The sequence below is a fragment of the Acidobacteriota bacterium genome, assembly GCA_003225175.1.
GTDB lineage: Bacteria > Acidobacteriota > Terriglobia > Terriglobales > Acidobacteriaceae > Gp1-AA112.
Genome location: QIBA01000052.1, coordinates 1 through 57,671, shown reverse-complemented (window position 1 = coordinate 57,671; position 57,671 = coordinate 1). Strand labels below are relative to the sequence as shown.

53 protein-coding genes (1 of these 53 running past the window's edge) are annotated in these 57,671 nt (G+C 55.6%); 22 read left to right on the top strand and 31 right to left on the bottom strand.

Annotation, left to right across the window (positions count from 1 at the left end):
- Positions 1-916, bottom strand: the 5' portion of a protein-coding gene (locus DMG62_14755) for a hypothetical protein (protein PYY22226.1). The gene continues 398 nt to the left of window position 1, outside the view; only the first 916 of its 1,314 coding nucleotides appear in the window; the start codon lies at positions 914-916; its stop codon lies off the left edge, out of view.
- A gap of 88 nt (positions 917-1,004) precedes the next feature.
- Between DMG62_14755 and DMG62_14750 the strand changes: the two genes are divergently transcribed.
- Positions 1,005-1,187 carry a hypothetical protein gene (locus tag DMG62_14750; protein ID PYY22225.1) on the top strand — a complete coding sequence of 61 codons (183 nt, stop codon included), beginning with the start codon at positions 1,005-1,007 and terminating at the stop codon, positions 1,185-1,187.
- 49 nt (positions 1,188-1,236) lie between these two features.
- On the opposite strand, the gene DMG62_14745 is transcribed toward DMG62_14750, so the two are convergent.
- The 15 genes from DMG62_14745 to DMG62_14675 all read right to left on the bottom strand — a co-directional run bounded on the left by DMG62_14745 (position 1,237) and on the right by DMG62_14675 (position 16,534).
- A complete protein-coding gene (locus tag DMG62_14745) occupies positions 1,237-2,409 on the bottom strand; it encodes a cysteine desulfurase NifS (protein ID PYY22224.1) in 1,173 nt (390 codons plus the stop codon).
- 26 nt (positions 2,410-2,435) lie between these two features.
- Positions 2,436-2,873: a hypothetical protein gene (locus DMG62_14740; GenBank protein ID PYY22223.1), complete on the bottom strand. Its 438-nt coding sequence runs from the start codon at positions 2,871-2,873 to the stop codon at positions 2,436-2,438.
- Positions 2,870-3,130 (bottom strand): AbrB/MazE/SpoVT family DNA-binding domain-containing protein, encoded by a 261-nt coding sequence (locus DMG62_14735; protein PYY22222.1) that lies wholly within the window; start codon positions 3,128-3,130, stop codon positions 2,870-2,872. Before DMG62_14735 ends, DMG62_14740 begins: the two co-directional genes overlap by 4 nt.
- 112 nt (positions 3,131-3,242) lie before the next feature.
- Positions 3,243-4,376 (bottom strand): citrate synthase, encoded by a 1,134-nt coding sequence (locus DMG62_14730; GenBank protein ID PYY22221.1) that lies wholly within the window; start codon positions 4,374-4,376, stop codon positions 3,243-3,245.
- A 307-nt stretch (positions 4,377-4,683) separates the two neighbouring features.
- Positions 4,684-5,544, bottom strand: a complete 861-nt coding sequence (locus DMG62_14725) for a hypothetical protein (protein ID PYY22220.1) — start codon at positions 5,542-5,544, stop codon at positions 4,684-4,686.
- Positions 5,489-5,695, bottom strand: coding sequence for a hypothetical protein (locus tag DMG62_14720; protein ID PYY22232.1), 207 nt, complete (start codon positions 5,693-5,695; stop codon positions 5,489-5,491). Before DMG62_14720 ends, DMG62_14725 begins: the two co-directional genes overlap by 56 nt.
- A 32-nt stretch (positions 5,696-5,727) precedes the next feature.
- A complete protein-coding gene (locus tag DMG62_14715; protein ID PYY22219.1) occupies positions 5,728-8,319 on the bottom strand; it encodes a hypothetical protein in 2,592 nt (863 codons plus the stop codon).
- A 95-nt stretch (positions 8,320-8,414) separates the two neighbouring features.
- Positions 8,415-9,425, bottom strand: coding sequence for a 4-hydroxybenzoyl-CoA reductase subunit beta (locus DMG62_14710; GenBank protein ID PYY22218.1), 1,011 nt, complete (start codon positions 9,423-9,425; stop codon positions 8,415-8,417).
- A gap of 43 nt (positions 9,426-9,468) precedes the next feature.
- Positions 9,469-12,024 (bottom strand): 4-hydroxybenzoyl-CoA reductase subunit alpha, encoded by a 2,556-nt coding sequence (locus DMG62_14705; GenBank protein PYY22217.1) that lies wholly within the window; start codon positions 12,022-12,024, stop codon positions 9,469-9,471.
- Between the two features lie 8 nt (positions 12,025-12,032).
- A complete protein-coding gene (locus tag DMG62_14700) occupies positions 12,033-12,545 on the bottom strand; it encodes a hypothetical protein (GenBank protein ID PYY22216.1) in 513 nt (170 codons plus the stop codon).
- Positions 12,546-12,615: 70 nt separating this feature from the next.
- Positions 12,616-12,936 (bottom strand): sulfurtransferase, encoded by a 321-nt coding sequence (locus DMG62_14695; protein ID PYY22215.1) that lies wholly within the window; start codon positions 12,934-12,936, stop codon positions 12,616-12,618.
- Between the two features lie 116 nt (positions 12,937-13,052).
- Positions 13,053-13,970, bottom strand: coding sequence for a CoA transferase subunit A (locus DMG62_14690; protein ID PYY22214.1), 918 nt, complete (start codon positions 13,968-13,970; stop codon positions 13,053-13,055).
- Positions 13,967-14,740, bottom strand: a complete 774-nt coding sequence (locus tag DMG62_14685; protein ID PYY22213.1) for an enoyl-CoA hydratase — start codon at positions 14,738-14,740, stop codon at positions 13,967-13,969. The genes DMG62_14690 and DMG62_14685 overlap by 4 nt, the downstream gene beginning before the upstream one ends.
- 235 nt (positions 14,741-14,975) lie before the next feature.
- Positions 14,976-15,728 carry a CoA-transferase gene (locus tag DMG62_14680; protein ID PYY22212.1) on the bottom strand — a complete coding sequence of 251 codons (753 nt, stop codon included), beginning with the start codon at positions 15,726-15,728 and terminating at the stop codon, positions 14,976-14,978.
- Positions 15,725-16,534 (bottom strand): enoyl-CoA hydratase, encoded by an 810-nt coding sequence (locus DMG62_14675; GenBank protein ID PYY22211.1) that lies wholly within the window; start codon positions 16,532-16,534, stop codon positions 15,725-15,727. Before DMG62_14675 ends, DMG62_14680 begins: the two co-directional genes overlap by 4 nt.
- A 161-nt stretch (positions 16,535-16,695) precedes the next feature.
- On the opposite strand from DMG62_14675, the gene DMG62_14670 reads away from it, so the two are divergent.
- Positions 16,696-17,313: a bacterioferritin gene (locus tag DMG62_14670; protein ID PYY22210.1), complete on the top strand. Its 618-nt coding sequence runs from the start codon at positions 16,696-16,698 to the stop codon at positions 17,311-17,313.
- A gap of 165 nt (positions 17,314-17,478) precedes the next feature.
- On the opposite strand, the gene DMG62_14665 is transcribed toward DMG62_14670, so the two are convergent.
- Complete coding sequence (locus DMG62_14665; GenBank protein PYY22209.1) at positions 17,479-18,498, bottom strand: hypothetical protein; 1,020 nt, start codon at positions 18,496-18,498, stop codon at positions 17,479-17,481.
- 277 nt (positions 18,499-18,775) lie between these two features.
- On the opposite strand from DMG62_14665, the gene DMG62_14660 reads away from it, so the two are divergent.
- Genes DMG62_14660 through DMG62_14650 form a run of 3 tightly spaced genes read left to right on the top strand, consistent with a single transcriptional unit; the run spans position 18,776 to position 22,761 of the window.
- Positions 18,776-20,170 (top strand): transcriptional regulator, encoded by a 1,395-nt coding sequence (locus DMG62_14660; protein ID PYY22208.1) that lies wholly within the window; start codon positions 18,776-18,778, stop codon positions 20,168-20,170.
- A 36-nt stretch (positions 20,171-20,206) separates the two neighbouring features.
- Positions 20,207-22,087 (top strand): PAS domain-containing sensor histidine kinase, encoded by a 1,881-nt coding sequence (locus tag DMG62_14655; protein ID PYY22207.1) that lies wholly within the window; start codon positions 20,207-20,209, stop codon positions 22,085-22,087.
- Positions 22,088-22,089: 2 nt separating this feature from the next.
- Positions 22,090-22,761: a hypothetical protein gene (locus DMG62_14650; GenBank protein PYY22206.1), complete on the top strand. Its 672-nt coding sequence runs from the start codon at positions 22,090-22,092 to the stop codon at positions 22,759-22,761.
- 159 nt (positions 22,762-22,920) lie between these two features.
- Here DMG62_14650 and DMG62_14645 read toward each other — a convergent pair whose 3' ends face one another.
- Positions 22,921-26,415, bottom strand: coding sequence for a glycosyl hydrolase (locus tag DMG62_14645; GenBank protein ID PYY22205.1), 3,495 nt, complete (start codon positions 26,413-26,415; stop codon positions 22,921-22,923).
- Positions 26,416-26,618: 203 nt separating this feature from the next.
- Between DMG62_14645 and DMG62_14640 the strand changes: the two genes are divergently transcribed.
- Positions 26,619-27,089, top strand: a complete 471-nt coding sequence (locus DMG62_14640) for a PaaI family thioesterase (protein ID PYY22204.1) — start codon at positions 26,619-26,621, stop codon at positions 27,087-27,089.
- Between the two features lie 20 nt (positions 27,090-27,109).
- On the opposite strand, the gene DMG62_14635 is transcribed toward DMG62_14640, so the two are convergent.
- Positions 27,110-28,378 carry a DUF5009 domain-containing protein gene (locus DMG62_14635; protein ID PYY22203.1) on the bottom strand — a complete coding sequence of 423 codons (1,269 nt, stop codon included), beginning with the start codon at positions 28,376-28,378 and terminating at the stop codon, positions 27,110-27,112.
- A 45-nt stretch (positions 28,379-28,423) separates the two neighbouring features.
- Between DMG62_14635 and DMG62_14630 the strand changes: the two genes are divergently transcribed.
- The 6 genes from DMG62_14630 (at position 28,424) to ribB (ending at position 33,446) form a co-directional block, all read left to right on the top strand.
- Positions 28,424-29,338: a pyridoxal 5'-phosphate synthase lyase subunit PdxS gene (locus tag DMG62_14630; GenBank protein PYY22202.1), complete on the top strand. Its 915-nt coding sequence runs from the start codon at positions 28,424-28,426 to the stop codon at positions 29,336-29,338.
- Positions 29,339-29,425: 87 nt separating this feature from the next.
- A complete protein-coding gene (locus DMG62_14625) occupies positions 29,426-30,046 on the top strand; it encodes a pyridoxal 5'-phosphate synthase glutaminase subunit PdxT (GenBank protein ID PYY22231.1) in 621 nt (206 codons plus the stop codon).
- A 149-nt stretch (positions 30,047-30,195) separates the two neighbouring features.
- Entirely contained in the window at positions 30,196-30,945 is a 750-nt protein-coding gene (locus tag DMG62_14620) for a hypothetical protein (protein PYY22201.1), read from the top strand.
- A 327-nt stretch (positions 30,946-31,272) separates the two neighbouring features.
- Positions 31,273-31,500, top strand: a complete 228-nt coding sequence (locus DMG62_14615) for a hypothetical protein (protein PYY22200.1) — start codon at positions 31,273-31,275, stop codon at positions 31,498-31,500.
- Between the two features lie 105 nt (positions 31,501-31,605).
- The gene (locus DMG62_14610) at positions 31,606-32,250 is read left to right on the top strand and encodes a DUF4126 domain-containing protein (GenBank protein PYY22199.1); all 645 of its coding nucleotides are present in this window, start codon (positions 31,606-31,608) and stop codon (positions 32,248-32,250) included.
- A gap of 29 nt (positions 32,251-32,279) precedes the next feature.
- Positions 32,280-33,446 carry a 3,4-dihydroxy-2-butanone-4-phosphate synthase gene (gene ribB, locus DMG62_14605; GenBank protein PYY22198.1) on the top strand — a complete coding sequence of 389 codons (1,167 nt, stop codon included), beginning with the start codon at positions 32,280-32,282 and terminating at the stop codon, positions 33,444-33,446.
- 6 nt (positions 33,447-33,452) lie between these two features.
- Here the strand turns inward: ribB and DMG62_14600 are convergent, their stop codons facing one another.
- The 3 genes from DMG62_14600 to thiS form a co-directional block, all read right to left on the bottom strand.
- The gene (locus DMG62_14600) at positions 33,453-33,716 is read right to left on the bottom strand and encodes a hypothetical protein (protein PYY22197.1); all 264 of its coding nucleotides are present in this window, start codon (positions 33,714-33,716) and stop codon (positions 33,453-33,455) included.
- A 32-nt stretch (positions 33,717-33,748) separates the two neighbouring features.
- Positions 33,749-34,288 carry a MerR family transcriptional regulator gene (locus tag DMG62_14595; protein PYY22196.1) on the bottom strand — a complete coding sequence of 180 codons (540 nt, stop codon included), beginning with the start codon at positions 34,286-34,288 and terminating at the stop codon, positions 33,749-33,751.
- Positions 34,289-34,402: 114 nt separating this feature from the next.
- Positions 34,403-34,648: a thiamine biosynthesis protein ThiS gene (gene thiS, locus DMG62_14590; protein ID PYY22195.1), complete on the bottom strand. Its 246-nt coding sequence runs from the start codon at positions 34,646-34,648 to the stop codon at positions 34,403-34,405.
- Positions 34,649-34,719: 71 nt separating this feature from the next.
- Between thiS and rdgB the strand changes: the two genes are divergently transcribed.
- Complete coding sequence (gene rdgB / locus DMG62_14585; protein ID PYY22194.1) at positions 34,720-35,352, top strand: non-canonical purine NTP pyrophosphatase, RdgB/HAM1 family; 633 nt, start codon at positions 34,720-34,722, stop codon at positions 35,350-35,352.
- On the opposite strand, the gene DMG62_14580 is transcribed toward rdgB, so the two are convergent.
- Entirely contained in the window at positions 35,345-35,872 is a 528-nt protein-coding gene (locus tag DMG62_14580; GenBank protein ID PYY22193.1) for a hypothetical protein, read from the bottom strand. The genes rdgB and DMG62_14580 overlap by 8 nt on opposite strands.
- Positions 35,873-36,049: 177 nt before the next feature.
- Between DMG62_14580 and DMG62_14575 the strand changes: the two genes are divergently transcribed.
- Genes DMG62_14575 through DMG62_14565 form a run of 3 tightly spaced genes read left to right on the top strand, consistent with a single transcriptional unit; the run spans position 36,050 to position 39,445 of the window.
- Positions 36,050-36,814 carry a succinate dehydrogenase gene (locus tag DMG62_14575; protein ID PYY22192.1) on the top strand — a complete coding sequence of 255 codons (765 nt, stop codon included), beginning with the start codon at positions 36,050-36,052 and terminating at the stop codon, positions 36,812-36,814.
- Positions 36,815-36,872: 58 nt separating this feature from the next.
- On the top strand, positions 36,873-38,648 hold the full coding sequence (locus DMG62_14570; protein ID PYY22191.1) for a succinate dehydrogenase flavoprotein subunit: 1,776 nt from the start codon (positions 36,873-36,875) through the stop codon (positions 38,646-38,648).
- Positions 38,649-38,689: 41 nt separating this feature from the next.
- Positions 38,690-39,445 (top strand): succinate dehydrogenase iron-sulfur subunit, encoded by a 756-nt coding sequence (locus DMG62_14565; protein ID PYY22190.1) that lies wholly within the window; start codon positions 38,690-38,692, stop codon positions 39,443-39,445.
- 108 nt (positions 39,446-39,553) lie between these two features.
- Here DMG62_14565 and DMG62_14560 read toward each other — a convergent pair whose 3' ends face one another.
- Together DMG62_14560 and DMG62_14555 are read right to left on the bottom strand one after the other, a co-directional pair.
- Complete coding sequence (locus DMG62_14560; GenBank protein PYY22189.1) at positions 39,554-40,528, bottom strand: glycosyltransferase; 975 nt, start codon at positions 40,526-40,528, stop codon at positions 39,554-39,556.
- A 65-nt stretch (positions 40,529-40,593) separates the two neighbouring features.
- Positions 40,594-40,932 (bottom strand): hypothetical protein, encoded by a 339-nt coding sequence (locus DMG62_14555; GenBank protein ID PYY22188.1) that lies wholly within the window; start codon positions 40,930-40,932, stop codon positions 40,594-40,596.
- A gap of 155 nt (positions 40,933-41,087) precedes the next feature.
- On the opposite strand from DMG62_14555, the gene DMG62_14550 reads away from it, so the two are divergent.
- The gene (locus tag DMG62_14550; protein ID PYY22230.1) at positions 41,088-41,831 is read left to right on the top strand and encodes a UDP-galactose phosphate transferase; all 744 of its coding nucleotides are present in this window, start codon (positions 41,088-41,090) and stop codon (positions 41,829-41,831) included.
- Positions 41,832-41,837: 6 nt separating this feature from the next.
- Here the strand turns inward: DMG62_14550 and DMG62_14545 are convergent, their stop codons facing one another.
- Genes DMG62_14545 through DMG62_14530 form a run of 4 tightly spaced genes read right to left on the bottom strand, consistent with a single transcriptional unit; the run spans position 41,838 to position 47,713 of the window.
- Positions 41,838-43,028 carry a hypothetical protein gene (locus tag DMG62_14545; protein ID PYY22187.1) on the bottom strand — a complete coding sequence of 397 codons (1,191 nt, stop codon included), beginning with the start codon at positions 43,026-43,028 and terminating at the stop codon, positions 41,838-41,840.
- Positions 42,926-43,717, bottom strand: a complete 792-nt coding sequence (locus DMG62_14540; protein PYY22186.1) for a hypothetical protein — start codon at positions 43,715-43,717, stop codon at positions 42,926-42,928. Before DMG62_14540 ends, DMG62_14545 begins: the two co-directional genes overlap by 103 nt.
- On the bottom strand, positions 43,605-45,356 hold the full coding sequence (locus tag DMG62_14535) for an ABC transporter ATP-binding protein (protein PYY22185.1): 1,752 nt from the start codon (positions 45,354-45,356) through the stop codon (positions 43,605-43,607). Before DMG62_14535 ends, DMG62_14540 begins: the two co-directional genes overlap by 113 nt.
- Positions 45,357-45,406: 50 nt before the next feature.
- Entirely contained in the window at positions 45,407-47,713 is a 2,307-nt protein-coding gene (locus DMG62_14530; GenBank protein PYY22184.1) for an LPS export ABC transporter permease LptF, read from the bottom strand.
- An 82-nt stretch (positions 47,714-47,795) separates the two neighbouring features.
- Between DMG62_14530 and DMG62_14525 the strand changes: the two genes are divergently transcribed.
- Complete coding sequence (locus tag DMG62_14525; protein PYY22183.1) at positions 47,796-50,021, top strand: glycoside hydrolase; 2,226 nt, start codon at positions 47,796-47,798, stop codon at positions 50,019-50,021.
- A gap of 22 nt (positions 50,022-50,043) precedes the next feature.
- Here the strand turns inward: DMG62_14525 and DMG62_14520 are convergent, their stop codons facing one another.
- On the bottom strand, positions 50,044-52,179 hold the full coding sequence (locus DMG62_14520) for a hypothetical protein (GenBank protein ID PYY22182.1): 2,136 nt from the start codon (positions 52,177-52,179) through the stop codon (positions 50,044-50,046).
- 145 nt (positions 52,180-52,324) lie between these two features.
- On the opposite strand from DMG62_14520, the gene DMG62_14515 reads away from it, so the two are divergent.
- A complete protein-coding gene (locus DMG62_14515) occupies positions 52,325-54,061 on the top strand; it encodes a sodium-independent anion transporter (protein PYY22181.1) in 1,737 nt (578 codons plus the stop codon).
- A gap of 362 nt (positions 54,062-54,423) precedes the next feature.
- Positions 54,424-55,608, top strand: a complete 1,185-nt coding sequence (locus tag DMG62_14510) for an alanine transaminase (protein PYY22180.1) — start codon at positions 54,424-54,426, stop codon at positions 55,606-55,608.
- Positions 55,609-56,061: 453 nt separating this feature from the next.
- Here DMG62_14510 and DMG62_14505 read toward each other — a convergent pair whose 3' ends face one another.
- Entirely contained in the window at positions 56,062-56,412 is a 351-nt protein-coding gene (locus DMG62_14505; GenBank protein PYY22179.1) for a hypothetical protein, read from the bottom strand.
- Positions 56,413-56,745: 333 nt separating this feature from the next.
- On the opposite strand from DMG62_14505, the gene DMG62_14500 reads away from it, so the two are divergent.
- Together DMG62_14500 and DMG62_14495 are read left to right on the top strand one after the other, a co-directional pair.
- Complete coding sequence (locus DMG62_14500; GenBank protein ID PYY22178.1) at positions 56,746-57,258, top strand: ferredoxin; 513 nt, start codon at positions 56,746-56,748, stop codon at positions 57,256-57,258.
- A partial coding sequence (locus tag DMG62_14495; protein ID PYY22177.1) for an isoquinoline 1-oxidoreductase occupies positions 57,255-57,671 on the top strand: 417 nt, incomplete at its 3' end. The genes DMG62_14500 and DMG62_14495, both read left to right, overlap by 4 nt.

The following is a 57,671-nucleotide window of genomic DNA, read 5'->3' as shown; positions in this document are numbered from 1 at the left end:
CATTCTTAAACGCCGGAGAGGTGGGATCGGCGTTGATTACGCTCACCGTGTTCGATCCCGGATTGGTGACTACAACCCGCTGGTTTCTCGCGTCGAACACAGCATAATTCGGCGAAGCTCCAACCGTCAGGGTAGCAATCACGCTGTCGCTCGTAGCGTCAATGAGACTTACCGTTCCAGAACCTTGATTCACTACAAACACGCGGCTGCCGTCAGCTGAAGGAACCGCCCAGACCGGGCTCGATCCCACAGGAATCGTTGCTACCGCGTTGTTGTCAGCCGTAGAGACCACGGTTACCGAATTATCGCCACGGTTCACAACATAGATCTTACTGCCACTTGGCAAAGCAGCGAGATTCACGGGATTGGCTCCAACTTGAATCTCGCTTTGAAGGGCGAGTGGAAATCCGCCCAGCACACCCACGACGCGCCGTCCGAATTCGGCTACGTAGACGAAACCGGCGGCGTTTGCCAGCGAAATCGGATGCGCTCCAGGCGGCAAACCGATGGTGGTTGGCGCCGACACGCTGACAGGCTGGCCCGCTGTAATGCTGTGCTGGTCGACATGCTGTGAGATCGTGTCATTGTCGAAGTCTGCCGTGGTCACCTGGGCGGTGATTCCGTTATTCTGCACCAGCGCAAATACCGGACTCAGACCTACCGGAACAACTCCATCCACGGTGTCGCCGGAAACATTGATGTCGCTGGCCTGGCTCGTGACTCCGGCAGGATTGCAGGAAGTCAATCCCTGACCTCCAAGTTGGCAAGCCGTCATCACCGCGAAACGAAAGCTTTGAGGATCGGGAAAGGGTTGCGGCAGCGGAGTCGCCACCGGCCTGAATGTGTCACCACAACCGCATATTAGAAGGGAAAAAACGGCCGCCCAAGCCAGGGTGGTCAAGCGAGAAAACTTCATCCCAACTCCCGAATGTATTTGGTCCACTGGAACGATTGTAAATAGAGGGTGAGCACACGCGCCACTTGCAACGTGGGCCGGCACAATAATGTTCGTTTTCGTGGTTGAGCTTACTTGGTTTAGTTTACGTGGTTTTGATTACGTGGTTCCGGCCGCCCTGGCCGGTACAGAGCTGAAGATATCCCAGGTGGTCGAATTCGACGAGGAGTTCGCCAATCTTCAATCTGACGGTGAGGGAATATTCGCTCAGGAAGGGATTTTTGTAATTTAAGCCGTGTCCGGCCGGGGCGGCCGGAACCATGCTGGCAAAATTACGAACGCTATCTGGCTGCCGGCGCCGGATTCGCCTTATAGGTGGGCGACAATTCCCGCAAACGCGCAATCGTCGCCGGAATCACCGACAAGGCAAAATCAACATCCTCCTCCGTATTCTGCTTACCCAAACTGAACCGAATACTCGCCCGCGCCCGTTCCGGCGCGAGACCTATCGCCGTCAGCACATGCGATGGTTCAATTGCGCCCGAAGAGCAAGCCGCACCTGTGGAAACCGCCAGCCCTTTCAGATCCAAGGCGATCACCATCGCCTCTCCTTCAATGTGGTCGAAAAAGACGTTGCTTGTATTTGGAACACGCGGAGCGCGGCCGCTGTTCACTCCTGCCGCATCAGTATCGTTTAACAGCTTCGATTCCAGCCGATCGCGCATTCCACGAATTCGCCCTACGCTGCCGTCCGCAAATCCGCGCAGAGCAATCTCGGCAGCACAACCGAGCCCAATGATTCCCGGCAAGTTCTCTGTGCCTGCACGCCGCTGGCGTTCGTGATTTCCCCCAAAAAACAAAGGTTCAATCAACGTTCCGCGCCGTATGTACATGGCGCCAGTTCCCTGAGGACCGTGAAACTTGTGTCCCGAAATGGAAAGCAGGTCACAACCAATCCTCTTTACATCGATCGGAACTTTGCCGGCCGCCTGCACAGCGTCACTATGAAAATAAACATCAGCCTCAGCGGCAATCCGCCCAATCTCCTCCACCGGCTGCAAAACGCCGGTTTCATTGTTCGCCATCATGATGGAAATAAGCTTGGTGTTCGGCCGCAACGCCCCCCTCAGCTCATCTGGATCAATAAGCCCTTGCTCACTCACCGGCAGATATGTGACCTCAAAGCCCCGCTGCTCCAGCCGCTTGCAGGCATTGAGCACGGCATGATGTTCAATCTGGGAAGTAATGATGTGATCGCGTGCCCGAGCTATGCCGAAGATGGCGAGATTGTCGGCCTCCGTGCCGCCGCTGGTGAATACAACCTCAGCAGCGCGGCATCCGAGCAGTTTGGCGACGGACTCCCGCGCCCGCTCAACCGCCGCCCGCGCGTGCTGTCCGTGATGATGAATCGACGAAGCATTGCCAAACTCCTCGAAATAATACGGACGCATCGCCTCAAACACTTCGGGAAGAAGCGGAGTGGTCGCATTACTGTCGAGGTATACCCGGTGCATGAGTCTATTGTAGGCGAATGATCCAGCTAGTGTGGCATGACAATGCGATTGCTAAGGCTCGGGGCGAGTGCCTGAAAACCGCGTACATCGAAAGTGTAGATTCGTTGACAGCCCGCCTTTTCGGCGGCCCTCAAATGAACGAGATCGTGAACGCGACCGCTCACGAATCCCATACTTGCGCAATCTTCAACGATGCTTCGATAGTCGCTATTACTCAATGAGACCAACTGCAACGCGGGCAGGATATCGTCCGACAAGATTTGCCAGACGTCTATTGGTCGGAAACGCGGAACGAAGGGTGTTCGTGTCATCACCGAATAAATTTCGGTAAGCCCGTGCGCGCTGATGAAACCTTGATACTTTCCCGCGCCGATATCGTCCATGAGCGGCTTGCACCGCCCGTAGTGGACGTGAGTGTCTACAATACTCGCGACTACGATATTGGTATCTACATAGACCTTCACCGTTCGTAAAGTTCCCTGTCGCGAAGCTCACGGTCTTCTTCCACGAGCCGTTCCCAGTTGATATCCCGCGGTGCCTTTCCTGTGTACACCCAGCGTCCATTTCGCTTGACTAGACTGCTTCGGGAAACAGCGAGTCGAAGCAAGAGACCATCGGAATTCTCTGAGAGCTCCAGGCTGGACCCTGCCTTTAGACCTAACCTGTCTCGAAGAGGTTTAGGAAGAACGATACGCCCAGCCTTGTCGACACGAACATTCATAAACAGGAATTATGCCATTTTAGAATGGCAAATGCCATCACATAATACCATTTGCAGTTCCAGCAACTAGCCGCGACGAAGCGCGGCTTGAACCAGCTTCAAACGTTCGTGTCTATCGTCTATCCATCGGCACGTATTTATTCGGGTACCGCGGCCCAATGTACTCCGCGCGAGGCCGAATCAATCGGTTGTCGTCGAGTTGCTCGATGACGTGCGCCGCCCAGCCTGCAATACGGGAGACAGCGAAGACAGGAGTGAAGAGATCGACGTCGAGTCCCAAAGTCGTATAAGTCGACGCCGAGTAGAAGTCCACGTTGGCGTTCAGCTTCTTCTCGGCGTTGATGTACTTCTCGATCTTACGCGACATGTCGAACCACTTGGGATTGCCGCTGGAGCGTCCCAGATCCTCAGACATCTTGCGCAGGTGCGTGGCACGGGGGTCTTCCGTGGTGTAGACGCGATGCCCGAAGCCAGGGACTTTCTTCTTGTCCGCCAGCATGCCCGTCACATGTTCCACTGGGTCCCTCCCGGCTTTGTCCAGCGCGAACAGCATGCGCATGACCGCCTCGTTGGCTCCACCGTGCAAGGGCCCCTTCAACGCGCCGATGGCGCTGGTGATCGCCGAATGCATGTCTGACAAAGTCGCAGCAGTCACGCGAGCAGCGAATGTGGATGCATTCAGTTCGTGGTCGGCATGAAGGATGAGGGCGATGTCGAGGGCTTTTTCTGCGGTCGCAGAAGGCTTCTCGCCGGTGAGCTGCAGCAGAAAATTAGCGGCATGCGAAAGCTTCGGATCGGCATCCACCACCTTCTTCCCTTTTCGGATTCGATCGTAAATGGCAACGATCATCGCGATCTGCGATGTGAGTGCGTATGCCTTGCGCACGTTCGAATCGTGATCGACCGCTTTCTCATCGGGATCGTAGAAAGACAACGCGGAAACCGTGGTGCGCAGAACCTCCATCGGCGTGGCGCTCTTCGGGAAGCTCCGCATCATCTCGATGATGCCAGGATCGACCTTGCGCGACTCCGCCAGCCGTTGCCGGAAGTGCTCCAGTTCCTCTCGTTTAGGAAGTGTTCCGAACCACAACAAGTAGCAGACTTCTTCAAAGTTGGAGTTCTGGGCGAGTTCGTGGATGTCGATGCCACGATAAGCAAGAACGCCTTCGTCACCATCGATATAGCAGATTCCAGAATTAGCGGCGACGATTCCTTCAAGACCTTTTGTGGCGGGCGTTGTCGACATTGAGACCTCGAACGCTCTCGATTTGACCCAAAGCAAGCACGCGACCACAGTGAGCCGCATCGCGCAGAGAGCAACCCTCTGTTATATCCGAAAACCTTTTAGGGCGGCAAACCCGGAAAGGCGAACACGAAGGTCACGAAGCACACACCGGAGGTCACGAAGCTTGGTCGAGGGTGTCTGGAGTCGCGAGTCGCTTGCTGCCGTGCTAAACGCGGAAAAGAGATGATCAGCCGAGAGCCTAAGCCCTGCCGTTCTTCGTGACCTCTTCAGTTGCCTTTGTGGCCTTCGTGTTCGGCTTGTGGGTTTTCTAACTGGGCCAGATCGACAATGCCGTCTTACCCAGAATCTGCTGCTTCGCTGCATCGGTTATAGGCAGACTGCGAAAATCCTCCAGGTTCTGCTTGATCTCGGGCACCCCAGGACCCGGCCAATCCGTACCGAACAGCGTTTTGTCCGCAATCTCCTGCAGCCGGGGAAAATACTTCAGCAACGTCTTTGGAGGAATTCCGCTGATGTCCAGGTAGACATTCGGATGCCGTCTGACCAGAAAGAACGCCGTTTCCATCCACAAAGGCCGCCCGCCATGCGCCAAAATAATTTTCAATTTAGGAAAATCAACCGCCACATCGTCCACATAGATAGGATCGCCATACTTGTTTCGGGCACCGGGGAAAATTGAGGTTCCCGTATGGACCATTACAGGAATACCGCTCTGCTCAGCGACGCGATAGACGGTCTCCAACTCTTTCATGCCATTTAGATAGTCGTTCGGATAAAGCAACTGATGCGGCGGATGCACTTTGATCATGCGTATCCCCAAGCGCACGATCTGCTCCATGTCGCCTTCGACATTTGCCGTGTGTCGTGGATGAACGCTGCCGCAAGGAATCAAGCGCTTCGGATTCTCTTTCACGTAATTGGCGACGAACTCATTGACCCCAGATGTGAAGCCCATCAGGTCGGGAGCCACATAGTTGATGAGCACTGCACGATCGACGCCGATCTGGTCAAGGTGATGAAGGAATTTCTTAGGAGAGCGACAGAACTCAACGATCTCGTCAAAATTAGCCCGCTTCTTCTTCATCACAGCCAGTGCCGCCGGCTTGAACATATCAATAGGCTGAATGTGAACGTGGCAGTCGGTGATCATGAAAGTTAAGGAATCCATTCATCGAGCAACGACTGCCCCCCGAAGCCAGCGGCTGGAACTCGACGACAAAGTCCAGATCGCTACGCCCGGGATCGAATTCGGAGCTAAGCGATGAGCCGAACAAAGCCAGTCGCCGCACACGAAATCTGCGGCAGAGTGGCGCTTGCAGCCCGGCGCTTGTCTCCCATCTCGCGTTAAGGGTTAGTGCTCGGTTCCCGCCCACTGAATGGCATTAAAAAGCAGTTTGAACGTTCCTTCGGTCTGAGCCCGATTCTGGACTCGGAATCCGAGCAGAGCGATCCTCCCCTTACCATAAGTAAGCGTGACCGCTGCAGCGTGCCGCGCCAAACGATCCGCTCCGTTGATCCAGCCCGACAGCAGGATGTCCTCCGAATCTGTCGGGTACCAGGCAACGACAGAACGCTCGATATCTGCTCCTGGAATTGTCGTCTGATACGCAATCGGATCGCTTACAAACGCCGCAGCCTCTTCCGGCATTCCGTAGGCCAGCGGATTTTTCGGATCGACATCGATGCGGAGCAGTGAACCAGGAGAAGAAAACTCTTCTGGACGTACCTTTGCCAGGATGTTCCGAACCGGAACATTGAACTCCTCGATGGGCAGCTCCCCGGAAGACGCAAGCGTGATCAGGGTGCCTCCGGCCTCAACGAAATCCTTAAGCGCCTTTACACCCTCTTTGCCAATGCCGCCGGCGTACTCCGGCGGCAGCTCCTCGAAGTAGTCCGCCGAGCTCCCGTCCTGGGGCTTCGGCTTGCCGTCGACGATCATATTCTTTTCCATATCGGGAAGGACGATGGCATCGAATGAGGCGTTCAGATTCCCCGCCTTCATGGTCTTGTTATCGATGTTTTTCAGGTTGAACTCATATTGCTCGAGCAGCCACCGCGTCCAGCCCTCGTCCATGGAGGCATTCCAGGGCTTGTAGAGTCCGACGCGCACTTCCTTGAGCGTGGCGGTTGCAACATTCGGTTTTGGATCCAGGCCTCGCACTACGACGTGATACTTCGCCGCAAGTTGCTGCAAGTCGCTCGATGGCTGAAGCAGCAGCGTGCCCGGGGCATAGTGAACGCCATTGGCGGCAAATCCTTCTTTGGCGATCGAAACCGAATGCTTCGTCCTCAAGGCCGTGTTCAGCAACCGAGTGCTGTTGTTGGTCTGTGGTGAGAGAGCGTAAATCGGGCTGCCGCCCTCGACTCGTCCTTGCGGCCAGTCGGAGTCGTTGATCTTTCGCGCTCCCTTGGATACTTCCGGCGGCAACAGCTCTTTGGTGACATCCACACCCATCAACAGCGGCAATGTCCATGCAGTCACATCGTAGGGACGCAAAGGCGGCTGCCCAACGGCCACACGGACCTTGGGATAGCGCTGGCGGCCCAGCAGCTCGCCTACGAACCGTCCATAAGGCTGTGCGGTGGGGATGAGGAAGTCATTCCCATTTGCGGAAACGAGTACCTCTGCGCCGTGTTCTTCCAGAAGATGCGCCAGCCTGGCCGCGGTGACCGGATCGCGCTGGTCGCGATGGATTCGCCAAAATTCATCCGGCTTGCCGTCCTTGATCTGCTCCATTGCCATCTCTTCTGTTCCGCGCACAAAATCTTCGCGGTGATACGTGGCCGTCTCAAGAATCGCGTCTGAGGCGATGCGCTCGTAATCCATGATGTCGCGCAACCGCCAGGTGCCGCCGGCCCATGGATTGGGAAAATTGGCGGTCTTCATGTAATCAATGAGGCCCTTGCCGCCTCCGGAGAGTTCAGTCGGAGACAGAGTGATGGGCGTCGCAATCCGCGCGGAAGCTGCTTCGGTGAGCAGTCCGAAGATGTTCTTGAACTGCGGCGTGCCTTCGGTAGCCCCCGGCCAGTACTGGTCGTAGACATATCCATAGACGACACCCGGCTTATGCTGCTGCTCGAGGCGCCACGCCATGGTTGATCCAATCACGTTGATGCCACGCCACATGAGCGGACTCACTGAGGTCGCGATCGGGTCAGTATAAGGCGGCACAAAGAGCCGCGGTCCAATGGATCCCATCTGGTGCTCGTCCAGCCATATTTGCGGATACCACTCGTGATATGCGGCGTGGGTCATGGCTCGCGTTTCCTTTTGCGTGAGCATGTACCAGTCGCGGTTGTCGTCGTGACCAACGTAGGAGTGATAGAGCCACGGCATGCGTCCGCCTTCGTATTTGGTGCCGACGTACTTGCGATACCAATCCGTGACCATGATCTCTCCATCGGGATTAAGCGACGGCACCAGCAGCAGGATCACATTACTCAATCGGCGCAGCGTCTCAGGATCTTCCGCCGTAATAAGCGCGTGTGCCCACTCCATGGCCATCTGTGAAGAGCCGATCTCGGTGGAATGGATATTGCAGGTCACCAGCAGAATTACTTTGGCCTCGCGAACAAGGCCATCAATTTCCTGCTCGGAGCGTCCGCGAGGATCAGCAAGCTTGCGCGCGATCTCCTGATACTTGGCCTTGTTCTGCAGATTCTCCTTCGTCGAGATCGCCGCCAGGATGAACTCGTTGCTTAACGTTGTCTGGCCCATGTTCTCGACCTGAATCCGCGGAGACTTTGACGCCAGGTATTTGAAATAAGAAACGATCTGGTGATAGTCGGCAAGCTTGCGATCTGCCCCGACTTCGAAGCCCAGGAACTGCGAGGGAGTCTGGATCTTTTCGGGAGAAGCATCCGGCGCGGGACTCGCAAGTGCCGAAAGGCCGAGGAGCGCACACACTAAGACAGTCTGGAGGGTGAGGATGAAAGATTTCATAGGAACTCGCTTCGTTGAATCAGATATGGAGCCGTGGCTCGAATTATTGGGAGCAGATTATAACCTGAGTTTCTGGAGTAAGGACGCTCCGTCGACTACATCTGCCGGGTCGCACCGTTGCCCATGCCTGCCGCCGCCAGCACGGCACGCTTAGCGAATACTCGAATCATCTCGCGACGATATTCCGGAGTAAGCAGCGATGTGGTGAGAGGCTTGGCCATTTTTGCCGCCAACTCGCCGACCACGGCTGCCGCGTGTTCGTTGAGTGCCTTGCCAGCCAGCGCGTGGCTCGCTTCCTTCACCAGCAGTGGCGCTGGGTTCACTCCTGTAATCGCCATGCGCGCATCGGCAATGATGCCTTGAGCGTTTTTCTTCAGTGCCGCTGCGACTCCGGCGAGCGGATAATCGATCGATCCTCGCAGGCGCAGCTTTTGATAGACACCTTCGTATCCAGCCATCCGTTCCGGCAAAAAGACGCGCGTTACCATCTCGTTCTTTGCGAGCTTAACGCGCGCATCGCCGATGTTGGTGTAGAACTCGGCCAGAGGAAGGCGGCGATTGCCCGTTGCTCCAGCGATCTCTAACTCTGCTTCAAGACAGAGCAGCGCGGCGGGAGAATCCGCGGAAAAGGCTGCCCAGCATTTCTTCCCCCCGGGCGCCACATGGCAGAGATCGCCATCCTTCTTTATGCAGAAGCCGCAGGACTTTCGCCAGGTGAGCGACTGGTTATACCAAAGGCAGCGCGTGTCCAGACAGATATTGCCGCCGATCGTACCCATATTGCGCAGGATCGGCGATGCCACCGTCGCCACCGCCTCGCGCAATACGGGATAACTGCGTCGAATGAACTCCGAATCCTCGATCGTGCTGAGCGTCACCAGCGCACCGATCTCGGTGCCGTATCCCGAAATGGAACGGATACTCCTCAGTTCTTCAATGCCACGGATGTCGAGGAGATACTTCGGCGTAAACAACCGCTGCTTCATCGATGGCAGCAGGTCGGTCCCGCCGGCGATAATCTGGATGTCGGGCGTGTGTTGAGCAAGGTAGCCGACGGCGTCTTCAATCGAGCGTGGGCGTAGGAGTTTGAATGGCGGAAGGCTCAAGGATGCATCTCGTCAGATACCATTATCTGGAGTAGGAATGACATCAATCGTCTCCCGCATCCGGTTCGTTGGTAGCTCCCGCCCGTGCCGGATCCGCCGGATGGCGCATCGGACCGCGCCCCTTAAACCATAAACTGCCACCGTGTTCGCGGAATTGTGTGGGTTTTGAGGCCTCATTCGAGCCGCGGAAAGCTGCTTTTTGTGCCTCATTACGCGCCTTAATTGCCGCTAAAACGCGGTCTGGAGTGAACGGAGCTTCCCTTAAACGCACTCCGATCGCGTCGAAAATAGCGTTGGAAATGGCGGGAATGCACGCCGCGAGCGATCCTTCCGACGCTTCTTTGGCGCCGAAAGGGCCTTCGGGATCAATGCTTTCGACGATATAAGTGATGATTTCAGGCGATTCAACCGCCGACGGAGACTTGTATTCGAGCAGTCCAGGGTTCATTAATAGGCCATCCTTCCAGACCATTTCCTCCTGTAATGCCTGCCCTAAACCCATCCAAACGGAGCCAATAACCTGTCCTTCGACGCTTACAGGGTTTAAAGCGCGCCCACAATCGTGCGCAGCCCAGATCTTATGGACGGTAACGACACCCGTTTCCTCGTCCACACTGATCTCGGCAACCTGCGCAGAGTACGAATAAGCAGGCGAAGGACCGACTCCAGCGCCTTTATGTTTGCCTCCACGAGCCTCTGCAGGGGGCGCGTAAGATCCGGTTCCGGTCAGCGCAGCGCTGAAATCGATAGCCGCAACGACCGCTTCTTCGAACGACATCTGGTCTTTTGGACCTTCATCCTTGCGCTTTTGCTGCACAGAATGCCGCAGAATCTGCCCTTCGACACGTCCGGAGACGCTGGCTGCGGTGTCCGGAAGCACCAAAGCCGCGCCGCTCTTGGTTACCAAATCATCGCGCATCGCGATTTTTTCCGGCGCACAAGCCATCTTGCGCGCGGCCGCAGTGACGATTTTTTGCTTCACTTCTTCCGCAGCACGCTTCGCAGCATTGCCGTTCATGAACGTCACACGGCTCGAATAAGAGCCGATATCGACCGGAGTGAGGTCCGTGTCAGCCGCCACAACTTTCACTCTTGCCAGGGTGCATCCGAGCACTTCGGCCACAATTTGCGCAATCATGGTGTCCGATCCCTGGCCGATATCCGATGCTCCGGTGTACACAACCACGCCGCCATCGCGATCAATCTTGATATTCACCGTCGAATGCGGCATATCCGAACGAATAATCGAGTTCGCAGCACCGCTTACATAGTGACTGCAACCCATTCCCAGACCGCGTCCGCGCCCAAGCTTCCCCTTTCGGGACGCCCATTCTGAGCCTTGGAGAACCTTATCTATGCACTCTGGAAGCCCATAACTCTGTACGCGAAGGCCGTTGATCGTGATGCAAGGCGGCTTGAGCAGGTTCACGCGACGAATTTCTGCAGGATCCATATGGATCGCAACGGCCAATTCATCCAGTTGCGATTCGAAGGCGAAACGAACATTTACTGTGCCGTGTCCGCGCATGGCTCCGCACGCAGGCTTGTTGGTAAGCACGCGATATCCGTCGTAACGGATATTGGGAATGTCGTATAAAGCGCCCAGAAGCGCCCCGGAGTAGAGGATTGTAACGACTCCATAAGAGCAATAAGCGCCGCCATCCTGAATGACTCGCGCCGCAACGGCGGTGATTCGGCCGTCCTTCCTAACTCCCGTTTTGAGATCGACGATCGTTCGCGGTCTTCCGCGATGTGCCCAGAAAACCTCTTCGCGCGTATAGGTGATCTTTACCGGAGCTTTGGCCTTACGAGCCGCAACGGCGGTGATAATTTCCAGCGGAATAATCTCGCTCTTACCGCCGAAACCGCCGCCCACAAGGGGCTTAATGACGCGAATCTGCGCCATCGGCATCTCGAGGACGATGGAAAGTTTGTGCTGAAGGTAGTACGGAACCTGAGTCGACGACCATACGGTCAGCCGTCCCGGTTGCCCAGTTTGGGAATCGAACTCGAAGCTTGCGAGAGTGGAATGCGGCTCCATCGCCGCATGTGTCACTTCATTGGCAAGATATCGATCTTCGAGTATGTACGCCGCTTCGCGAAATCCTTGATCCGGGTCGCCAAAGACGTGGTGATAATCCTTCTCAACGTTGTTCGGCTTCTCCGCATGAATGAAGTCGGAAGTGGCCTTCATCGACTCTTCCGGATCGAAATACGCCGGCAGTGGCTCATATTCGGCGTCGATGAGCTCGAGAGCGCGCTCGGCAACCGACTCCGACTCGGCGACGATACAAGCCACGTTGTCGCCGACGTAACGGACTTTGTCCACGGCAAGCGCGGTTTCATCGTGCCCGACAGGAAGAATTCCGTACTTGTTGGGAGCGTCATGGCCCGTCACGATTGTGACTACGCCGTCGACAGCCAGCGCGCGAGTCGCGTCAATGCGCTTGATGACTGCATGCGGATACGGCGAGTGTAGAATCTTGGCGATGAGCATTCCGGGAAGGGTGAGATCGTCAGCGTACTTCCCTGCTCCCGTGGTCTTACCGGCCGAGTCGATAAGCGCTACCGGCTTTCCGATGACTGAGAACTCTGACATTTCTTAATTTACCGTCCCGCGCTGGCGATTCCTTCCTGCTCAGCCCGAATCGCAGCTTTGATCGCCTGATACATCTGCGTGTAGCCGGTACAACGGCATAGGTTCCCGCTCAGCGCGTGGCGGATATCTTCGTCGCTAGGTTCGGGATTGCGCTCGAGCAGTGCCTTCACGGTCATGATGAAACCGGGCGTGCAGTATCCGCACTGCGCCCCTCCCCAGTCTCCATATGCCTTTTGGATCGCGGCCATCGCGCCATGCTCAGCGACACCTTCTACGGTTGTGATTTCGGGCCCGCGTCCTTCATCGTCAGCCGATAGTGAAGCGGCGATCATCGTGCAGGAGAGCATGGGAGTGCCATCGATCAAGACGGTGCACGCTCCGCAGGACGAGTCGTCGCAGCCGCGCTTCGAGCCGGTAAGCTGCAGGTCCTCGCGCAGCGCATCCAGCAGTAGCTTCGAGGGCTCAATAGCCACCTCACGCGACCTGCCGTTTACCCGCAACTCGATCAGCTCTTTTTTCATTACGTAAACTACCTAAGCATACTCGCTTCCTGCGGGATCTCTGCGTGCCTACACATGTCGGGATTTGTTCTCAATAAATCGGAACGCTCGAATCCACGACTCGCGACCAGCGATCGATGCCTCCGGCAACCGACTGCGCCTTTTCAAAGCCCTGCTGGCGCAGCCACGCGGTAACGTTCATCGATCGCACCCCGCGATGGCAGATGACGACGATGTGATCATCAGGATCAAGTTCCTGAACACGCATGGGAATGTCCTGCATGGGAATGAGTCTAGTCCCGTCGATGTGCGCGGCCTGATACTCCCAAGGCTCGCGGCAATCGAGAAACGTGAACTCCTCGCCTGCATCGCGCAGGCGTTTCACTTCTTCAGGCTGGATTTCGTAGTCCATCAGTAAGAAGGGGGAGCGAGCACGAGGCCACAAAGTCGAGACAAGAGGTCACAAGGGCTTTTCGTGGCCTTCGATTTTTCCTTTCTTCGTGACATTCGTATTCGCCCCTTCCTTGGTTAATATCCGTAATCTGCAGGCGCCGAATAAGAATGCTTTTTGACCTTCAACCCATCCACGCGCTCGCTTTCTAACACTCTTAAGTATTCACTGCGGTCACGCACTCCATCAACCCACCTGGAACGCCAACGTTCAAACTCGTCCGACGTCTTAGTTTCGACGTGGTATGCGCGAAAGAAGTCATTATCGCGGCTGTAATATCCCTGCACCGGCGAGGGATGCGCCGCGAATGGCTCGTGGACAACGGCCGAAACGAGAAATCCAGGAATCACCGTGCGATTCGGATCGCTTGCAATCACTTCAGGATCGACAATCTCTTCCGCAACAACAATCACCTTCTTCGCTGCGCGCACTGCCTCAAGCATGACTCCGAAGTTTCCCCAGCAGTGTGCATTGCCCTCGGCATCTGCTCGTTGCACATTGACGATGGTTACATCCGGTACGATTGCGCGAACTGCCAGGAGTGTCTCCTTAGGTTCAAAAGGGGAAATAATCTGATAGAAGAAGTGATTGCCTTTAGGTACATCGCTGCCCATCGCTGTCCGTGTCGGAAGAAAAGGCACGCCCATGGCCGCGGCTTGCAGCCCCAGCGCAATCGTGAAATTCGTCATGTTGAAGACGCGAACCTCGCCTGCTTCAACCGCGTGGCGGAAGTTGTAGGCCTGTCCCATCATGACATTGCCTACCCATGCGGCGACGATGTCCTTCACGCATCCGGCGCCGATGAGTTGATCGAATAGGCAGTCAGAGATAGGACCAATCAGGCGCAGGTCGCGCTTCTTTTGCCGGATCATTTCATGTCCGGCAGCAAAAGGGATCATCTGTTCAAGCTGCAATCCAAGGGCAACTGATGAGCCGTCGGGCACGAATTCTGCAATGGCGTCACGCATGGAACGGAGCTTCGTCACGGGCGTCATTTTCCCTTCCACTGCGCCTCGCGCTTTTCCATCCAGGCGCGAATTCCTTCCCGAGCATCTTCGGTCTGAATTAGTTCTTTGAGATAAATCTCCTCGGCACGCGCCAATCCTTTTTCAAAATGTGCGGCGTCCCAGGAATAGAGAGCGCGCTTAGCGTGCGCCAGCGCTGCCGGGCTGAGGACCTTCAAGCGCCGCTCGTATTCAGAAACCGCTTCATCCAACTTCATCCGAACGGCGCGGCTTGCAAGTCCCATTTGCACAGCCTCTCTGCCATCAAACATACGTCCGGTCAGGACCAACTCCGCTGCTCGCTTCTGGCCGACAACTGCGGCAAGAGCGGCTGCAGCAACAGGTGGGAAGCAGCCGAGTTTAATCTCGGGAAATCCCCAATGCGCACTCTCGGCGGTGACAACGATGTCACAAGCCATTGCCAGTTCTGCCCCGCCGCCGAGGCAATAGCCGCGCACGACGGCCAGAGTCACTCTTCGCGTTCGCACAAGCTTTCGGATTATGCCGTGAAATTTCTCCAGCATCTCTTGAACTCTGTCCGGCGCGTGCGATTCAATGTCCACGCCAGAGGAAAAGTGCTCGCCTGAGCCGGAGATCACGATCGTAGAGATTTCAGATTGGGATTCAATATGCTCCATCGCTCGAGCGAACTCCTCCATCATGGGAATGTCGATGACGTTCTGCTTGCCATGGACGAGGATCAGGCGTGCGAACGGGGGTTCACTGAGGAGCTGAATTCGCGATGGGTCTGCGGATTTCATTCGTTTAGAACTCGTGCATCTGAAAGCCGAACAACGTGCTTCCGGCCGCCCTCGGCCGGTACAAGGATTGTTCGAGCGACACTGCCCGATACCTGAGAACCGTATACGGAACTTAAGACATTTTTTCCCAGGGAGGTGCCGGAATCGCAAACTTCATGATTCGGACCCTCCTTGTACCGGCCGAGGGCGGCTGGAAGCACGTAACCATCGACTCACTGTGCTCTGGCACCGATTCTCAAGACGTCCAAAATGCCTGCTTGTCGTACTCGCGAATTGCCTTCAATTCATCAACGGATGGCGGCATGGTTTCGCTTGCGCCATCTGCCGCGCGCAGCTTCCATCCTGTTGAAGCCACCACTTCATCGACGCTCACACCCGGATGGTGTGAGTGCAGGTACGCCTCCCCGTCCAGACCAAAACGTAAAACCGCTTTTGTGGTGATCACTGCTGAAGGACCACCACGTCGCAGGCCAACGCGTTTGCGGTATCCGGCTCCATTTCCGTTTCCGGGACTGGTGATGTACGAGACGCGTTCCGGCAAACGGTGCTTTTCATGGTCAATCATCGCTACAAAGCGATGGGCCAGAGAAGCGATATCGCACGCTCCCCCCGAACCGGGCAAACGCACGATACCGTTCTTACCTTGTATCTGCGTGGAATTCAGATTTCCGAAACGATCTATTTCGGCCGCGCCAAGAAAACCCAGGTCTACTCGACCAGCCTGAAGCAGGCTCATAACGCCCATCATGTCTAAGCACTGAGTCGCATTTAAAAGGTTGGGAGGATCCGCCATCGTGTAGATCAACTCTGGCACCGGCTTGGTCCGAATCACACCGTTTTCGAACAGTCCCACGCAGTTGGGCGCGTGAGTTCGCTTCGCCACAACAAAGGCGATCAGAGGCAGGCGCATGCCGACGAAGACCACTTCGCCGTCGTGGATCTCGCGCGCAGCCACCGCAACCATGAGCTCGCCGAGCGTGGAGCTCATTTCGCGGTGAAGACCGCCGAGCGCTTTTCGATGTAGGCGTTAAGCCCTTCCTTGGCGTCGTCGCTCTGGAAGAGAAGCTGCTGATTCTCGCGCTCCAGTGCAAGACCCGATTCAATCGGAACCTCCCACCCACTCTGCACCGCCCGCTTAATGCGACCAACAGCCAGCGCGGCCTTGTTCGGAGGACAAAACTGGCGGGCGTACTCCAGAACATTCGACATGAAGTTGTCCCGCTCGAAAGTGTCGTTGACCATTCCGAGCTCCTTCGCTTCCGCGAAAGTGAACGTCTTACCCAGTGCCATCAGCTCGATTGCCTTCGATTTCCCGACGAGTCGCGACAATCGCTGTGTTCCGCCTGTGCCGGGCAAGACGCCGAGGTTCACTTCGGGAAGACCAATCTTGCCTGAATCCTTGCGCGCGATGCGAATATCCGCCGCCATAGCGATCTCAAGGCCGCCGCCAACGCAATGTCCATTAATCCCCGCGATTACCAGTTTTGGCGTGTTCTCCAGGCGCAGCAACGTTTCGTTCGCATGCAGACAGAAATAGTACTTATAAGTCGGATCGACGCTGCTGAGCATATTGATGTTCGCGCCGGCGGAGAAGAATTTATCGCCCGCGCCCGTGAGCACAATCACATGCACGTCCTCATCCATGCGGGCCCGCAGAATCGCCTCATCAAGCTGGCGATTCATCTCATACGTATACGTGTTGGCCGGAGGATCGTTCATTTCTAGAATGGCAACGCCGGCATCCCGCCGGAAGTTGATCAAGGTCTTCTGTGCTGATTCGATAGTCGTGGACATACAGACTCCTCGTTCAGACCTATGTGAACCTTGCATTGTAGCCTGTCGCTGTTGGCATTTTCGTAATCGACGAATCGCGACATCGCCAACAGACGGACATCTCTGCTCCTGCGTTTGCGCTTCCAACTTCGTTTGAGTCCTATTCCCGCGAGGAAGAACTTATGCCGACGTTCACGGCCGATGTCGAAGAAATCCGCAATCGAGCGCGCAAGAAGATCGAGGAAGGCGCGATAACCGAAGCCTACAAGGGTGATGTCCCGAAGACGATCCAGATCCTGAACGAAGCTCTGGCTACGGAGATTGTGTGCGTTCTCCGCTACATGCACCACTACTTCATGGCGACCGGTGTTCATGCAATGTCAGTACGTGACGAATTCAAGGAGCATGCCGACGCCGAACGCGAGCACGCCGACAAGATTGCGGACCGCATTCAGCAGCTCGGCGGCAAACCGGACTTCAATCCCAAATCGCTGCTCGAACGCTCAGCTTCGCAGTACGTAGAAGGCAGCAATCTCGCAGAGATGGTCAAGGAAGACTTGATCGCGGAACGGATCGTCATCGAAGTCTATACGGAAATGATTCGCTATTTCGGTGACAACGACCCCACGACTCGCATTCTTATTGAAGCGATCCTGCGCGACGAAGAAGAGCACGCCAGTGATCTAAGTGACCTGCTGTTCGTGATCGATCCGCACACTGGCCAGACCGAAGGCCAGGATCCAGGGACTCACGCAATGCGCTTCGCGTCCCAAACTGGGACAAAGAAGCCGGCAGCGTGAAACGAGCCGCTGAGCTCCTGAGCTTCTAAGAGCAAGTCTCCCGATCACATTGCAAGATAACAATCGTGTAGCGGTTTCTTGGAAAAGCCTCATGCAGAAACTGCAGCAAGAAACCGGAATCATTTCTCCTGATCAGTTCGGCTTAGAAGCTCAGCAGCTTAGTAGCTAGTGACTGCTCGCCACTGCTGCCGTAGTCACCTCTTCCGACACCATGGGCAGAGCGCCGAACTGTTTCAGGATCACCATCTTTGATTTGCCTTCGCGCCCACCGGGAACGTAAATGAGTTTGCGCTCGGAATCGAAGGCCAGGCTGTGTCCTTTTACGTCGGTCTTCAGCTCACTGTCGTATTGGAGCTGCCGGCCTTTCACGCGCATAACGGTTACGGTGCCATCGCTTGAGGCGGCGTATAGCACGTTCCCCGCTGAGTCGAGCCACAAACGGTCTGTGCCTGCGGCTACAGGAATGCGGCTAAGTTCGGCGCCGGAATCTGCGTCGAGAGCGAGAACTGCGAAGCGAACTGCGACGAACAAAGTTCGCGATGTTGAAACAAGGATGATTCCAGTCGGCTGCGATGCCTTCAGCTTCATCGTGTGAATTGGCTTGGCGTCGCGTTCTAGCGAGGCGGGATACGCAACTACCATGTTCTGGTCTTCCAGCGTCACAAAAATGGCATTGCGAAGTGGATCGTAGACCATCAGATCGGGATCGCCGCTCACGTCGATGATCTGCATTTCGCGATTGATCTGGTGGCTGACAAGAGTGAGCGATCGGGCGTACGGATTCGTCGCAACCAGATTCGTTGTGCCGGGAAGAAGCAGCAGGTTCTCCGGTGCGCGGCTGAGTGCAATGCGCTCTTCAACTTGCCAGTTCGTGCTGTTGATCACCTCAATAGAGTTCGTCCCAGCATCGGCGATGTAAACCCGATTGTTCGCATCGTCAACGGCGACACCGCGGGGACTCACTATCCCGGAGATCTCAGCCACAAACCGCCGCTTCGCCGGATCAAAGATGTCCACCTTGGCCGCCCCATCGTGCGCCATTACCAGATAGCCTTTGGCGAAGGCGAGCGTCTCAAATCCGGGGCGGCCAGAGATATCGAGCATCGCGATCTCGCGCAACTTCGCCGCAAACAGCGAAAGCGGGAGAAATAAGAGAACGAAAAAGGCAGCTTTGGAAAAACGCATCACCGGTCCAGGAGAGAAGCAGCTATTTACACCAACAGCTTGGGATGCATTTCAGAGTTGATCTGCTGCCCGCATCCGACCCTGATCGGGGAACCTTCCCCCAAATTAGCCTCCAAGTGGCGGTTCTGCATCTCACCTAGCGGTCAAACGGCAACTTCCGCTAACGTTTGGTGCTTGTTAGAGTTCCAGAAGTAGCAGCAGAGCTGCAGAATAGCCTGTAAACTGAAAGCCTGCCGGAACACTGAATATCACGATTGCCTTCCGGCACTCTCTTTGCATGCCCGAGAAAGTCTTAATAGTTGACGACGAAGAGCCCGCACGTACAGGCGTCGCCGAATTGGTGGGGTCCTGGGGATACCGCACCGAAATGGCCAAGGATGGCCTTGAGGCGCTGGACAAAGTTATTGCCTGGTCTCCTTCCATCGTGGTGACCGACCTCGCGATGCCTCGAATGGATGGCATGGAACTCATCCAAAGGCTCGCCGAACAGCCACAGGAATTAAAGGTGGTTGTGGTGACGGCCAACACTGAAATCGCAGCGGCCGTAGAGGCCATGAAGCTGGGCGCTTACGACTACATCACGAAGCCTCTCGACTTCAAACGTCTGAAGGCGATCCTACAGAACGCGTCGCTGTTGCAGGACACTGAGCGCGAACTTGAAGTCACGCGCAGGAACCTGCGCAATTCCGGAGCGCTAGGTCGCATGGTCGGAAAATCCAAGAAGATGCAGGAGATTTTCGCTCTGGTCGAGCGAGTCGCTCCAACCACGGCATCCATCCTCATCACCGGCGAGAGTGGAACGGGAAAAGAAGTCGTTGCGCGCACGCTGCATGATCTCAGTGCGCGCAAAGCGAAGCCCTTTGTCGCCATCAATTGTTCTGCGATTCCCGAAACACTCATCGAGAGCGAAATTTTTGGACACGAGAAAGGCGCCTTCACCGGAGCCCTTGAGCGCCGTGCCGGATGCTTTGAGCTTGCTGAAGAGGGCACGCTACTTCTCGACGAAATTGGCGAGATGCCCATCGCTACGCAAGCCAAGCTGCTACGCGTTCTCGAAGACAAAAAGTTCCGGCGTCTGGGCAGTAAGGTTGAGACCGAGGCCAACGTTCGCGTGCTAGCGGCAACCAACAAGGTTCCGGAAGAAGCGGTAGCGGCAGGGCAATTGAGAAATGACTTGTACTATCGCCTGAACGTTTTCAACATTCACATGCCTCCCCTGCGCGAGCACAAGGAAGATTTGCCCGATCTGGTGGAAGCGCTTATCGACGATCTGAACGAGAAGCATGGAACTGGGGTTTCGACTGTTGACGACTCGGTGATGAAGACGTTTCAGACCTACAGTTGGCCGGGAAACGTACGCGAACTGAGGAACACGATCGAGCGCGCAGTTATCCTTGCCGGCGGCAGAGTCATTGAGACGAAACACTTGCCTCCGGGCTTCGGCACCGCGCAGGTGAGAACCGCAGAGTTGGATCCGAACGCGATCCATCTTGGCGTAGGCACGACCGTCGAAGAAGCAGAAAAGCAACTCATTCTGCGCACGCTGGCGAGCACGAGCAACAACAAGACGCGAGCCGCAGAGATTCTCGGCATCAGCCTGAAGACTCTGCACAACAAATTGAAGGAGTACGGTTCGAACGGCAGCAACTTGGCCGAAGCTGCCAATACTTAATTCCGCACGAACGCTCTGGCGGGTTTGTGAGCTTCCATGCGATTGAAGATCAAGCTGGTAATCGCGATCAGCCTGATGGTGGTTGCCATCGTGCTGACGCTCTCGACTATCTACGTCGCCCAGCTTGTCCACCACGTCATCAGCGACGGCGTCGACAACGGCGAGTACGCCGCGAACCAGATCGTTCATTTCACCCGCGACGCCATCGATCGAGACCTGAAGGATCTGAATACCACGAAGATCGATCCAGCCGACCAAAAGCAGATCAACGATTTCATCGTAGAAAGCCTGCAGATGGATGGCGGACTCAACGACCTGCTCGAGTCGCAGATCGGGTATTCCAAGATCATCAGTGATGCCACAGTAGTTGGACCTGATGGTCGCGCAATTCTGCACAGCGATTTTCTTCAGGTGGGTAAACCCGTGCCGGACCGGCCGAGCTTGGGCGAACTCGAACATGCCAAGTTTTGGCGGCAGCTACAGGTCGTCTACGGCCCAATTAAGACCTACGCAATCAAGATTCCGCTCGAGCGCAATAACCAGCCCTTTGGTTCGGCTCAGGTTGGCATCTCGTCAGTTTTCATCCAGACGACGCTGCAAAAACCTTTGAATCGTGCGCTCACGTTTTCGGCCATCGCCATTCTCGTTTCCCTGGTTCTCGCAGCAACGCTTTCTAGCTTTGCGCTTCGTCCGCTGGCTGCAATCTCACGTCGCTTGGACCAGATGAGCGCCGGCGAGATAACTTCACCTCCTCCCACAGAACTCAATCGCGCTGACGAATATGGAAACGTCAGCTCGAAGATCGAACGCATCGGCAGGCAGATGCGCACGGTCAACGAAGTATTTGCGGCGCTGCAGGAGAATGTCGATCAGATCATGGCCAATCTCCAGGATGGCCTGATGCTGTTTACACAGGATCAGCGCGCCGTGCTTGTGAGCGCCTCGATCGAGACCTTCCTCGGCAAACCAAGATCCGAGATGCTGGGCAGCTATGCCGAGCAGATCTTTTCCCGGCACACGCAGGTAGGCCGCAGCGTGCTGAATGCTTTTGCCGGTCACGAACCTATGAACATGGTCGAGTTGACGGGCGATAACGGGACCGAGGTTCAGGTCTCGCTCGACTTCATTGAGGAAGGCGGACAGCAACTGGGAGCGCTGCTCACCATGCGCGACATGGAATCGATGCGCAAGATCGAAGGCGAAATCGAAGTTTCCCGGCGCATGGCCAATATCGGCAAACTCACCTCCGGCGTAGCCCACGAGGTCAAGAATCCTATCAATTCCATCGTGGTGCACCTGGAGATACTGCGCAACAAACTGAATCAACCCGACGCCGACACTGAACGGCACATGGACGTGATCGAAACCGAAATTCAGCGGCTCGACCGCGTCGTGCAGACGCTTGTCGACTTCACTCGTCCAGTCGAATTGCGGCTTAGCGAGACCGATCTTCGCACACTGGTCGAGCAAGTCGCGTTTGTGGCAAAGCCGGACTGCGAGCGTCAGGGAGTGCACCTGGTGACAGAAATCACATCCGAGCCGCTGATGGCCAAAGTCGATACCGACTTAATGAAACAGGGTCTGCTCAATATCATTATCAACGCTGCGCAGGCCATGGAAAACGGAGGCACGCTCACCCTCCGTGCGCTGCGCAGTGATGATGAAGCACAACTTGAGATCCAGGATACCGGCCCCGGAATACCACCCGCGATCCGTGACAAAGTCTTCAACCTTTACTTCACCACGAAAAAAAGTGGCAGTGGCATCGGACTGGCGATGACATACCGCATCCTGCAGCTGCATAATGGATCAATACATTTCGATACCCGAAGTGGTGAAGGAACTACGTTCTACCTGAATCTTCCTCTAGTTCGCACAGAGCAAGGACAGCAGCGCGACCTCGTGGCACAGTCTTAATCATGCACGTTCATTTTTATCAGCGTTCCTGCATAATCAGCCTCGCAGTCACTCTGTTGCTCGTCTCAGGCTGCAACAAGAAGAAGCCGCAGGTTCCCGCAGCCCAGGCTCAGGCACCGACAGTTACTCAGCCAACACCACAGCAGCAGCAAGAACCTCAGACAGCTCCGGCGCCAACGACTCCGCAGCCGACGCCGACGACGGAAGAACCTGCTACGACGACTCCAACTCCAGCACCTGAAGTAAAAGCGCAAAAACCCTCGCCGATTAAGCGGCACAAGGCCACTGCCGCAAATGGGCAGAAGCAGCCCGCAACTGGGACGACCGCGAAGAAGACACCGCCTCCCGCAACCAGTGCTCCTCCTGCGAACACGGCCGTAGCGAAAGCGACGGCTCCTGCAGCGCCAGAGTCGGGAGTAGGACAGATCTCGCCGGATATGTCACAGCGCGCCGCTTCGCAGACGCAGCAGAGCACCAATCAGCTGATTGATACAACCGAGCAGAATCTACGGAATCTGAATCGCACGTTGAGCTCCGATGAGTTGAATATCGTGTCTTCAATCCGCAGCTACATCAATCAGGCCAAGTCAGCGCTGAAGGATCAGGATCTGGAGCGCGCTCACAATCTGGCCGCCAAAGCTCGGCAGCTCTCGGAAGGGCTGCTGCACCCATAGATACCGATACCTGCTAGAGACGCAGAATGCTGCGTCTTCACGATGCTGCTTGGAGAGAGCCGCCTCTTTATATTTCGTGCCTTCGCGTTCCGCAGGGTTACACCTGCGTCTTGGATTTTAGCGTCCTCCAGCTGGAGACGAAGCACGCTGAGTCTCTATCTATCTATCGCTCCACTCAGGTACATGGCCAGGAGTCCAGGGCGCGCCCGCCTTTTCCATATCGTCCTCGAGCTTCTTCAGATCGGCCTCGAGTAACTGACGGAGTTTCGAAAGCTGCTCGCCGAACTGCTGTGCAGCCACGTTGTAAGAATCGATGTGCGTCTGTGTTGGACGGCCGGTCGAGAAGCGCTCTTCGTCTTCGACTTGGTTGATGCGATCGTTGATTGCTACCAGCGTGTTCTCCTGACGGTGGCGCAGCACTGTGTCCCCTCTCATCGCGCGCATGATGTCGCGCAGACGATTCTGGATGTCGTCTGTGCGAGAAACGAGCGAAGACATGTCGCCTGGAGTATCCCGCAGCGATTGCCGGATCGCGGTCAGCCGCTTATCAACGTCACCTCCAATCTGCACAGCTCCGGTGAGCGCACGATTAAGTCGCGCGACCTTCTGCTGGAACTGATGGAGCGCAGCTCTGTCGGGTTCGTTCATCTGCTCTGCACCGAGTGCGTTTACCTGGAACTGCACAGGACCAGCGAGGCGCTGCGTCTTGCCATCCACTCGCGATTCCAATGTCACAGAGTACTGCCCCGGCATGACCAGCGGTCCGGTCGGAGGCTGAAAGAACTCGCCGAAATCTGCTTCATCGGGCGACGGAGTGTGGAGTTCTGATGGTGGATAACGCAGGTCCCACGAGACACGGTTGATGCCGATTTCATTGCTAGCAGCGACTCGACGGATCGGCGTGCCGCTTGCGTCTGAGATGACAACGTACACCGTAGGCGGCTGCTCTTCGGCTTCCGCGCGAATCTGATCCATGGTTGGATAGCTGACTGGCGCAGTTCCCTTTTGGTCCTCGGCTTTTTTGTTCTTCCCATTGTTCTCGGTGGTCTGAGCACCTTCTTTGCCCGGCTGCTTCTTTTCCTGTTCCTGCCGAGTTTCCTTTTTGGTCTTGAATTTGTCCTTCAAGTAATAGGTGAAGGTCGCGCCGTAGGGGGGATTGTCCGCTGCAAAGTACGTGGCCCCCAGATGCCCGCGTCTGCCGCCGATAGGACGCTGCTCGATGTACATCAATGGGTCGCGGACCGGGAAGAGAGCAGCGTTTTGCTGAAGCCGCTGCGCGTTGACGTTTCTCAGTGGCGTGAGATCGTCAAGGATATAGAAGCCGCGACCGAAGGTCGCGATCACAAGGTCGTTTTCGCGCTTTTGGATGACGATGTCACGAACCGCAATCGTCGGCATGCCGCCTTTGAGCTGCGTCCAGTGACTGCCTCCATCCAGCGTGAAGAACAGGCCGAACTCGGTGCCTGCAAAGAGAAGCTGCGGATTGACTGGATCCTCAGCGATGGCAAGGACGACTCCGTTCTCAGGTAAATTGCCCGACATCGAACTCCATGTGCGGCCGTTGTCGCTGCTCTTCAGCAAATAGGGTTTGAAGTCCCCCATCTTATGGTTGTCGAAACTCGCGTAAACAACGTTGGCATTGTGCTGCGAGGGGAGTAGTCGGCTCACGTAAGTCATATTGGGCACGCCGGGGAACTTGTCGTACTTCGTCCAATTCCCTCCTGCGTCGTTGGTCACCTGGATCAAGCCATCGTCGGTGCCAGCGTAGACCAGTCCATCCTTCTGCGGCGACTCGGCGAGCGCCACGATGTTGCCGTAAAAGGATGTGGAAGCATTCTTGGCGACGGCGTCCGGTCCCCAGAGGCGTCCCATAACTGGAAGCTTGTCGCGATCGATCTGGCGGGTTAGGTCCGGGCTGACAGCCTTCCAGGTGTCGCCGCGATCGTCACTGCGGAACAATTTGTTCGCAGCAAAGTACAAGCGTGTGCGCGAATGCGGGCTGATGATGATGGGCGAGTCCCAATTCCAGCGCAAGGGAACGTTGTCTGCACCGGGCTGTGGTTGAATGCCGATCTGTTGGCCCGTGCGCCGGTCGAAACGCGTCAGGTTCCCATATTGGTACTCCGCGTAGACTGTATTCGGGTCCTCAGGATCGATTACCGAACGAAATCCATCGCCGCCCTGAGTAATGAACCAGTCTTCATTGCCGATGCCGCTGACTTTCAGGGTCCTGGAGGGTCCGCCTACACTCTCGTTGTCCTGCGTACCGCCGTAAACGTAGTAGAAGGGCTTCGAGTTATCGACGGCGACATCGTAAAACTGGGCTACCGGCAGATTGTTCTTGTAGCTCCAGTTCACACCGCGATCGAAACTTTCATACACGCCGCCATCGCAGCCCACGAGGTAATAGTTCGTATCCGCCGGATCAATCCAGATCACGTGATTGTCCACATGCTTGTATCTCTCGCCGAGGTTACGGAGTGTCTTGCCACCGTCGTCGGAAACACGAATCAGCACGTTCATTAGGTAAATACGGTCGACGTTCTTCGGATCGGCAAAGATTTGGCCGTAATACATCGCCGTGGTGTCGTAGGGGTTGCGCCGCTCCCATGTGGCTCCGCGATCAGACGAGCGGAAAATCCCGCCTTTATCCTCGGCAGCCTCGATCGTCGCGTACACCATGTTGTGATCCAGGGGCGAGATCGCGAGGCCGATGCGGCCCATATCCACCGTCGGCAGACCTGACTTCAATTTGTTCCAGGTGTTTCCGCCGTCGACGGAGCGATAGATCGCGCTTTCGGGTCCACCATCAATCAGAGTCCACACATGACGGCGACGCTGGTATGCAGCGGCATAGATCGTGTCCGGATCGTCGGAGTCGATGACAACTTCGGCAAAGCCGGTGTTCTCGCTTACGTTCAGAACTTTCTTCCAGGTCTTGCCGCCGTCGCTCGTTTTGTAAAGTCCGCGATCGCCGCCGGGTGACCAGAGCGGCCCTTCCGAGGCGACGAAGACGATATTGCTGTCTTTCGGGCTAATCGCAATTCGGCCGATGTGCTCAGAATGCTTCAGACCAACATTCGTCCAGCTCTTTCCTCCATCTTCGGATTTGTAAACTCCGTCACCATAGTCCACGCTGCGTTGTGAATTGTTCTCTCCAGTTCCAACCCACACGATTGCAGGATCGCGGGGATCGAGTTTTACATCGCCGATCGAGAATGATCCCTCGTTCTGAAAGACAGGAGTCCAGGTCTCCCCATCGTTATCGGTCTTCCACACGCCACCGGAGGCTACTCCGACGTAATACTGCGCGCGGTTGAACGGATTCACTGCCAGCGAGGTCACGCGACCAGAAACAAATGCCGGACCAATGCTGCGCAGACGCAATCCCTTATACGTATCGGCCGAGGTGAGTGGGTCAGCCGGCTTCTTCTCGCTGGGCTTCGCTGCCGCCGCTGGTAGTGGCTGGGGTGGAGCAGGTTCCGTGCGCTTCGGCTTGCGTCCAGGAGGGACTTCCTCATCGCCTTCCTTCTTCTGTCCTGGCTTCGCCGTCGTCGAAGCCTTCTCCTGCGTCGCCTGATCTGAGGACGGAGTGGATTGTGGTGTTGGTGGAGTGTTGTCTTGAGAAAAACCGAGACTTGCGAGGAAGACCAAAGTAGACGCGAGTTTTCGCAACACGCACGCTCCTGACAAAAGTGAAACGGAATGTATACAGGAAGTGCGTGGAAAGTTACAGGGCTATGGGTCCCATGCGAGTGGAACCAGGGAGGAGCGAACACCGTTCACTTGCGCTCAGGCAGGCTTCGGTCGCGAAGCGAACCCGAGGTCGCGGAGGAACACACCTATAATCTTGTGAAATGCCAAAACGTCTCTCTGGTCATAACACCAAGCACATCTCGCTTCCCAAAAATCATTGTTTCGCTTGCGGTAAGGACAATCCTCAAGGAATGCGTCTGAAGTTCTTCTTCGACGAAGGTCACCATCGCGCCTGGTGCAAGGTCAGGCTGCAAAGGAAGTATCAAGGCCCTCCCGGTCACGCGCATGGAGGCATCATTGCCACCTTGCTCGACGAGGCCATGGGCAAGGTCAACAAACTCCGCTCAGTAGTCGCGCTCACTTCATCGATGGCAATCGAATATGTGAAGCCGGTTCCGCTCGGCAAGACGTTGCTGGTGGAAGGAACTGAACAGCAGGTTCAGGGACGCCGCCATTTCAACGCAGCTGAGATCCGCGATGAAGCAGGTCAGGTTTTGGCGCGGAGCCAGGGTGTGTTCATTGCTGTAGACCCAGAGAAGTTGAAGCAGAAGTTCGCGCAGGGTGGAATTTAGTCAGGACATGCCGACTCCGCCTACACCTTCACAAGAATCCGCTTTTGATAGAGAACCCACGCCACAAAGAAGCAAACCAACACAAAGCTCACCGCCCAACTGAGCGAGGCCAAATACGGATTGCTGAAAAGAGGTGCGAAGAGGTTTTTGTACAAAACCTGTTTGCTTGCGCTCCCGTGAAAACGAAGAACGTGCAGCGTAGAGTCGAGCCAGCTCGCGAAGCAATAAAGGAATAAGGGATTGACGCCGAACATCACAAACGGAGTGCTCCAGCCTTTCCACCCGCGAAGATCTACCAGCCAATAGCAAACGCCTAGTACGAATAATGCAAAGCCCGCAGTGAACAGGACATAAGAACTGGTCCAGATCATTTTGTTGATCGGGAACCACAGGTTCCAGATCTCCCCAGCGATGAGTCCGACCGCGCTTGCGGCGAAGACTCCAGCTAATTTTTGCAAAGGACTTCTCGCGGATCGCATCCACTCGCCGCAGAAGACGCCGAGCAAACACGTCGCAATCGCCGGAAGTGTGCTGAGAATTCCCTCAGGATCGAAGCGATGTGCGATCCAGAGATGGTTGTACATAACGGCGCGATCGATATAGGCAGCTAGGTTTCCATCCATGGTGAGAACTCCGGCGCCGTAGCCGGGCACAGGTACTCGCACCATCAGGATCCAATAGCCGATCAGTAAAGCAGCCGACACGATGGCTCGCGTGACGCGTCCGGTGTAGAGGACGAGCAACGATGTGATCAGATAAACCATGGCAATTCGCTGCAGCACTCCCGGAAAACGAACCGTGTGCCAATGGAAGCTGGGATATGCGTGGAGCAAGAATCCCACAGCGAAGATGATGGCGCTGCGTTTCAGCGCATGCAGGAGCAGAGTCTTCCTGGAATCGCCGCGAACGACACGCGCAGCGAATGAGAACACCATGGAGACACCCACGATGAAGACAAAGAAAGGAAAGACGAGGTCGGTAGGCGTCCAGCCATTCCATTTTGCATGCTCCAGCGGCCAATAGACGTGCTCCCAATCGCCCGCGTTGTTCACGAGAATCATCCCGGCGATCGTTAGGCCGCGGAAGCCGTCGAGCGAGGTGAGGCGCGTGCTAGTCGGGAGGTGCGTGAATGTCGCTGCGGCCGGTCGAGATTCGACGACTGTGCTGGCCATGGTCACTCCCTGGGCGTTCCGAACGTCCTGCCGTGCAGAGATTATGCCACTCCTTCCGCTCGCATTTGAAACCAGCCCATTCTTGCCCAAGCTGCTAAAATTAGAGTTCCCTTCCATCCAGTCGCGATGACCGGAGGGAGAGGTGCGCCTGGAGAGTGCTTTATGTCTGACATGAATGGAAATGGTTTGAGACTCAAGACAGGTCTTGCGGAAATGCTGAAGGGCGGCGTGATTATGGACGTCACCACCGCCGCGCAAGCCGAGATTGCGCAACGCGCGGGTGCGGCAGCGGTGATGGCGCTCGAGCGTGTACCCGCTCAGATCCGCGCCGAAGGCGGAGTCGCCCGCATGGCGAAGATCGCCGTGATCCGCGAGATCATGCAGACTGTCGACATTCCAGTCATGGCCAAGTGTCGAATCGGACATTTCACTGAAGCACAGGTTCTGCAGGAACTCGGGGTGGACTACATCGATGAGTCCGAAGTTCTCACGCCGGCAGACGAGGCGCATCATGTCGACAAGCAGGCCTTCAAGGTTCCATTTGTCTGTGGAGCCCGTGATCTGGGCGAGGCTCTGCGCCGCATCGCCGAAGGCGCGGCGATGATTCGTACTAAAGGTGAAGCAGGAACCGGCGACGTAGTGCACGCCGTGAAGCACATGCGCCAGATCGTCAAAGATATGCGCTCGCTGACGGTGCTGGGCGAAGAAGAACTTTATGCGGCTGCGAAAGAGCTGCGCGCTCCTTACGAATTGGTTCGTATGGTCGCGAAGAACGGCAAGCTTCCTGTTCCGAACTTCTCTGCGGGTGGAATTGCTACTCCGGCAGACGCGGCCCTTGTACGCCAGCTCGGAGCTGAGGCAGTATTCGTCGGCTCGGGCATTTTCATGAGCGACTCCATCAACTTTGCTCCTGCAAAGGAAGCAGAGATCCGCGCTCGCGCTATCGTGCGCGCGACCACGCACTTCGACGATTCCAAAGTCTTGCTCGAGGCGAGCGAAGACTGCACCGGCGCAATGAAGGGACTGGCCGTCGCTGCGATGTCGGAAGCGGATATGCTGCAGAAGCGCGGCTGGTAAATCGGGCCCCCATCCTTGGCGAAAATCTTGGATGGGAAACACCTGCTTGTCCTGAAGCCTTTCGCTCGCTTAGTCATCGAAATACACGTGTCCGATCAACTCACAATCGGAGTTCTCGCCCTCCAGGGCGACTATGACGCTCACCGGGAGACGCTGAGCCGCCTCGCTGTCAACAGCGTTCTGGTCCGTAAGCCTGAGGAGTTGGACGATATTGACGGTCTCATCATCCCCGGTGGGGAGTCTTCAACCTTTCTCAAATTTCTCGAGCGTGAGGGCTTTCTCACCAAGCTGCGCGATTTCGTCGCACAGAAGCCTGCCTTTGGCACCTGCGCTGGCGCAATACTCCTGGCGAAGGAGGTTACCAATCCAAAGCAGGAAAGCTTGGGCGTCCTGGATATTGGCATTCAACGAAATGCGTATGGCCGGCAGATCGACAGCTTGATCATGACTTGCCCAACCAGCCTTGATGGGGAGCCGATGGAGATGGTTTTCATCCGGGCTCCACGCATAGATCGCACTGGTTCAGGAGTCGAAGTGCTCGCTGAACGTGACCAGCATCCGGTGCTGGTTAAACAAGGAAAGACTCTCGCCGCAACGTTTCACCCTGAGCTCTCTGCCGATACCCGCGTCCATGAGCTGTTCTTGAACATGGTCCGGGAGCAGAAGAACTCGAGTGATCGGACAGATTCGGTGAAATTAGAAGTGTGATCAGGGAAGCGGCTGCTGAAGTGCCAGCTGGAGCCTGGAAAATTCGGTTCTCGCTTCATCCCGATCACCCGATGGCCCGACCACCCGATTCTCCTGATTCTGTTGGCGCACAACCCCAAACCGTGCTCAAATTGTGATGGCATACCGCCATGCCTGCAGTAGAAACCAAGGTCCCTTCGAAGGTCAGTGCACCGGATTCCGGCGGGCGCGGCCCGCATAGCAAACTTCCCACCGGCGGCGGCGGTGACGGTGAATGGAGCCACCAGCCTGCACCGCGTCCCGGAGACCGGTTGAAAAGCGCACGGGTTGCTCTTGCGGTGTTGATGACCACTTCGGTAACGCTCTTTGCGACGCTCGCCATCGGCTATCTATGTCTGCGACGCGGAGAAACTGTCTTTGACCGAGTGAGTCAGACATACATTCCAGTCTGGAAACCGATCTCCATCCCGTCCCTTCTCTGGTGGAACACCCTGTTATTGGTCCTCAGTAGCGTGGCGCTGGAATTGGCGCGCCGAGAATACTTTCGCGACACAGCTCTGCTGGAGGAATGGCTCGGTCTTACACGATCGGCTCTGCGCCGAGCTTTTCCATGGCAGGTCCTGGGAATCCTGTTTGCCGGCGGCTTCATCGCCGGGCAGCTCGACGCATGGAGCAAGCTTCGAGCTCAGGGAGTATTCCTCGGCAGCGGACCCAGTAGCCAGTTCTATTACTTTCTAACCGGACTCCATGGGCTGCATCTGCTTGGAGGCATTGGCGTCCTAATCCTGTGCATGATCGCGGGCTTTGCCGGGCAACGCGTCGAATCGCGGAGAGTGATGACCGACATCACAGCCTGGTACTGGCATGCGATAACGGTGGTCTGGTTTGGAATTTTTGCCTTGCTAAAAGCGTCCGTCTAGCAATTCTCTTCGAAAACCTCCAGAGCTCTTAAATCCACCGCATAAATCTGAAAAAATAGCGTTCTTCCTCTAGCAGGCACATGTGCGGCCCTTCAAAATTGCAGTATTGGATGTCTCATTGATTAAGGTCTTAATCCTAATTTGTGTAGCAATCTACTATTTTTCATTGCTTTTCAGGCCGATTATTCATAATATCGGAGGTTTTACGGGTCGTTCTGGAGCCTTCAGAGAGCAACGGCTTTGGTCAAATTCGGTCGTGCTTATCTGAATCCAGAGGGGTTAGCTAGTAATCGAAATAATTGATCATAATAAAGGCAGGTAGAAATCATGGCTAAGCGTCGCGGAAATCCGAACTGGGGAAAGCCGGAGCCCATTGGCCCGGTAGTTCCCGTGGTTACATCGTTTGAGCAGGCGGTGAAGGAGTTCAAACTCCTGCCCGACCAGTATCTGCGTTCCACGCGTCTGCGCGAGTGGGCTCGTAAAAACAAGAATTCAAAATACATTCCCGAGCCCCTCTTGGAAGCTTGGGGATTTGAAATTGAATCGACTCTGTAACCAGAGTTGTTCCTCAAAAGGCCGCCGCGCAAGGCGGCCTTTTCACTTTGCATAGAAACTGTTGGCATTACTGTCGGCCAGTCATCGAAAATAGAGTCGGCTCGTATGGGTCTTAACGAAGCGCAAATTATTTCACTGGTGATTGCAGCCAGCTTTGCCGCTGGGCTGAACGTCTATGCGATGTGCGGAACGCTCGGACTTTTGGGTCACTTTCAGGTCGTACAGCTTCCGCAGACCCTGCACGTAATCGAGAATCCATGGGTTGTCGCGGCATCGCTGGCGATGTTCGTGTTGCATTTCTTTGCGGATAAGATCCCGGCCTTTGATCTCCTGTGGAATTCAATGCACACCTTTATACGAATCCCACTCGCAGCGTTAGTCGCATATGGAGCGACATCACAGCTGAGTCCTGGCACTCAAGTAGCCAGTACCGCATTGGCCGGCGTGATCGCTGCCGTAGCACACACGGGCAAGTTTGCCGCTCGAGCGGCGGTTACCCCGTCTCCGGAACCATTTTCCAACATAGCGCTGAGCGTCGGTGAAGACACAGCTGCGGTGGGCCTCACGTGGTTCGCCACGGTGCACCCCTACTGGACGGCAGCCATCGTCCTCGTTCTTCTGGTTCTCACGGTAATTCTGATCCGAGTGTTTGCCCGCGCGGTGCGCGCGTTATTCACCCGTGGAATGACATTCTGGCGCCGTCCTGAAACTCCCCAGGCGGCTCAGCCTCCCGGCTGCCTGATGCACTAGAATTGTGTCACGAGTTCCATATCAAGGTCATGAATAGCCCCTTTACCGACGTCCAGACCGCCCTCGCCGCAATTCGTCAGGGACGGATGATCGTCGTCGTGGACGATGAAGACAGGGAGAACGAAGGCGATCTCACCATCGCGGCGGAGTTTGCAACACCCGAGGCAATCAACTTCATGGCCAAACATGGGCGAGGGCTCATCTGCCTGGCGCTCACCGAAGATCGTCTCGACTATCTGCGGCTGGGAATGATGACCGCCCACAATACCTCCCAGTATGGAACTGCCTTTACCGAAAGTATTGATGCACGCGATGGCATAACCACCGGCATCTCCGCGTACGATCGCTCGCGCACGATCAAGGTTGCGATCGATCCTGCGAGCCGACCGTCAGACCTGGTAAAACCGGGACACACCTTCCCATTACGCGCGTGCAAAGGCGGTGTGCTGGTGCGAGCGGGACAGACCGAGGCAGCCGTAGATCTTGCCCGTATGGCCGGCCTCATTCCCGCCGGCGTCATTTGCGAAATCATGAAAGAAGACGGCACTATGGCGCGGGTGCCGGATCTGACCGAGTTCTGCCAGGAACACGGATTGAAGATGCTGACAGTGGCTGAACTCATCCGTTACCGCATGCAGCATGAGCGCTACATCCAGCGCATTGGTGAGGGTATTCTACCCACACGTTATGGAGAGTTTCGTCTTGTCGCTTACGAGTCGGAAGTGGATGGAGGCGAGTCCCACGTTGCGCTGCTTTATGGCGATGCCGGCGAAGGAGATAGTCCCGTTCTGGTCCGAGTTCACTCACATTGCCTGGTTGGAGACGTGTTTGGAACCACTCTCTGTGAATGCAGTGCTGTACTGGATCGCTCCATGAAGATGATTGCCGACGCTGGTCGAGGAGCCATCATCTACCTGCATCAGACGGCAAAAGGCTTCAACGTGCGGGAGATGGTTGGGGGCAGTGCGCTAACGTTTGAACATGAGAGCCGCGAGGCTCGAAACCCAGAACATCAGCGCCGAACGCAGAGGCAGATTGGATTGGGAGCTCAGATTCTGTCTGATCTGAATCTCCGCCGGATTCGGCTGCTAACCAATCATCCGCGGCGAGTTCCGGCACTCGAAGGGTTCGGTATCGAAATCGTCGAACAGGTTCCCATCTCTACCATCGCAGCCGCCGCTCAGCCCCACAAATAGCTAGTGTTAATTGGGCTTACAAGCCCGCACATCCTCATCGCGAATGAAGAAGTGAGCTGAGCATTTGTCCGAGCCGCAAATGACAGGCGTGATCCCGGCCATCTGCCTTCGAGTGATAAGGCCCAGCGTGCCGCATGCCGGGCAGGCCAGCACCGCCCAGTAAGGATCCTCGTTCTTGCCGACTTCGCCGGCATTCTCGAGCACGAAGACCGTGCCTGGTTGCATCTGTTCAGGGATCCACTCCGTCAGGATGTTCAGCTCAGCCACCATGGTCACCTCCGACCAGTTAGGGCAGGTTGCGCTCAGGCCGTACGCCGAAGACGCCGCCGATTGCTTTGAGTCGATCGCTCTTCCCCGCCCCGCTGACGCCGCATCCCATTGCGCTTACGCACCTGGGCACGGACCTCCTGTACTGCGTCGGTCAGGCAGACTGACAGCAGTGGTTGGCGCGAGTTCTTTAGCAGATCGACAATTTGCCGTTCAGAGTTCTCCAGATAAATTCGCTTGCCATCGGTAAGCAGGTGATATTCGCTGCCCGAGGTCACCGTCTCGACCAGCCGCTTGCCCAATTCGCGCTGCAGATAGCGCATTACCTGACGTACTCGCTGAAGTGAAAAACCCTTGTTTCGCAATTCGCAGATCACTGCGACTTCGGCGAGGTCATCGACGCTGTAAACGCGATTTCTTCCCCGCCGCTGCGGAACGACGATCTTGCGCTCGTCCCACCACTGAAGCTGTCTCGCCGTAATGCCCGTTAATTCGATTACATCCGCCGATGTGAACTCCTGGCCCTCAAGGCTTCGGACCTCTTGGCCGTTGCCGCTTTGTGATGGGGTCCGCATCGATCAGCTTTAAACATTTCATAATAGAAATGTTTCAAACAAAATACACCCTGGGTGTTTTATGTCAAGTGATATCAGGTGATTTGGAGGGTGCAGAGCCGTGTGCGAAAAGCCTCAACGTGCGGGAAATGCGTGAGCAGACTGCGGACTCTCATAATCGAGTCCACCCCCGACGAAATGGACAATCTCCAAATGGTCGCCTTCGGCAAGTGAGATCTCGGTCCAACGATTTCGAGGAGCGATCTTACGGTTGAGTTCCACAGCGATCCGGTCATCTTTCAACCCAAGATGCTCGATAAACTCAGCCAGAGATCGGCCGCTGGAAAATTCTTTGCGCTCCCCATTCACGACGACTGTCATATCAAAAGTGTAAAGCAGGAAATGGTAGATGGTTGAGGAACAACGGCGCCTGCAAGTTATGATCGAGATTGATGACCATCATCTATGTCGCCAGTTCAAACAAAGGCAAGCTCGCAGACTTTGCTACTGCCGCTAAAGAGCATGGTGTCGATATTCGTTCGCTGCCTGGGATCGAGAAAATGGTTGCTCCCGAAGAAACAGGCGCGACTTTTGCAGAGAACGCCCGCCTAAAAGCCGAGTACTACAGCCGGCATTCTTCAGGAGAGATTCTCATCGCCGACGATTCCGGGCTCACGGTCGATGCGCTCGGCGGAGAGCCGGGCGTGCGATCGGCGAGGTACGCCCAAGACGCAGGTATCCTCACCAATCAACCGGACGCGGCGAATAACCAGCTCCTGCTGGAGAGAACAGCAAACCTTCCGGATTCCCACAGACAATGTGCCTTCGTTTGTTCCATCGCGGCCGGGCGTGACGGCAGAACACTGAACACCTTCAATGCAGATGCTCGCGGAATCTTGCTTCACGCACCTAAAGGAAGCAGCGGCTTCGGTTACGATCCGCTGTTCTATTTTCCTGGCCTAAATAAGTCGTTCGCGGAAATCTCGCGCGAAGAGAAGCTGAGAGTGAGTCATCGAGGAAAGGCTTTCCGGCTGTTCTTGGACTGGATAGACGAAACAACTCGAAGCGGTTGGCAAGCTACTTGAAGCACTTGGCAAGCGCCGAGGCTGCAGCTGATAAGCGCGAAAGCTCTGAAGGAAAGAAGTCTGCTCCCGTAGCCTTCGAGGTAGAACCTTTGCGACTGACTTGAATCACCCCGAGGACTCCTGCTGATCCGCTCACAGGAACACTCATCACCTTCTGCACCGGCATCGCATTTCGTTCTGCTTTTCCCGTGCATGTCTTTGACTCCACCGGCACAGACTCGAACACGCTGGCGTGCCGCATTTGTGCGAAGTTGTTAACAATCTCAGGACGCTTTGTATTCGCGGTTCGCGCAGCCAGAGAATGCGAGTGCGTCAGGGGAATCATGCCGACATTCGACAGCTGCGGTGGATAGATGAACCTGAGCTGGTTCTGCTCCAGCTTGAGCATCGCCACTTCATCATCGTGAACGCCGAAGCGGCGAGACAACTCGCCTGCAATTCGTGCCGTATTTTCCGGTGTTAGTCCGGCTGCCTGACACTGATCGCCGAGCTGGGTAAAAGGAAGTGTGGACGATGCCAAGGAGAGCTCTCCTCACGAAATTTAAACTGTATCGACTTGCCCAATAAAAATCGACAGACATTCGGCATTGTTCTAATGCAAATATCAACACACTTATTTGACTGCCTTTCAAGCGAACCAGGATAATAAAAGGTTTAGTGTCAACATCTAAAAGTAACTGAGGAGCCTCAGGACAAGATGGCAACGGCAGCGCCTCCGAGCGCCGGTTACGAGCAGGACCAATGGAAAGGCGTGAAACCGCTGCGCGCGGGCGAGGGTCACTCATTTCTCCTTCGCCGGCTGCATTCGCTGAGCGGAATCGTTCCGATCGGCGCTTTCTTAATCGAACATTTTGTCTCCAACGCGTACGCCACGAACGGACCTCACGCGTACGCGACTCAGATCAAGTTCCTGAACTCCCTTCCCTTCGTGCCATTCCTCGAGTGGGGACTCATCTACATCCCAATTCTGTACCACGCGCTCTACGGAATCTTCATTTGGTACCGTGGGGAATCGAACGTCATCTCTTACCCTTGGGAAGGCAACTGGCTTTACACCGCGCAGCGCTGGACAGGCATCATCGCCTTCGCCTATATACTCCAGCACGTTTACAGCTTGCGATTTACCGGAGTTCACCTCGTTGAATATCCCGGTGCAGGATTCGGCAAAGTACAGCATGAGCTGGCGAATCCATGGATGCTGGCTTTTTATGTAGCGGCCATTGTGTGTGCGTCGTGGCACTTTGCCTATGGAATCTGGCTGTTCTGTGCCAAATGGGGAATCACTCAGGGAGAACGGGCCAGGCGAAGGGCCGGCGTAGTCTGCTTTGCGATTGGCGTTTTGTTTGTAGTGATCGGTCTGATTACCGTGAAGGCATTTGTGGCTCCTCGTAATCCGGACTGGCGCAATATGGGAACCGATCCGGCTACGTCGAAGCAGGTGGAAGCTCAGCCTGTGGAATAACAACCAACGGAATACGCCGCACTGACTGATAACAACTCACAAGATCTCTCGATTTCAGATCATGGCAAATCCAAAAATTATCGTCGTAGGTGGTGGGCTGGCAGGACTCTCGGCCAGCATCAAGATCGCAGAAGCCGGCGGCAATGTTGATTTGTTCTCCGTCGTCCCGGTGAAGCGCTCGCACTCAGTTTGCGCTCAAGGCGGTATTAACGCTGCCAAGAACCTTAAAGGCGAAGGCGACACTACCTGGCAGCACTTCGATGACACGATTTATGGCGGCGACTTCCTGGCCAACCAGCCTCCGGTGAAAGACATGTGCGAAGCAGCGCCGGGGATCATCGATCTACTCGACCGCATGGGAGTTCCATTCAATCGCACTCCTGAAGGACTTCTCGATTTCCGCCGCTTTGGCGGAACGCTTTATCACCGCACCGCGTTTGCCGGGGCAACTACGGGTCAGCAGTTGCTGTACGCGCTCGACGAGCAGGTACGCCGATACGAATCGGAAGGCCGCGTCAGCAAGTTTGAAACCTGGGAGTTCCTTTCCGCCGTTCTCGATTCCCAAGGCGTCTGTCGCGGAATCTGCGCCCTGGATCTGCGCTCGATGGAGGTCCGCACCTTCCCTGCCGACGCTGTGATTATGGCCACGGGCGGCATCGGAGCGATCTTCGGAAAATCCACAAACTCGGTCGTCTGCACCGGATCGGCCCAGTCTGCGTTGTATCAGCAGGGTGCGCATTACGCGAACGGCGAATTCATCCAGGTGCATCCCACCTCGATCCCCGGGGATGACAAGCTGCGGCTCATGTCCGAATCAGCCCGCGGGGAAGGCGGACGTGTGTGGGTTCCGAAGACGGCTGGCGATAAGCGCGATCCCAAGAGCATTCCCGAATCGGAGCGCTGGTACTTTCTTGAGGAGTGGTATCCGAAGTACGGCAATCTAGTGCCGCGCGACGTAGCCACGCGCGCGATCCACAAAGTTGTCTATGAGCATGGCCTCGGCATCGATGGACAGCCGATGGTCTACCTCGATCTGACCCACATCGATCGCGCGACGCTTGATCGCAAACTTGAAGGAATACTTGAGATTTACGAGAAGTTCGTCGGCGACGATCCTCGCGACACTCCCATGAAGATCTTCCCCGGTATGCACTACACCATGGGCGGTCTTTGGGTGGATTTCAGGCAGGCGACGAGTATTCCCGGGATCTATGCCTGCGGAGAGTGCGAGTACAGCTATCACGGCGCCAACCGACTTGGAGCCAATTCCCTGGTCTCATGCATCTATGGCGGCTTTGTGGCGGGCCCGCAAGCGGTTGCGTATGCGAAGAATCAAGCTAAGTCCAGTACCGCGGCAAACGGAGCCTTCGATTCGGAACGCAAGCGTCAGCAGGAGATCAACGCGCGGCTCATGAGTTCGGAGGGCAGCGAGAATCCATTCCGTATTTGGCGTGAGCTGGGCGAGATCATGACCAAAGACGTCACCGTCATTCGCTACAACGCGGCTCTGGCGCAGACCGACGAAAAGATTGTCGAATTACTTGAGCGTTATCAGCGCATCAACCTCAGCGACAAAGAGCTGTGGGCCAATACATCCTTCGTCTTTACGCGCCAGCTTTACAACATGCTGCAGCTCGCGCGTGTAATCGCTCAAGGCGCGGCGCGGCGCAATGAATCACGAGGCGCGCACTATAAGCCTGAATTTCCCGAACGCGATGACGTGAATTTCCTCAAAACGACGAAAGCATATTTCGCGCCTGACGCCGATGAGCCGCGCTTCGAATTCGAACCTGTGGATACATCCTTGATTAAGCCCCGCCCGCGCAAATACTGAGGTAACGTCGACGAACAGCACTCATATGCATCCGGAGAGAAATGGCCCAGAACGGTAAGAGCGTCGTCCTCAAGATCAAGCGTCAGGCGTCTCCTGATTCCAATCCTTATTGGGAAGAATTCTCTCTGCGCTGGAAGCCGGGCATGAACGTGATTTCGGCGATGATGGACATAGCCGCAAACCCCGTAACTCGCGACGGCAAACCCTCGCGCCCGATCACCTACGATTCGAACTGTCTCGAAGAAGTTTGCGGCTCTTGCGCGATGCGCATCAACGGCCGCGCCCGCATGGCATGCTCTGCCCTGATCGACAAATTGGATCAACCAGTCACGCTCGAGCCTCTTTCGAAATTTCCTGTAATACGCGACCTCGCTGTCGATCGTTCGGTTCTCTTTGAGAACCTGAAACGAGTCAAGGCATGGGTCCCGATCGATGGAACTTACGATCTGGGATCGGGCCCAAGACAAACTACTCGCCAGCAGGAGCAGGCCTATCCGCTCTCACGATGCATCTCTTGTTGCTGCTGCATGGAAGTGTGCCCGCAGTTTAACGACAAGACTAACTTTGTCGGTGCAGCAACCATCGCCCAGGTACGCCTCTTCAATACTCATCCCACCGGCGGAGCCTTGAAGGAAGATCGCCTGCACGCCCTTATGGGCGACGGCGGAATCCAGGAGTGTGGCTATGCACAAAACTGCGTCGAAGCTTGCCCAAAAGACATTCCTCTCACCGATGCGATTTCAGAAGTGAGTGGGCAGGTAATGAAGCAGGCGATCAAGGACATCTTCACGCGATAGACGATATCTTCTTTGATATCGATCTACAAACCTCTAAACCACTGTCATCCTGTGGCCCTCTTGGCCGAAGGATGAGAATGTTGGCGTAGGAATTCGGATAAGAAACGGTCAGTCGTTGACTGTCTCGCCGGTATGCGAACGAAGAACGCGATCTACTGAGTAAGGCGCTCGCCGCGCAGGCTCGTGGTAGTGCCGCACCTGCATCTCTCCCAGCAAACCCAGCGCGAGAAGCTGCACACCAGCGACGATCAATACCGCAGCAAACACAAGCAGCGGACCGTGATCGTCCATCACATTTCTGTGGTGAAGGAACTTCTCCATTGCCAGCCACAACGCGATGGTCGAACCAGAGAGAATGCCCGTTGACCCGAATGTTCCGAAGAAATGCAGTGGGCGCGAGAGATATCTGAGCAGGAACCGGATCGTGATCAGGTCGAAGAAAACCCGGAATGTCCGCGAGATTCCGTAGTGCGACGCGCCACGTTCGCGATTCACATTACGAATTGGGATCTCGCAGATTGAGGCGCCGTACCAGGATGCCAGTGCGGGAATGAACCGGTGCAGTTCGCCGTAAAGCGGCACCTGATTGATGATCTCGCGACGGTAGGCTTTAAAGGTAGTGCCGAAATCGTGGATATCCACGCCGCTGAGTTTAGCCATGAGCCAATTTGCACAACGCGAAGGTACCCGCCGAAGAACGAAGTTATCGATTCGTTCTTTGCGCCACCCGCTTACGATGTCGTATCCCTCGCCGATCTTTTCGACAAAGCCGGGAATATCGTTCGGATCGTGCTGCAGATCTCCGTCCATCGCAATGATGTACTCCCCGGAGGCGTGATCGAAACCGGCTGCTAGTGCGGATGTTTGACCGAAGTTTCTTCGCAGCTTTACGACAGTCACTCGGCTGTCGATCGCGGCAATTTCGCTGAGCAGGTGAAAAGTCAGATCCGTGCTTCCGTCATCTACAAACACCAATTCGAAGCTCTCGGAATACGCTTCCATGACCCCTTTCAGACGATCGTAGAGAACAGTAACGTTCTCCTGTTCGTTGTGAAAAGGGACGACGATTGAATACTTCGGCATGCTGGTCAAATTATAGCGAGGGAAGGTGTAACTTTACACCCGAATGGCCGATAGAACCACTCAATTTACTGCGGCGTTTCGGCGCCGCCAGGGATGGACTTCAAATCTAGCGTCTCCTGGGAAGATTCGGAAATCTTGACCGTACGGGCCTGTTCAGCAAATCCCTTTAACCATTCCTCGTTATCGTAATTCCCGGGCTCAATATGCTCGAATGCGTAAATGCGATAGCTGCCAGGCCGCAGCCCCTGAGCTTGGTAACGTCCATTCTGATCTGTAGTTACTGCCAGGAATCGATTCGACAGCCCATTAAGGCGTTGTTCTGGGGCGAGGACTACTGTCATGCCGGGATCGGGTTTGTCGTTCGCACCTGAGATGACGCCGCTATTGCCTCCCGGTGCAAACACGAGATCAAGGTTTCGGTTGGTAGCAGGACTAAGCCCCTTTCCAGTACGTCTTCTCGGCCGGCGGTCGCGGATTTCAGATACATACCCGGGGGCGCACCGTAGCCAGAGATTTTGTATCGCTCGTCAGGCGCTGCATGGAGCGTGAAGGAACCGTCATGGTTGGCGTGACCCACTCGACTCCGTCAGAGACTCTGGTACGGGGTGAGATTGTATGCGAAGCTCTATGCGGTCGTGAATCCCCTGAATCTGTTCCAGGACTGAACTTGGGTCGAAACTCTTCACAAATCCCAATCTGGAAGCGCAGCCTGGACCTCGTGATCGCTTCGTTGTGCCTGATATTGGCACTGCCACTGATGCTCGTTGTTGCTGTGTGCGTGCGAGTCACCATGGGAAGTCCTATTCTTTTTCGCCAGCAGCGACCAGGGCTCGGAGGCCGGCCCTTTGTACTCTACAAATTTCGGACCATGTTCCCCGCAGGCGATTCCGGAACCATGGTTGACGAACATCGGATCTCCAGACTTGGTGCCTTCCTGCGCTGCACCAGCTTCGACGAGCTCCCGGAACTCTGGAACGTCCTTAGAGGCGACATGAGCCTTGTCGGTCCGAGGCCTCTGCTGATGTGTTACATCCATCGCTATTCGCCAGAACAAAGCCGGCGCCATGAAGTCTTGCCCGGCATCACCGGGTGGGCGCAAGTGAATGGTCGCAATGCAATCGGCTGGGAAGAACGATTCGCGCTCGATCTTTGGTATGTCGATCATCAGAGTCTATGGCTCGACTTCAACATTCTCTGTTTGACTCTGCTGCGAGTACTGCGAGGCGAAGGAATCAACCGACCGGGCTACGCCACAATGCCTGAGTTCATGGGATCGGTTGAGAATGGGAATCCGCAACCGTAGTGCGGCTCACGCAACCTTTCGCACGCGCGTCGTCTCTACCGCCAGACGTGACAATGGCGGGAACTGAATCAACGAAAGCGCCGCGAGCCTCAGCGCCTTGGGAAGGTGCAACAAATAGCGCAGTCGAGCAGCCGCCTTCAGAGCGGGTTGCAGAAGATCCCGATAAGCGCGGTCATAGCGATCTGTAGCTTCCTGAAGCGAGCACTCGCCTCGAAGGTATGGCGCGATGGTGATTGCCGCTAACTGTCCGCTGTGTAGGGCGATCGAGATGCCGTCCCCAGCAAACGGATCGAGGAAAGCCGCTGCGTCGCCGACCAGGAATGTTCCCGAATTGGAAGTTCTCGGCGTACTGAACAATAACGGAGAGGTAGCGACAGGTTCAATCGCGGCTCGCCATATTCGAGAACGCTTTGCTAAATCGGGATTCTGTTGGAAGACAGCGGCGAGATTTCGTCCTACATCGGATCGCACCATTGCGGCAGCATTGATCGTGCCAGTTCCCACGCTTTGCACCCCGCAATAACCGCCGGAGAAGAAGTAAAGGTCGCATCGCGGAGAGGGATCGTCTTCAAAGAAGTGCTGCTTCAGCCCGATCCAGTGTTCGGCATTTACTCCCTTTGGGCTGGCGAGGTTCGACCATCTCCCAGTCGCATTAATCACCGCTCGCGCATGTATGGTTTCTCCTTCAGTGCTGATCGAGAATAGCGACTCGATTGTTTTAATCGCGATCACTCGCGTGCGAGCGCGTCCGTGAACGCCTGCTCCGAGGGCGGAGTTCCACAGATTGAGATCGAGATCATGGCGTGAAAGGCTTATCGCAGCAGGCGTGACAGCAAAGTCTGCTCTTCTGCCGTCGAGAAATATTCGCGCGTTGTGGATGCGAGGCGCGCCGGCCAGCAATCCAGCGTCAGCCAGCAGTGAGTGCAGAATCGGCACCGCCTCGCCGGAGATGAATTCGCCGCACACCTTGTGCCGCGGGAAACTGCCGGCCTCAAACAGGACGACATGGAAGCCAGCCCGCGCCGCCGTTATAGCGGCGGAGGTGCCCGCAGGTCCTGCGCCGATCACGGCGAGATCGAAGACTCTTTCTGATATCACGCTTTCCACAGAGTCAATCCAAAACGCTGAAAGTACTGAGTGCTGATGTCGAAAGAAACGGCTGCGGTTTTCGCCGCGAGAGCAGAGATTTCGTCTGATGTGTAAGCTCGACGAACCGACGCTGGAGCGTCATTGCGAGTAAGCCGGCTGCGGTAAATAATCCGTCCCGCGTAGGCAACAGCCCAGTGGAACAGATTGCGACGCAAATCGCTGACGATCACCGCCCATCTGGCGACTCTCAACGCCTCATTAAGAAACTTAACCACATCACCCGGTTCCAAGTGATGCAGGAACAGATTACAACCCACGATGTCGAAGCTCGCAGGAGCAAACGGCAATCGCAGAGCATCGGCCGCCACTCGCTCGAGCGCAGCACTGCCGACCATGTGCGATACCGCGCGATCGAGGAGCGTAGCTTTCACAGGTACGCCTTCACTGCTCAAGGTGCGCTGTACATATTCCGCGACATCGCCCGTTCCGCCCGCAACGTCAAGAAAAGATAGCGATCGCAGCCGATGCTTATTCACCGCATTTCTCATCAGGGCGGCGACGCTGCGAAATCCTCCGAAGTTTTGATTGAAGCCGCGAAGGTCGAGAAGCGTCTGCCGAATCTCTTCGGGCGTGCCCAAATCCTCGTCGAGCAGTTCGGGCGTAACCACGCGCTTCATGGGCACTCTAGACTTTCGCGAGTTCTTCTTCGAGCAACTGCTTGTTGTACAGATCGGCGTAGTAGCCGTTGAGCGCCAACAGATCCTCGTGGGTGCCCAATTCGACGATCTCGCCACCATGCAAAACGGCAATCTGATCCGCCGCGCGCACAGTCGAGACACGATGCGAGATGAAGATCGTGGTGCGTCCCTGCATCATCTCCCGCAGATGATTTAGGATGCGTTCCTCAGTGTACGTATCGACGCTGGAAAGAGCGTCATCGAGAATGAGAATCCGAGGATTGCGAATGATGGCGCGCGCGATCGCGGTCCGCTGCTTCTGTCCACCCGAGAGCGTTAGGCCACGTTCACCAACCACCGTCGCGTAGCCTTGGGGGAAACCGTGGATCTCCTGTGAAAGGCTCGCTGCGTCCGCTGCGGCCTCGACTTCTTCATCACTGCTGCTTTCAGTGCCGAAGGCGATGTTCTCGCGAATGCTCGAACTGAAGAGGAAAGTTTCTTGCGGAACAAATCCGATATTTTTACGCAGAGTCTCGAGGGGAAAATCGGTGATCTTGCGGCCATCGACTAGCAGCGAACCCGCAGGCGCATCGTAAATGCGCGCAATCAAGCTCACAAGCGTGCTCTTGCCTGAACCGGTGGGACCAACGATTGCGAGGCTCGTGCCGCCAGGAATTCGCAGATCGATCCCACGGAGAACCTCGGCACCATTCGCGTAGCTGAAAGTTAATCCGCGGAACTCGATGTCGCCATGAATCGCGGAAGTCTCTTTCAGGTCGGGAGCCACGCCGTCGTCAGTCACTTCCGGTCGCTCAGAAAAGATTTGATTGATTCGTGCCAGCGATGCCGTCCCGCGCTGGAAGATGTTGATCACCCATCCCAGCGCAATCACCGGCCACGTGAGCTGGACCATGTAGGTGTTGTACGCGACAAAGTCTCCGACATTCATCCGGTGCAGCAGCACTTCCCTTCCGCCCAGCCACAGCACAAGGATGATCGCGAGGCCAAGAAGCATTTCCAAAGTGGGCCAGAGCATTCCGATCAGGCGGACGAGTTTCAGACTGCGAGCAATGTATTCACGATTGGCGTTCTCAAAAAGCTCGATCTCGGGTTCTTCCTGAACGTATGCGCGAACCAATCGCGCACCAGAGAAGTTCTCCTGCGCCCGCGCAGAAATGTCGGAGAACGTTGCCTGAATGCGCTCGAAGCGCTCATGAATCCGCCGACCGAAGTACTGCACCAGGATGCTGGCGGCCGGCAGCGGCAGGAAAGCAAACATCGTCAGCCGCGGGCTGATCTTCAGCATGAAAGCCAGAGCGCCGGCTGTGAAGACGATGGTGTTGGCCGTATACATGATCGCCGGACCCAGCAACATACGGACAGCATTCAGATCGTTGGTCGCACGCGCCATGATGTCCCCAACGCGCGTGCGCTGGTAGTAGGAGTAGGACAGGGACTCGAGATGCCGGAATAGATCGTTGCGCAGATCAAACTCGATCTCGCGCGAGATGCCAATCAGGATCCAGCGCATCAGGAATTGAAAGACGCCCTTGCCGAGAGCAATGGCTATTAACGCGAGCGAATACGTCACGATCTTGTGCTGCGTTATTCCCTGATTGAGGTCATTAATGGCGCGGCCAATGACTTGGGGAAAGAAAATCCAAATCAGGTTATTGAGGAGAAGTACCAACCCGCCCCAGAAGAATTGGACGCGGTACTTGTACACATACGGCTTCAGTGGGTCGAGCTTCTTGAACATTGGTCCAGAACTGTTAGACGTGATGAGCCGCTAGCGCGCTTCAACCAAAATTATGTCGGCACCTTCAATATGAAATATCCGCCTGCCAGACCAAAGATCAAATCTGGGGACCAAGCGGCCAATGCGGCAGGCAGTTGATTCACATTTCCCATGGCCTCGAACAAGCCGCTCGTCACCCAGTAGACGACGGCAATGCCGATCGCCGTGGCCACGCCGCGCAGAGCTCCCTGCCGTCCCGCAGAAACCGCAAATGGGATCGCCAGGATCGACATCACCAGTGTGATCAATGGGAATGAAAGCTTCCGGTACAGCTGCACTCTCAATCGCACTACATCGAAGCCGCCCTGCTCCAGTTCGCGAATGTAGGCCTTCAGCTCGTCGAAATTCATTTCGGAATACTGCTTTACTTCTTTCTTGAAGTAATTAGGCGGCTCGTCGACGTCGGCGAAAGTCCTTACGTCGAAGGTCTTGTAATCCTGGACCTCGGTGGGCGTGAGCGTGCGAACCCACCCTTGCTGGAAGACCCATTTATGTAATGACTCATTCCAGAACACGCGGGAAGCGAAGGTGCGCGCTATTAGTGCGAACGCCTTGGGATCAATACTGAAGACAGACAAGTTGGCAAACTGATTGCGCTCGCCATCGAAAAATTCGTAGTAGTAAATCTCGCGATGCGCGCCGAAGATCCATTTGCGTTGTGGATTCAGATATGTCTGCGCCGGTTTGCCTTTGATTTCATTGCGCAAGGCGTCTTGCCGCTTATTGGCGTGCGGCAAATAAAACTGATCGAACAAGAACAGAGCGAACGACAAACCGGCAGCGAGGGCCACTACCGGCACGATCAGGCGATACAAACTAATCCCGGTAGCCTTCATCGCTGTCAGCTCATTGGACTTTTGCAAGAGTCCAAATGTGACCAGGACGGCGATGAGAACGCTCAGAGGCGTCATGAGATAAATCATCGAGGGAATTACATTGACCAGGTACTCTCCGACAGTGATGAGGGCAATACGATTCCTGATGATGTCGCCCAGCAACTCGAAAAACGTGAATACCAGCGTAAGCACAACGAATGTGCAAAGAATCAGTCCCAGATACTCGAGGAACTGGCGAAGCACGTAATCGTCGAGGATCTGGGGGAAGCGGGAGCTTCCCTTGCGCAGCGGGGCGGAAATCGTTGAAGCTTCCGCCGTTGATTTCTCTCGCGAAAATCTCTTCGCAATATCGCTCCAGGCAATTCGAAACGAGACTACGTCGATGCTCGACTGCTGCACTCGTCGCAGAAGCACCAGCCCGGCAAGTGCAAACAAAATGTCCGCGCTCCATACTCCCAACGCAGGTTGCACTTTTCCTTGCCTCGCGAAGGCAATCCCGGCGCTCAGCGAGAAGTAGTAAAGAAACACGAGCAGGATCGTGAGCACAAAGCCGGTTGATTTGCCTCCCTTTTTGGAAGACAGCCCAAGCGGGATTCCTACCAGCATCAGCACAAGGCAGGACGCAGCCAACGCCAATCGCCGGTGAAATTCAATCCAGTACCACCGAGCCTTTGCCGGGTGCTCGGTTCGCGCACGATACAACAGCTCACTTGTTTTGAGTTCCGCAGCAGGAACCAGATCGCGCGATGGTGCAGGACCCACAGGCGGCAGGGCTATCGGAATATCGGTCTGATCAAATGTAGAAATCGTGTACTGATCTGGATGCGAGGGCTCGGTTTCCTGCTGGCTTCCATTCTCGAGATGCATGCGCAAAGTGTCGTCCTCGGTGACGACGACTGCGCGCTGGGCTAGGGTTACTTTCGGAGCGGCAGGGTTGCTGATATCAGCAAGAAAGACGTTCTTCCACAACGCAGCCCCAGTTACAGGCTCCACATCCTGCACGTACAGTACGTAGCCCTTCAAATCCTCATAAAAAACGCGGGGCTGCACTTCGAAGGAAATCTGCGAGGTCTTTAGAGAGTTTTGCAGGCTTGCCAGTGCAGCCGCTGATCTGGGAGCAATCACGAGATTGTTCAGCAATGCGACGCCAAACGCAGTGACAGCAAAGATGCCGATGATCGCGACAAACCTCCACGCACCAACGCCGCTTGCCCGCAATGCCGTAACCTCGCTATCCGCGGCCATGCGTGACAGCCCAATCAGGATGCCGACCAGAACGCCCATGGGCAAGGTAAAGGTGAGGGCGGTTGGAATGGTGAGAAAGAAGATTTCAGCAACGCTGGGAATCGGAGCGCTGTTACGTACAACCAGTTCCAGTATCCGGCCCACGTCGCGCATGAAGATCACGAACGTAAACAGCGCGGCGCCGATTACGCCATGGGAGAAAACCTCCCACAGAATGTAGCGAGTAAGGATCCTCATGTTGCCGATCTATAGCCCAGTCTAGCATCGCTTTCCACAACTATCTGAGAGTGACTCTGCAGCTTGATTACACTAGAAAACGATGCCTTCCATTCGTCTGGTCTTCCTCTGGCACATGCACCAGCCGTTCTACAAGGATCTGGTCACAGGCGAATATCGTCTTCCTTGGGTCAGGATGCATGCGCTTAAGGATTACTACGGCATGGTGAAGCTGCTGGATGAGTTCCCGCGCGTCCACCAGAACTTCAACCTGGTTCCTTCGCTCATCGTACAGATCAATGACTACGTAGCCGGCGAGGCGAAAGACGCATGGAGAAGCGTAATCGGGAAGCCCGCCACTGATCTCACACCTGAGGAAAAGGAGTTCGCACTCAGATACCTGTTCCAGGCGAACCAGACCCACCAAATCGCCAGGTATCCAAGGTATTCAGAGCTGCTGCAGAAGCACGCCGCCTACGCATCGATCGAGCAGGCCCTCCGGCACTTGAACGCGCACGATTTTGCTGATCTACAAGTACTCTCTCAACTCGCGTGGTTTGATGAGTTTTTCCTCGATGAACCCGAAGTTGCCGAGCTCACAAAAAAAGGACGGAACTTTGATCGCGCCGATCAGGAGACGCTGATTCAGCTTGAAAAGCGTCTGTTGAGCAGCGTTATTCCAGCGTATCGTGGGGCGGCTGACCGTGGAGGCGTCGAATTATCGACGACACCTTTTTATCACCCGATCCTTCCACTGCTCTGCGATACCAACAACGGCCGCGTCAGCAATCCTGGACTGCCTCTTCCCCGCCGGCGCTTTCTGCAGGCGAACGACGCTCTCGAGCAAATGAGACGCGCAGTGGACTTCCATAAGCAGACATTCGGAAAAACTCCCGCGGGCATGTGGCCCTCCGAGGGAAGCGTTTCGGATGAGGTGCTCAAGCTCGCGCGCCAGGTCGGACTAAAGTGGATGGCAACAGACGAAGGCGTCCTGGGGCGATCAACGCGCAGCTTCTTTGAGCGGAATTCCGCCGGCCATCTCATGCCTGATTCAGCCGACCGCCTTTATAGACTCTATCGCCACGGTGAAGATGGAGCCGGGGTCCTGCTTCTCTTCCGTGATCACAACCTGTCCGACCTTATTGGATTCGTTTATTCCGGTGTCCCGCCGAAAGAAGCAGCGACTCACTTCGTAAAGAGCATTAAGGCATCGGCGCAATCCGTGCTGGCTGCAGGAGATAATGCTATTGTGCCCATTATCCTCGATGGGGAAAATGCCTGGGAGCATTTTCCCGAATCAGGCCGGGAGTTTCTGCGACGGCTGTACCACGCGATTGATTCTGATCCGCAAATCGAGCCGCTCACGATCTCGGAGGTCATCGAGCGAACGAAGGACGCGAGGCCGCTTTCCTCTCTCGTCCCAGGATCATGGATCAATGCGAACTTCAATGTGTGGATCGGAGCTCCAGAAGACAATCTCGCGTGGGATTACCTGGCGGAAGCGCGAGAGTTTTATGAGCGCCACTCTCAAAATGCGACTGAGGAGTCCCGTCGCCTGGCATATGAGGAATTACTGATTGCAGAAGGAAGCGATTGGAATTGGTGGTACGGTCCGGAGCATCACTCTGCCAACGATCGCGATTTTGACGAGCTATATCGCAATCACTTGTCAAACGTCTATCGGCTGCTTGGAGCGAATCCGCCCGACCATCTGCATTACCCAATCTCGGCTGAAACCATCGGAAAGACGCGCACCATCCCGCAAACGGCATTCATTTCCCCGCAAATCAGCTCTCCCAATATCGGATATTTTGATTGGCTGGGAGCAGCCAGTTTCACCGCCGATCGTCGCGGCTCCTCAATGCACGGGAAGAAGTTCCTGCTGGAAAGAGCATACGCAGGCATCAACGCGCAGGATTTCTCATTCCGGGTTGATTTTGCAAATCAACTGCACGGCAGTCATCAGATAGAAACGCGCATAGAGGTACAACCACCCAGCACGGAACAGGCGAGAAAGACTTTTATCGTCAGGTTCCATCTCTCTGGCGGCAAAATGCAGAGGGCCGATTTATCTCGCAGTAGCACAAGCGAGAGCAACGGGAGCGCTTCCAGCCTCAAGACGGAACGAGTCGAAAGCAGCCTTGAAAAGGTACTTCGGGCGAAGGTTCCGCTTTCCATTTTGGGAGCCCAGTTAGGCGACACTCTTCTGCTTCGCTTCGCCATTTTAAGCGAACAGCTTCCAATCGATTCATTGCCGGCCCAGGGATGGATTGAGCTTCCTATCATCGCTGAAGAGCAAATGCTTGAAACCGGCGATCAGGTATGGTGAGAAAGCAGAATCCCGATTCGAGTCAGCCTCGGGAACAAATTCTTTCAGAGCCGACCGGAAGTAAAGATAAGGCGAATCTCTCATTACTCGCCTCGACCTCCACGAACTTGTCATCGATGTTGATGAGCTTTGATGTGGATGGAGCCAGAACAGTGACGAATCGAACCGGCAGCGTGCCCTGCGTCTCTACAGCCAGCGAAATGGCCGGCTCCTTACAACCGTAGTACTGCGATCGCCAGCCATAAATCCGCTCATTGAATTCCGAAACATTCGAAGCATTCGAGAAACAAACTTCTCCGCCGGTTATTAATCTCGTTATGTTCGGTGTGGAACAATAGACAGACCCTTGAAATTCACCGACAGGCGTCCGCAGCGCCAGGCGGAGTTCGTTTGATTCCCATTGATATGGATAATTTGCGAATAGCCAATGCAGCCGGACATCTCGAGCTCGGGATCCACAAACATCGTCAACGACAATCCAGATGTCCTTCTCTTGCAGGTAAGCAATGGAACGGCGGTGCATCGCGCCTATTCTCGAATAGCCATCATGCCAGGCCTCAATTGCCCCGCATGAATTCCCGATCTCGTATTCCCGCCAGTCTGCTTGTGCCCAATCCACCCAGAGAAAGCGACCGGCCCGCGTCATTTGATCCTGATTGCCCACGGTGATCGTATTGTGCACGGATGTAGTCGCCAATGCGTTCGTCCATGGTGAAGGTCCGTTGTAGAGATACGTGCCGGCATCGCAGACGATGTTCTCTCCACGCCACCAAAGATCGAGGTGAAGCTGGTCGGCTTGCGAGGGACGATCTGCGTATCGCGCGGCCCGAAGCATCGCATAACCTTCTGCCGCTACAAGTTTCAGATATCCGGAGTCTGACTGAGTCTTTTGAGTCTCCACATCCGGAAGTCCATTCCGGGTCCTCGCCTCTTGCGCCGATCGCCGAGCGAAAAGCCATTCCCATTGCTCATCCCACTCACCCTTCCCAAAGTAGAACTCGTGGTGCACCAGGAAGTATGCCGCCTGCAGCGAGGGTCGATAGTCAACGAAGTCGCACGAACTTAGTGGCAGGACAAGACTGCCGTCGTTGGAACCATAATTCGGCATTCTGCCCGTAGTTGGATCACACATGGGAAGCATGAAATGCACTGCTCTGCCCAGAATCTGATAGCTCTCTTTCGAAAAAGGAGCGTTGTTTAGTTCTCCCAAGCGCAAAGCCCAGACAAGGTAATCGATAAAGACGCGCTGATAGTTCAAAGAATGTTGAATGTAACTGCCGTCTGCGTAAACCTGTTCGTGAATCTGGGATTGGATCAGGTGCCGGCCTAACCTCAACCATTCGGTGGAACGCTGAAACTCGGGAAACAGGATTCCAATCGTGAACAGCCCGACGGCTTCACCAATTCCGTGATTATTTCGTTGCGAGAGTCCGTAATTGATAAATCCGGCAATCCGATTCCCGTGTGTCTCGATCATGCAAAGAAGTTTCGCAACCCGGTCGTCAGTTGACGATGGAGATTTCACAAAAGCATGCAGAGCGAAGCACCACGCCATCATTCGAAGCGCAACTTCCTGCCCGCTTGCCCAATTCACACCTCGGTTTGGAGGATTCTTCTCTGCCCAGTCTTCAGTCAAGCTCCAGAACGCCTCGGGAAACCGCTCGTCACCCAAGCCGGCATAAGCCCTGGCCAATAGATATGCCACGGAAAAGCGATTCGGTTCCCAGACGAATTTCACGTCATCAATCGCATTGAGTGCGAACTCCGACCAATGACAATTGTCATCGAGGCGTGTACCCGCTAAGGCATTGAAGTGCCAGTCTGGCGGGAATCCGAGCTGCAACCACTGCCTGGAGAAGAACGGCCATTCCCCGGACAGGAGTCGATCAGCTTGATGAGAAACAGCATTCCCAATTGATCGTGCAAAAGACGTTTCTTCGGAAAAGAAAAAAAACTTCGTGAGTGCTTGCGCTGTGCTATTGCAATTCCTCGTTCCGTCCAACACGGCCCAATCCGCTCTCCGGAATTCCCAGTCTCGAAACGGCAGTTCTCTGCCGACGATGCCAAGGCGCACCTCCGCAGCAAGTTTCAAGCGCTTCAGAGCCCAGCCTGGACCGAGATCGCGAACGATTTTTAAAGCAGTGAATAAAGAGGACATTCTGGAATGGTGGTCGTGGAGTCGCTCGGCATTCTACATGGAAGATTTTCCCGGTTGATTGGCAGAGTCAGGCTCTAAGGAATTTGCCTATTGTAAGTATCGACTTACATCCCTAGCATAGAATTCCCAACTCATTTCTCAGCCTATGGCGAATCTATCCGACTGGCTACCGAAGTCTGTTCTCTGCCTGCGGAGCTACACACCGCAGAAGTTCTTTGCAGATCTGCTTGCCGGTATCACCGTCGGACTCGTCGCGCTGCCTCTGGCGATGGCGTTCGCAATCGCTTCGGGAATGCCGCCGCACGCAGGCTTGTACACCGCGGTCTTTGCCGGCGGGTTAATTTCTGCTCTCGGCGGCTCGAGCACGCAGATCGGCGGACCTACTGGCGCATTCGTGGTTGTCGTGGCCGGCATCATTGCCCGTTACGGGATTGAAGGGCTCTACATCTGCACGCTTCTTGCCGGAGTGATTCTCATCTTCATGGGCGTTACAGGACTCGGCACTGCGGTGCGGTTCATTCCGCGTCCGGTCGTGGTCGGCTTCACGAACGGGATCGCGATCCTTATCGCCAGCACGCAAGTCAAAGACTTCTTCGGCTTGAAGATCGATCAAGTCCCGGGCGACTTCTGGGGACGCATTACAGCGATCGCCCACAACTTTCGCACGCTCTCGCCGGTCGCAACTTCGCTGGCGGTAATTTCGTTGGCCATCATCCTGCTGGCCGCCCTCTACCTGAAGCGCGTGCCCGGATATATCGTTGCCCTCTTAACCGGCACAGTAGTATCTGCGTTGCTCAAGTTGCCGATCGAGACGATCGGCACACGCTTCGGCGGAATCCCCTCTGGCCTGCCCAACTTAGCGATTCCTCCCTTGCAGTTCCACCTCATTCGACCGCTGATCTCACCGGCGATCACAGTTGCCATGCTGGGCGCGATCGAATCGCTGATGTCGGCGGTGGTCTCGGATCGCATGAGCGGCGATCGCCACAATCCCAACGTCGAGCTGATTGCGCAAGGCATCGCTAACGTAGCCTCCCCACTGGTGGGTGGCTTACCGGCAACAGGAGCGATTGCGCGCACCGCAACCAACATTCGTTCCGGCGCTAAAACTCCCGTCTCGGGAATGATTCATGCTCTCACTCTGCTCGCCATCCTGCTCTTCGCGGCTCCTCTAGCCAAGTTCGTTCCGCTGGCCGTGCTCGCGGCAATCTTGTTCGTCGTCTCTTACAACATGGGCGAGTGGAAGCAGATTCCCGAATTGCTGCGCCTCAGCAAGCTGGAAATTGCAGTGTGGCTGATCACACTGCTGTTGACCGTCTTTGCCGATCTCACGGTGGCAGTCGAAATGGGAATGATTCTGGCGGTGTTGATTTATATCCGGAATGTCACCGCGACAACCACAGTCTCCGAGGTCACAGGCGAATATCTCGAAGCGGGACGCCTGCACATCCTTCAAGACAAGCAGATTCCACCCTATGTAACGATCTTGCGTATTCATGGACCATTTCTATTTGGCTCAAGCGATAAAATCAACGACATCATAGAGAGCATTCCGGAGATGCCGGCGATCATCGTGGTGCGGCTGCGAAACATGACTGCTCTCGACGCAACCGGTCTGCAAGCCCTGCAGGAATTCGCCGATGCAGTCCATGCAACCGGTCGAGGACTGATCTTCTGCGGCGCTCCTTCCCAGCCAGCAAAGCTGATGAAACGCGCCGAGTTTGAGGAACATGTGGGTGCAGGAAACGTCTGCCCCAACGTTCAAGCCGCACTGGCTCGAGCCGCGCAGCTGTTCTCGGAACTTCCTGAAGAGACGCGAATGCGAGGCCTGCGTCGCCGGCGCGCCGACCTGGCGGCGCAACCTGCGGCTACGCAGAGTTAGCCATTAGTCGATTGCAATTCCTTGTGCATCCGTATCCATATTTCAGAAGCTACGGTCCTGAGCAAAACCAGTCTCTCTAAGACGTTGGCATGTTGAGCGGGTTCCCGCGCGCTTTGCTTTTTCTCCATGTCTAAAAATCGCGACCCCCGGCCCCGCCGGCGAAAAGCAAAATTCGACTCCGGTCTCCCGCGCCCGCCCCATCGAGCGCAGCACCAGCGCTCGATAGCGCCCCGGAAACGCGCGGGAACCCTCCTCCGCTCAACATGCAAATGTCTTAGAGAGATTGGCAGCGGATCGCGAATTAAGCTCCTTGATTCACCCGGAAGACTTCTCAATTGCCTGGGATAGAGTAATGGCATCCCATGACCGAATTCGCCCGAATTAACCGGCTCCCGCCCTATGTCTTCAACGTAATCGGCGAACTGAAGGCCGCTGCGCGCAAACGTAGCGAGGATGTGATTGACTTCAGCATGGGTAATCCTGATGGATCCACGCCCGCGCATATAGTTGCTAAGCTGGTGGAAGCGGCGAAGCGACCGGGCACACAGCGATATTCAGTTTCAAAAGGGATTCCCCGATTGCGGCGCGCGATCTGCGGATGGTACCGCCGGCGGTACCAGGTAGAACTCGATCCCGAAACGGAAGCGATCGTCACGATCGGTTCCAAAGAGGGAATCGCGCATCTGTGCCTCGCTGTGTTAGACCGCGGCGATGCCGTGCTCGTGCCGAATCCCAGCTATCCGATTCACATCTACGGACCAGTGATCGCCGGAGCCGACATTCGTTCCATTCCCATGCGAAGCGGCGTGGATTTCATCGCGGAGCTCGAACAGGCGATACGCCTGATGTATCCCCGTCCCAGGCTTCTGATCCTGAACTTCCCCTCGAATCCCACCACGCATTGCGTCGACCTGACCTTTTTCGAGCGCATCATTGCGCTGTGCAAAGAGTATGGAGTCTTCGTAGTGCACGACCTCGCCTATGCAGATCTCGTCTTCGACGGATACTGTGCGCCGTCGATTCTGCAGGTCCCAGGCGCCCGCGAGATCGCGGTGGAGTTCTTCACTCTGTCCAAGAGCTACAACATGCCGGGCTGGCGCGTAGGATTCATGGTCGGCAATGCAAAGCTCGTCGCAGCGCTTGCTCGCCTGAAAAGTTATTTCGATTATGGAACGTTCACGCCAATCCAAGTCGCAGCCATCGCCGCACTCGACGGTCCGCAGGAATGCGTGAAAGAAATCTGCGAGACATACAGAAAACGACGCGATTGCCTGGTCGATGGCTTGGCCAAGTTGAAATGGCAGGTTGAGAGCCCGAAGGCAACGATGTTCGTATGGGCTCCGATTCCAGAGAGCTATCGCAAGATAGGATCGCTCGAGTTCTCGAAGAAGCTGCTTACCGAAGCGCAAATCGCAGTGAGCCCAGGCATAGGTTTCGGCGAATTCGGCGACGACTCAGTGCGCTTTGCCCTTATCGAAAATGAAGAGCGAACTCGCCAGGCGCTTCGCGGGGTGAAGAGGATGTTTAAGAAGGATGGGATCACCTGAACTGCAAGCTTCAAGAAGGGAGTGCCCCGCCGTTTGCGGCACGCTCGAAAATAGCCCCGGGTAACACCCCGGTGGCTGGAAATCATAACATTGATGTTGCCGTAGCAAAGGCCAACTTACGCCAACTACTCTCTCCAACAATTTACGCCACGCAGGCTTTAAGCCCATTTGCGCACGACGCAGGCAGGAAATAGAAGGTCCTCCAGCGGCGCTCGTCCTGTTCATCAGGTCACGCGGCGTGGAGGACCCGTCTGTAAGCTCGCAACTTTCTGCGGTTCACAGGCTGATTCGGAATTATCTGACGATCGGACAACCATCGGCCATGACAAGCTGTGCCATGGGCAGCCGTTATGCGCCAGACACCTGCATCCTTTGCCTGCTCCCTCGAGTAGAACTCTGTCAGTCTGCGCCATCCCTGGCCAAGCCGAGCAAGAACCATTCGAGCAAGAACCATTAATGAGGATTTTCGTTCGAAGAGCCAGTTTTCTTCTCTGGCGGGCGCCCAAATATCGATAAGGCCAGACCGACAAGGACCATCCACATCAGATTGTTCTTCTGAACCTGATCGTGAACCGCAAGGCGGCCGAGCGGCTCGAAAAGATTTAGCGCGAAGATAATTCCGGAGACTACGGTTCCCAATACTCCTGCCAGGGAGCCAAAGCGAAAAACAATGACCATCACAGCTGCCAGGAACCATATAGGCAATGCGGATTTTCCCGGCTTGGCTTGTCCCATCACTGAGACTACGAGAGCAAGCGTGCCACACAAGATGGTCCCGAGCAGCGCTTTGAATCTCTGAGGCATGAGTAGACTGACCACTGGTAGGTCTCAGCCGATCTGGTCCTTCGACTCCTCGTCGCGGATGACCAGCTCTAAATCTTCAACAAAAGTGATCACGATTACAACCAGCGAACCTACCATCCCCAAAAGAAAAAGGGCAACCAGGCTTTTGACCGCAAATAGGAACAGAGCGCTCACGACCTCTCAATTGTAGGCAGAAGGTCATAAGGAGTTCGTAAAGCCGCAGAACCCCTTTACCGGAGTCCCCGCTGTTGCCAGCATCTATGTGGAAGGCGCATCCCGACTTCCTGCAGAGAATCGCTGATTGCGCGAAAATATCTGCCGGGGGTGGAGAGAATGGCTGAGATCCTCCTGCACATCAATGGTGTTGATCACCATCTTCACGCATCGGAAGACGAGATGCTGCTTTATATCTTGCGCGAGAGGCTGAACTTAACCGGCACAAAGTATGGCTGCGGTGAAGGACGGTGTGGAGCATGCACGGTTCTAGTTGATGGGCGACCGATGCGATCCTGTCATACCCCTGCTGCTTCGGTTGCCGCCAAAAAGATCACAACCATCGAGGGACTTAGTGACAACGGGCAGCTGCACAGAGTGCAGCAAGCTTTTCTTGATGAGGAAGCCTTTCAATGCGCCTATTGCACGCCGGGGATGATTATCTCCGCCGTGGGACTGCTCGCCGGGAATGCTAAGCCCACCCGCGAGGAAATTGTTCGCGGAATGAATGGGAACATTTGCCGCTGCGGAACTTATTCGCGCATTCTCGCGGCGATCCAACGTGCCGCGGGCGAGTCCGGGGCCAAAGCTGCTATTCCAGGCGTGTCCGAACGTTCAGGAGGTTCTCGATGAGCTTTGACAGCGAACTCCTGCAACAATCACCTGAATCTGTGCAACGTAGCTTTCTGCTGAACCGCCGCGAACTGCTAAGACTGGTGGGCGCCGGACTGTTGGTCTGTGCCGTTGATTCGCGCGGCCAAGAGTCCGGCGCTCGCGCTTCTGGCAACGGAGCCGACCGCACTACCCACGACATCGCTTCCTGGATTCACATTAATTCTCAGAACAGTGTTACCATCTTCACGGGTAAGACCGAAATGGGACAAAACATCCGCACTTCCCTGGCCCAGCAGGTGGCGGAAGAACTTCATGTCCCAGTGAACACAATCACGATGGTTATGGCGGATACAGAACTATGTCCTTTCGATATGGGGACCTTCGGCAGCCGTACGACTCCCCAAATGGGAACGGAGTTGCGCAATATCTCC

Coding starts and splice junctions, on each gene's coding strand:
- DMG62_14750 (PYY22225.1), top strand. CDS start 1,005: ATGTTCGTTTTCGTGGTTGAGCTTACTTGGTTTAGTTTACGTGGTTTT.
- DMG62_14745 (PYY22224.1), bottom strand. CDS start 2,409: ATGCACCGGGTATACCTCGACAGTAATGCGACCACTCCGCTTCTTCCC.
- DMG62_14735 (PYY22222.1), bottom strand. CDS start 3,130: ATGAATGTTCGTGTCGACAAGGCTGGGCGTATCGTTCTTCCTAAACCT.
- DMG62_14730 (PYY22221.1), bottom strand. CDS start 4,376: ATGTCGACAACGCCCGCCACAAAAGGTCTTGAAGGAATCGTCGCCGCT.
- DMG62_14725 (PYY22220.1), bottom strand. CDS start 5,544: ATGGATTCCTTAACTTTCATGATCACCGACTGCCACGTTCACATTCAG.
- DMG62_14715 (PYY22219.1), bottom strand. CDS start 8,319: ATGAAATCTTTCATCCTCACCCTCCAGACTGTCTTAGTGTGTGCGCTC.
- DMG62_14705 (PYY22217.1), bottom strand. CDS start 12,024: ATGTCAGAGTTCTCAGTCATCGGAAAGCCGGTAGCGCTTATCGACTCG.
- DMG62_14700 (PYY22216.1), bottom strand. CDS start 12,545: ATGAAAAAAGAGCTGATCGAGTTGCGGGTAAACGGCAGGTCGCGTGAG.
- DMG62_14695 (PYY22215.1), bottom strand. CDS start 12,936: ATGGACTACGAAATCCAGCCTGAAGAAGTGAAACGCCTGCGCGATGCA.
- DMG62_14690 (PYY22214.1), bottom strand. CDS start 13,970: ATGACGCCCGTGACGAAGCTCCGTTCCATGCGTGACGCCATTGCAGAA.
- DMG62_14685 (PYY22213.1), bottom strand. CDS start 14,740: ATGAAATCCGCAGACCCATCGCGAATTCAGCTCCTCAGTGAACCCCCG.
- DMG62_14680 (PYY22212.1), bottom strand. CDS start 15,728: ATGAGCTCCACGCTCGGCGAGCTCATGGTTGCGGTGGCTGCGCGCGAG.
- DMG62_14675 (PYY22211.1), bottom strand. CDS start 16,534: ATGTCCACGACTATCGAATCAGCACAGAAGACCTTGATCAACTTCCGG.
- DMG62_14670 (PYY22210.1), top strand. CDS start 16,696: ATGCCGACGTTCACGGCCGATGTCGAAGAAATCCGCAATCGAGCGCGC.
- DMG62_14665 (PYY22209.1), bottom strand. CDS start 18,498: ATGCGTTTTTCCAAAGCTGCCTTTTTCGTTCTCTTATTTCTCCCGCTT.
- DMG62_14660 (PYY22208.1), top strand. CDS start 18,776: ATGCCCGAGAAAGTCTTAATAGTTGACGACGAAGAGCCCGCACGTACA.
- DMG62_14655 (PYY22207.1), top strand. CDS start 20,207: ATGCGATTGAAGATCAAGCTGGTAATCGCGATCAGCCTGATGGTGGTT.
- DMG62_14650 (PYY22206.1), top strand. CDS start 22,090: ATGCACGTTCATTTTTATCAGCGTTCCTGCATAATCAGCCTCGCAGTC.
- DMG62_14640 (PYY22204.1), top strand. CDS start 26,619: ATGCCAAAACGTCTCTCTGGTCATAACACCAAGCACATCTCGCTTCCC.
- DMG62_14635 (PYY22203.1), bottom strand. CDS start 28,378: ATGGAAGGGAACTCTAATTTTAGCAGCTTGGGCAAGAATGGGCTGGTT.
- DMG62_14630 (PYY22202.1), top strand. CDS start 28,424: ATGTCTGACATGAATGGAAATGGTTTGAGACTCAAGACAGGTCTTGCG.
- DMG62_14620 (PYY22201.1), top strand. CDS start 30,196: ATGCCTGCAGTAGAAACCAAGGTCCCTTCGAAGGTCAGTGCACCGGAT.
- DMG62_14615 (PYY22200.1), top strand. CDS start 31,273: ATGGCTAAGCGTCGCGGAAATCCGAACTGGGGAAAGCCGGAGCCCATT.
- DMG62_14610 (PYY22199.1), top strand. CDS start 31,606: ATGGGTCTTAACGAAGCGCAAATTATTTCACTGGTGATTGCAGCCAGC.
- ribB (PYY22198.1), top strand. CDS start 32,280: ATGAATAGCCCCTTTACCGACGTCCAGACCGCCCTCGCCGCAATTCGT.
- DMG62_14600 (PYY22197.1), bottom strand. CDS start 33,716: ATGGTGGCTGAGCTGAACATCCTGACGGAGTGGATCCCTGAACAGATG.
- DMG62_14595 (PYY22196.1), bottom strand. CDS start 34,288: ATGCGGACCCCATCACAAAGCGGCAACGGCCAAGAGGTCCGAAGCCTT.
- thiS (PYY22195.1), bottom strand. CDS start 34,648: ATGACAGTCGTCGTGAATGGGGAGCGCAAAGAATTTTCCAGCGGCCGA.
- rdgB (PYY22194.1), top strand. CDS start 34,720: ATGACCATCATCTATGTCGCCAGTTCAAACAAAGGCAAGCTCGCAGAC.
- DMG62_14575 (PYY22192.1), top strand. CDS start 36,050: ATGGCAACGGCAGCGCCTCCGAGCGCCGGTTACGAGCAGGACCAATGG.
- DMG62_14565 (PYY22190.1), top strand. CDS start 38,690: ATGGCCCAGAACGGTAAGAGCGTCGTCCTCAAGATCAAGCGTCAGGCG.
- DMG62_14560 (PYY22189.1), bottom strand. CDS start 40,528: ATGCCGAAGTATTCAATCGTCGTCCCTTTTCACAACGAACAGGAGAAC.
- DMG62_14550 (PYY22230.1), top strand. CDS start 41,088: ATGGTTGGCGTGACCCACTCGACTCCGTCAGAGACTCTGGTACGGGGT.
- DMG62_14540 (PYY22186.1), bottom strand. CDS start 43,717: ATGGTGGCGAGATCGTCGAATTGGGCACCCACGAGGATCTGTTGGCGC.
- DMG62_14535 (PYY22185.1), bottom strand. CDS start 45,356: ATGTTCAAGAAGCTCGACCCACTGAAGCCGTATGTGTACAAGTACCGC.
- DMG62_14530 (PYY22184.1), bottom strand. CDS start 47,713: ATGAGGATCCTTACTCGCTACATTCTGTGGGAGGTTTTCTCCCATGGC.
- DMG62_14525 (PYY22183.1), top strand. CDS start 47,796: ATGCCTTCCATTCGTCTGGTCTTCCTCTGGCACATGCACCAGCCGTTC.
- DMG62_14520 (PYY22182.1), bottom strand. CDS start 52,179: ATGTCCTCTTTATTCACTGCTTTAAAAATCGTTCGCGATCTCGGTCCA.
- DMG62_14515 (PYY22181.1), top strand. CDS start 52,325: ATGGCGAATCTATCCGACTGGCTACCGAAGTCTGTTCTCTGCCTGCGG.
- DMG62_14510 (PYY22180.1), top strand. CDS start 54,424: ATGACCGAATTCGCCCGAATTAACCGGCTCCCGCCCTATGTCTTCAAC.
- DMG62_14505 (PYY22179.1), bottom strand. CDS start 56,412: ATGCCTCAGAGATTCAAAGCGCTGCTCGGGACCATCTTGTGTGGCACG.
- DMG62_14500 (PYY22178.1), top strand. CDS start 56,746: ATGGCTGAGATCCTCCTGCACATCAATGGTGTTGATCACCATCTTCAC.